The organism is Burkholderia sp. FW306-1C-G01B, assembly GCF_058781685.1.
In genome coordinates, this window is sequence record NZ_JBYSWZ010000004.1 from 57,672 (window position 1) to 114,520 (window position 56,849).

The window sequence follows — 56,849 nt, forward strand, 5'->3', positions numbered from 1 at the left end:
GTGGTCGGTTGCGCGACCGGCGCGCTGATGGGGCTGATCGCCCTGGTGTTCCCGCCCGCGGGCTTGCCGATCGCCGGTGGCGCGTTCGTGACGATCACGTTGTCCGGCGCCGGCTTCGGTGCCTGGGCGGCATCGATGATCGGCGTCAACGTGCCGAGTACACGCCTGAGGCGTTTCGAAGAAGGCATCGAGCGCGGCGAACTGCTGATGATCGTCGACGTTCCGAAGGACCGGGTCCACGAGATCGAGCACTTGATCACGCTTCACCATGCGGACGCGCATCTCGAAGGCGAAGATCCGACCGTTCCCGCCTTTCCCTGAACCGTCGGCCGGCCGGGATGGGGCGGCACGTATTGCCGGAAACATCGGCCGGACACATCAACTCGAATCGAGGAGCCGCTTGTAGCGCGCGAGCACGCGCGGGACATACACGCGCGTTTGCGGCGACGACGGAATGCGATAGCCGGCGCGAATCACGGCATTTTCTCCGGCGTTGTAGGCGGCCAGCGTGAGTTCGACGTTGTCCTTGAACATGTCGAGCAGGAAGCGCAGATAGCGCGCGCCGGCCAGCACGTTGTCGCGCGGATTGAACATGTCTCCGTTCGAAAAACGCCGCGCGGTGTCGGGCATCAACTGCATGAGCCCTTGCGCGCCCTTGTATGAGACCGCCTTCGGGTTGTATCCCGATTCGACGTCGATCACCGCGCGCAGCAGTTCGGGGGGAACGCGAAACGCGCGGCTCGCTTCCTCGATCACGTCGGCGAACGAGGACAGCGCGCCGCTGGCCAGCTTCGATGCAGCGTGCTTCATGTCGGATGGGGCCGGCGCGTCGCTCGCGACGATCACCTTCAGGCCGGTCGTGCCGGGGTCGTTGGTGAGGACGATTGCGCCCGTGCTGGTGACCGTGCCGAATATTTGCGCGTTCGCGGCGCACGTCCACGCCGAGCCGAGTGCCACGCATACGGCGGCGATCGCGATTCCCAATCCGGATAAAGGTCGGTGGTGCATCTTCGAGGTCTCCTGCACCTGGATTGTCGGCGATGGGAAATCGGACCGGCAATGGGTCACCTCCCTACACTTCGACGCCGAAACGGCGACCGCGAAAAATGGTGCAAAGTTGTTACCCCCGTAACGCCAGGTAATGGGCAGTAACCAAAGAAGATTAACAATCCTTACTGCGCGCCGTTGATTTCTTCTCGATTCGGCATCGCCGCGGCGGGAATGTTTTGATTCATGCTGAAACGCGAGTGGCATTCCCGCCATCGGTATTCGCACTGACGCGCTGAAAAACATGAAATCGATACGGTTTTGAAACATTTCAGGAGGGCGGCGTGGTTGCGCTGCGAACAGGCGGAATCCGGATCGCCGCCGCCGCAGGTTCGGGGCGCAGTGGCGCGATCCTTGCTTTAGCGACTCGCATGGCTGTCGGTTTCCGCGAACTTCAATCATTAATCCGGGTAGGGAAATCACGCAGCGAGCGTTTCCGGAACTGTGCAGGATGTGCCGATACGGCACGCCGCGCAGGAATGGAGGAACGGGGGATAGTCGTGAATACCAAATGTCGCGTTGTAATTGCAGAGGACCATGACCTGCTGAGAAATGGCCTCCGGTCGATGCTTTGCGCGCAAGGCGATTACGAAGTCGTCGGCGAGGCAAGGGACGGCAAGGAGGCGTGTCATCAGGCGCTGGCGCTGGCTCCCGATCTGATCCTGATGGATCTGTCGATGCGCGGGATGAACGGTATCGATGCGAGCGCAACGATCAAGCGGCGAACGCCGACGGTCCGGATCATCGCGCTCACGGTTCATCAGAGCGAGGAGTATGTGCGGGAGGCGCTGCGGGCGGGGGTCGACGGTTACGTGCTCAAGGACGTTTCGTTTGACGAATTGCTGCTCGCGATGCGCATGGTCATGCAGGGGAAGAAGCATCTGAGCGCGGACGTGTACGGGTACATGGTCGACTCGTTCGTGACCGGCCGTGAAATGCCTGCGCCGAGAAAGGCCTGGGACATCCTCACCGCGCGCGAGCGCAGCGTGCTGAAGCTGATTGCCGAAGGGCGCACCAACCGGCAGGTCGGTCAATACCTGAATCTGAGCCCGAAGACGATCGAGAAGTATCGGGCGAGCATGATGCACAAGCTCCATCTCGCGAACCTGACGGAACTGGTGCTGGTCGCGATGAGCATGGGCCTGCTGACCACGCTCGCGGCGAAGTGCGCGGAGCCGGATGCCGACGACGTGCCGACTCACTCGATCGACGACGTCGGGCCGCGGGAAGACGCCGACGCGCATGCGAGACTGGACGATTATCCGCTCGGCGGCATGCAGGATTGACGGCGGGATTGACGGCGGGATTGACGGCGGGATTGACCGCGATCGCGCGCGTCAGCAGGCCCAGCTCGCCGAGATGAGCGTGCCCGTGGTGGCCGACGACTGAATCGAGAACGTGCCGCCCTGCGACTCGACGCGGTGCTGCATGCCGATCAGGCCGAGCCCGGCCGTGTACGCGTCTTCCGTCGTCAGCGGGCGATGCTCGTAGCCGATGCCGTTGTCGCGAATCGTCAGCAGCAGGCCGCCGGCGTCGTGGCGCAAGCCGAGTACGATCTCGGTGGCTTCCGCATGCTTGACGATGTTGTTGAGCGCCTCCTGCGCGACCCTGAACATGTCCGCCTTCAGATGGTCGGGTATGTCGTCGTCGTCGGCATCGCAATTGAACTCGACCATCAGCGTGTTCACGTCACGCTCGATGCGCCGGCACAGCGATGCAAGGGCCGCCGACAGACCGAGCTTGTCGAGCATCGGCGGCCGCAATTCGCCGCATATTTGGCGTACTTCGCCGATCGTCTCGCGGATCCGGAGCACCGTCGAATCGAGCAGATTCGCCGCCTCGTCGATTTCGCCGCGACGAATGCGCATCAGCGCGTCCTCATTCATCAGCTTGATGAGCGTCAACGCCTGACCGAGCCCATCGTGCAATTCCGCGGCAAGCCGGTAGCGCTCCTTCTGCTGGCCCATCAGCAGATAGGCGTGGCGGGCAGGCGCGCCCGCGTAGCGCGCCGCGGCCGCATCGTGCGGCTCGGGCTCGGGGGCCGGCGGTTCCTCGAACAGCGTCAGCAGCAGGCGCTCGCTGGTTGCCGTGGCGGGAAGCGTCTGCTGGTGCACCATGAACTGCGCGGGATGGCCGGTTCGCCCGCTGAGCATCGTGGTGAACGAATGACTGGGAAGGGCGGCGCCTCTGGACAATTCGTCTGCCAATTCGGCGTGGGCATCGTCGCGCGCCATGTCGAACAGATGCTTGCCGACGAGCTCGGCGCTCGAATAGCCGAACAGCGCCGCGGCGCTGCGATTGGCCGAGACGAAGATTCCGTCGGCCGTGAGAATCGCAAGGGCGGCGCCGCGTGCATCGGTGACGATGCCGGCGTCGCGGTCGCCCGCGCGCACCGCACCGCGAAGCTTGCGCATCGCATCGATCAGATCGAGCAGCCTGATTTGTGGCCTGGTGGGCTGGCGTTCGATCATGGGAGCTCCCGATGCGCAGTTTTCAGGAAATCGTAAGATTGCTGCCATTCTAGGATGCGACCGCCGCGTGTCGCAACAAGGGGAATACGGGGAGAGCGTGGGGATATTCCGGCAGTAGCGGGCGGGTATTCCAGCAAGCGGACATACCCTACCGGCCTTTGGGGGGCGTCATCCCATGACGCTCGCGACCAAATTCAAGACACTGCGCTGACGAGGCACGGAAATCGCCATTGCCTTGTTTATCGTCAGGGGAGGTCGGTATGAAACGGATTGCCAGATCGACGATGGGGGCATTCGTGGTGGCGGGTGTCACGATCGCCGCGACCGCCGCGTGGTGCGCGCCCGTCGCAAGCGTCACCGAGCGCGCGGGCGAGAACGTCAGCGAGCACATCGGCGAACATTCCGCCGCGAGTGCCAATGAAAATGCGATGCCAGCGATGCCGGATGCTGCCATGAGCGCCGACGACAACGCGATGCAGGGCATTGCGACGAGTGCCGGCGAGAACGCGATGCCGGGCACTGCGACGAGTGCCGGCGAGAACGCGATGCAGGGCGCTGCCACGAGTGCCGGCGAGAACGCGATGCCGGACGCTGCCATGAGCGCCGACGACCACGCGACGCCGGGCGCTGCCATGAGCGCCGACGACCACGCGATGCCGGACGCCGTCGGGCACGTCATGGAGCACGACGCGCAGGGCGCTGCCGGGAGCGCGGTCAAACAAGCTGATGAAAGCACAACCGAAAGCGCACCCGGAAAAGCCGCGGAAAGCAGCACCGGGGACGCCGCCGGACCCGCCACGGAAAACACCGCGCCGAACACCGCGCCAAACGCCGCGCCGAACACCGCCGGGACCGCGACCGAAGCGGCCGGCATGCACATGCATCACGTCGTGATGCCGGGCACGGTGCACACGACGGCCCAATACACGCTGCCGTCGGTCGACCTCGTGCGCGACGACGGCAAGACCGTGTCGCTGGTCAAGGAAGTGGACGACGGCAGGCCGGTGATCCTGACGTTCATCTACACCACCTGCACGACCATCTGTCCGATGATCAGCCAGACGCTCGAGCGGCTGCAGGGCGAGCTGGGCGCCGACCGCGACAAGGTGCACATCGTGTCGATCTCGATCGATCCGGAGCAGGACACGCCGGCGCGGCTCAAGGCCTATGCCGCGCATTTCGAAGCCGGGCCCGAATGGCAGCACTACACGGGCACGGTCGAGGCGAGCATCGCGGCGCAGCGCGCGTTCAACGTCTTTCGCGGCGACAAGATGAATCACACGCCGGCGACGTTCATGCGGGCCGCGCCCGGCCAGCCGTGGCTGCGCATCGACGGTTTCGCGACGCCGACCGAACTGCTCGCGGCCTATCGCGACGTGGTCGCTTCCAACTAGGTGCAACGCGTCCGACAGGGAGCGTCGAAATTGGAAAAGAAGCATCGCGTGCTGATCGTCGAGGATCAGCATCTGCTGCGGCTCGGCCTCAGCCACATGGTGTCCGAGCTGGACGACTACTGCATTGTCGGCGAGGCGAGCGGCGGGGGCGAGGCCTGCCGTCTCGCCGCGCAGACGCTGCCCGACCTGATCCTGATGGATCTGTCGATGCCGGGCGGCAGCGGCTTCGAGGCGATCGCCACGATCAAGCGCGATGCGCCGCGTACGCGGATCATCGTCCTCACCGTCCATCGCAGCGAAGACAACGTCAGGGAGGCGTTTGCGTCCGGCGCGGACGGCTACGTGGTCAAGGATTCGTCGTTCGCCGACCTGGTCCGCGAGATGCGCTTCGTGATGCAGGGCAAGTGCGTGATCAGCCTGGACGCGTATCGGGCCCGCGCCGGCCTGCAGGGGCTGCGCGAGGCGAGCGCGCACAAGGCGCGCCTGTGGAGTTCGCTGACGAACCGCGAGCGCACGGTGCTGCGTCTCGTCGTCGAGGGGCACACGAGCCGGCAGGTCGGCGAGTGCCTGCAGCTCAGCCCGAAAACGGTGGAAAAGCATCGTGCGAACCTGATGCGCAAGCTCGGTCTCGTGAACCTGACAGGCCTCGTCCACTTCGCGATCGACATCGGCGTGCTCGCGCTGACCGACGACGACCGTGTGTGAAAACCCTCCATCGCGCCATGGCGCAACTGGGGGGGATCTACCCATGTCGATGGACGGCCCTCCCTACTTCTGACGCGCATCGCCCTGAACAAGAATGCAATCAAAGGCTTCGGCGGTGCCGAAGCGGCGGGCGATACAGGGAGAAAGCCGTGCGCGACGAATTGTCCTCGATCCGGCCCGGCGTGCCGGGGCACCAGCGGCGGGGCGAGGGGCTCGCTCGCCGCATGCGCGCGAGCCGCGGCTTCACGCTGCTCGAGCTGCTCGTCGTGATGGTCATCATCGGGCTGCTGGCGGGGCTCGTTGCGCCACGGTATTTCGAACAGGTCGGCAAGTCGAACGTGAAGATCGCGCGCGCGCAGATCGTGTCGCTCGGCCAGGCCCTCGACCAGTACCGGCTCGACGTCGGGGTCTATCCGACGACCGAGGAAGGACTGGACGCGCTCGTCAACAAGCCGCAGAGCGCGCCGCGCTGGAGCGGCCCGTATCTGCAGAAGGCTGTTCCCGTGGATCCGTGGGACCGCCCGTACCAGTACCGCTCGCCCGGCGAGCACGGCGACTACGACCTGTATTCGCTCGGCAAGGACGGGCGCGGCGGCGGAACAGGCGAGAACGTGACGATCTCGTCGTGGTAGGGAAGCGCGGCCCGGCGGCCGAGCTTGTCGTGAGCAGTCAGCAAGGAGAGTCGACGTGAAGTTCGTGCTGCGTGTCTTCGATACGAATGGCTCGGTCCAGACGCTTCGCCTCGACAGCGATTCGCCGGCAACCGCGGCGGCGCTCGCGCGCTCGCGCGGCCTGCGGGTCGTGTCGGTGAGCACGGACGCGCGGCGGCAGCGGCGCGGCGCGCGCCGGTTCGGAATGCCGGGCGCGCGGTTCGACGTTGCGATGTTCGCGCGCGAGCTCGCGGCGCTGCTCGACGCGGGCGTCGGCGTGGTCGACGCATTGCGCACGCTCGGCGGCAACGTGCGGCGCGAAGCGTCCGCGCAGGTGTATCGCGACCTGCTGCGGCAACTGGAGGAGGGGCAGTCGCTGTCGGCGGCGCTCGAGCACGCGAGCCCGATCTTTCCGCCGGTGCTGGTCGCATGCGTGAAGGCGAGCGAGCAGACCGGCGGCCTCGCCGCGAGCCTCACCCGTTACTCGCGCAATAGCGCGACGCTCCATGAGCTACGCGCGCGCGTGGTGTCGGCGGCGATCTATCCGACGGTGCTGCTGTTCGTCGGCGCGGCCGTCGTGCTGTTTCTGCTCGGCTTCGTCGTGCCGCGGTTCGCGTCGCTCCTCGAACACAGCGGCCGCGAACTGCCGCTGATGTCGCGCCTGCTGATGGCGTGGGGCGGCATGGTGCACGCGCACGGCGCCGGGCTGGCGGCCGCGCTTGCGGTGCTGGCCGTGGCAACCGGCGTTGCGCTGCGCCGGCCGGCGCTGCGGATCTGGATCGCCGATCGCCTGCTGGCGCTGCCCGGCATCGGGCAGCATTTCCGCGTGTTTCGCCAGTCCCAGTTCTATCGCACGACGGCGATGCTGGTCGACGGCGGCATTCCCGCCGTGCGCGCATTCGATCTGGCGCGCGGCCTGGTAGGCCGCGCGGACCAGGCCGCGCTCGCGGGCGCGCTGCAGCAGGTCCGCAATGGCGCGAGGATCTCCGACGCGTTCCAGCAGGCCGGCCTCGCGAACGCGATCGGCTACCGCCTGCTGACGGTCGCCGAAAAAACCGGCGGCCTCGGGCCCGTGCTCGACCGGATCGCCGCGTTCCAGGAAGCGCAGGTGTCGCGCACGATCGATCTGATCTCGCGGCTGATCGAGCCCGCGATGATGATCGTGATCGGCGTGGTGATCGGCGGCATCGTCGTGCTGATGTACCTGCCGATCTTCGAGATCGCGTCGAGCATTCAGTAGGCTGCCCTGGAGACACGCGTGGATACCGTCACCCCCTCACCGGAACCCCTCCCCGACGCGGGCGCCGCGTTGCGCGACGTCCTGCGCGCGCTCGGCAGGCAGCACGGTTCCGGCATTCGCGCGCTCGAGGCGCTGATGGCGCAGACGGCGCTCAGCGCGGACGAGATGCGCACGCAGCTCGCCGCGCAATTCCGGATGAAGCCGATCGGGATGCGCGAGCTGGGCCGCCTCGAGCCGGATTTCGACACGGTGCCGTTCGTCGACGCGGCGGCGCGCATGTGCGTGTGCTTCCGCGATCCCGAGGGCGGCGACGCGCGGTTGTTCGCGATTGCCGATCCGCTCGATGCACGCACGCGCGGCTGGATCGAACACCGGATGCGTGCGCGGCCGGCGGTGCCGTACGGCTGGGCGCTCGCGAGCGCCGGGGATCTCAACGCGTATCTGACCGTGCGCGAGAAGGATATCCGCGCGCTGGACTCGCTCGCGTTCGACGATCCGATCCAGAACGCGCCCGATCCGGCGTCGCTCGCGCTGACGCTGCAGGGCATCAGCAACGACGACAGTCCGGTGGTGCGCCTGCTCAATTCGACGATCTACGATGCGCTCAAGATGCTCGCGAGCGACATCCACCTGGAATGCCGCACGAACGGCCTGATGATCAAGTGCCGTGTCGACGGTGTGCTCACCGTGGTGGGCCGCGTCGAGGGCCGGGAGGTTGCCGACCAGGTCCTGTCCCGCGTGAAGGTGATCTCCGAGCTCGACATCGCGGAGCGTCGCGTTCCGCAGGACGGACGCTTCAAGGCGATGTACGCCGGGCGCGAGATCGATTTCCGCGTGTCGATCATGCCGAACCAGTTCGGCGAGGACGCGGTGTTGCGGATTCTCGACCGCTACCAGCTGTCCCAGGCCGCGGGCGGCCTGACGCTCGAGGCGTTGGGCTTCCAGCCGGGCGACACGCGCTTCATGCGCTCGGTCGCGTCGATGCCGTACGGGATGCTGCTCGTCACGGGGCCGACCGGCAGCGGCAAGACCACGACGCTTTACGCGATCCTCACCGAGATCAACAACGGTCTCGAGAAGATCGTGACGATCGAGGATCCGGTCGAATACCAGCTCGGCGAAATCCTGCAGATTCCGGTCAACGAAGCGAAGGGCCTGACCTTCGCGCGCGGGCTGCGGTCGATCCTGCGGCACGACCCGGACAAGATCATGGTCGGCGAGATCCGCGATCCGGAAACCGCGCAGATCGCCGTGCAGGCCGCGCTGACCGGCCACCAGGTGTTCACGACCGTGCACGCGAACAACGTGTTCGACGTGATCGGCCGCTTCACGAACATGGAGGTCGATCCGTACAGCTTCGTCTCCGCGCTCAACGGCGTGATCGCGCAGCGGCTGCTGCGCCAGTGCTGCCCGGATTGCCTGGCCGAGGACGAGGTGGGCGCGGATGCGCTCGCCCGCTCGGGCATCGACCCGGATACGGCCGGCAGCTACCTGTTTCGGCGCGGCGCGGGGTGCGCGATGTGCCGCGGCAGCGGCTATCGCGGCCGGCGTGCGATCGCGGAGGCGCTGCGCATGAACGACGAGCTGAGGCAACTGCTGTCGGAGCGCGCGCCGCTCGGGCACATCAAGGCGGCGGCGCTGCGCCACGGGATGACGACGTTGCGATCGGCGGCAGTCGAACTGGTGCGGCGCGGCGAGACGACGCTCGAGGAGATCAATCGTGTCACGATGGTTGAATAACCCGCTTGCGATCGGCGTCGGGACACGCGAGATCGTCGTCGGCGTCCGTTCGCCCGCACTGTGGCGACCGCGCAAGCGCGCATTCGCCGCCGATCCGGTCAGCGTCGCGATTCCCGACGCGCAGTTCGGCAGCGAGACGGGCGTGCTCGACGCGCTGCGCGCCGCGCTGGCCGCGGCACCCGGCGGCGCGGCCGATGCCGCCGCCGCGCAGCGGCAGGCGCGTGGCTCAAGGTCGTCGACGGGCGACGCGCACGTCGTGCTCGACGATTTCTGGTGCCACCACGCGATACTGCGCGGCGACTTCCGCGCGTTGCGCATGCGCGAACTCGAAGAAGTCGTGCTCGCCCATTTCTCCGACACGTACGGGATCGACGGTGCATCGCTGGTCGTGCGCTTCTGCGTGCAGCACGGTGGCCGCGCGCTCTTCGCCGCCGCGCTGTCGCGCACGCTGCACGACGGCCTCCATGACGCGGGGGCATCGGCCGGGGTCCGCATCCGCAGCCTGAGATCGGGGCTTCCGGAGACGCTGAATCGCATCGCGGTGAAAGCCGGCGACGATGCGCTGCTGATTGTCGTCGCCGATGCGTTGATGCAGGCGGTCATGATCGAGCGCGGCGGCTGGGCTGCCTACGATGCGCAACGCCTCTTTCCCGGCGAGTCCGGCGACGCGTCGCGGCTGGCCGAACTCGCGGAGCAGTCGTTCGAACGTTCGGCAACGCGGGCCGGGCTGAAGTGCGAGGACTGCCCGGTCTATCTGACCGGGATCGACACGGACTTCGCGCCGTTCGACGCGCGTTTCGCGGGCGCGGTGCGGCTGCCGGTGCCGGCGCTCGACGCCTCGCCCGCGCGCCGGTTGATGGAGTACGCGCCATGATGCCGATGCTCGATATCGACTTTTGCCGGCGCCGTGCCCGCACCGGGACGAGCGGGGTGATCCTGCTGGGTGTCGCCGTGCTGCTGTGGGCCGCGTGCGGCGCCTGGCTGTGGCATGCGTATGTGCAGAACGGCCGCGCGCGGGCGAACGTGGAGGCTGCCGAGCATCGCACGCTCGCGCAGCGGCACGTCGTGAAGCCGCCGCCGACGGCGGCCGCGAAGCTCGCGGAAAAGCAGAGCCAGGCGGTGCTGCGCGAACTGACCGTGCCGTGGCAGACGCTGTTCGCGCTCGTCGAGGACTATCCCGACCATGACGTCGCGCTGATCGGCATCGACCAGAACCCGGCGCAAGGCCAGATTCGCATCACGGCCGAAGCGAAGAATCCGGACGCGATGATCGCGTACCTGAAGTATCTGCAGACGAGCGTCGTGCTGCGCGAAGCGGTGCTCAACGGTCATCTCGTCGAGGACAACGTACCGGGCAAGCCGGTGCGTTTCCAGATCACGGCCGTCTGGAGGACGTCATGAAAACCGGTCGGTTGACGGACCGCCTGGCCACGCTGCGTTTCGAGTTGCGGCGCGCATTCGGTCTGCCGGGACTCGTCGGACTGCTGATGATCGGCGCGGCAGCCGTCGCGGTCGCGGCGATCGCCGGCCTGGAAGCCGATACGCGCGCGATGCAGGCGCCGGCCGGGCTCGTGCGATCGGCGCACGGCCATCGTCCGGTCGCGGCGCGCGGCGCGCAGGCGGACGCGGTGGCGCTCGACACGTTGCCCGAGCTGTTCCCGCGCTTCTCGCACAGCGCGGACGACATCGCGTCGATCTTCGCGCAGGCACGCGACAGCCATCTGACGCTCGGTTCCGCCGAGTACCAGGTGACGACCGAGTCGGGTGCGCGCTTCGCGCGCTATCAGGTGCTGCTGCCGGTCAAGGATCAGTACGGCGCGATCCGGCAATTTCTGGCGTCCGTGCTCAACAACGTGCCGAACGCGGCGCTGCAGGAAATCCACGTCGAGCGCCCCGCGGTGGGCAGCAACATCCTCGATGCGCGCGTGCGCTTCGAGCTCATCTACCGGAGCGCCCAGCCATGATTTCCGCCGTCATGAAGCCCGCGTCGCACCGGCGCATCGCGCTGGCGCTGTGCTGCGTCCTCGTTGCCGGCGCCGGGTATCGCGTGCTGGTCGCGGCGATGCAGCAGCCGGCGCCGGTCCCGGCATTCGGCGGCCTGCATCGCGGCGGCGGGCGTACGCCGCCGGCACGGACCGCCGCGCATGCGGCGGCCGCGCACGCCGCGGTGCCCGCGTCCGCTTCCGCGTCCGTGCCCGCGCCACGACCTGCGTCGGCCGGCGCGGCCGCGGCGACGCCCCAGGAGAAGCTCGCCGCGTTGCGCGCGCCGGTGTCGATCGAAGCGGCGCACGACCCGTTCACCGCGTCGTCATGGCTGCCGCCGCCCGTCGAAGTGCCGACGCTGCCCGAGACGCGCCCGGCGCCGCCGTCGGCGCCGCCGGTTCCGTTCACCTATGTCGGCGAGCAGGACGCCAACGCGGCGAAGCCGCATGTGTTTCTCAGCAACGGCGATCAGTTGCTGATCGTTTCGCCAGGTGACGTGATCGATGGCCAGTATCGCGTCGAGTCGGTTTCGGAGTCGAACGTGGTGCTTACCTATCTGCCGTTGAACCAGGTGCAGGTGGTGTCCATTCCAAGGGAAAAGTAGATGAAAACCTCATGCACACGGGGTGCGCGCCGCGTTGGGGACAGCGGCCCATCGACATCCCTTTCGCCCTTCACGCCGTTCGATTTCCGGCACGCGCCGGCGAGCCGGATCGCGACGAAACGCGCGCTGGCGATCGCCGTGGCGGTGCTCGCGTGCGGCGGCTGCGCGCATGTGCCGAACGTGCACGACGATCCGACCAACGCGCAGGTGAGGATCGACGCGTTGCACGTGCGCGATGCCGAAGTCAACCAGCTGCTCGACAACGCCGACGAGTTCCGCAAGCAGAACCAGTTCGACGATGCGGCCCGGTCCGCCTACATGGCGACCCAGCTCGATCCGTCGAGCGAGCGTGCCCGCAGGATCGGCACGATGATCGAGCAGGACCGCAAGCATCTGGCGATCCTGCAGGAAGCGGACCGCATGATGAAGCGCGGCTCGTACGCGCAGGCGGCCGAGCGCGTGCATCGCGTGCTGGTCGAGGATCCGAGCAATACGATGGCGGAACGGATGCAGTCGGAGCTCGACGACAAGCGCCGGCAGCAGCACGCGGAACGGGACGACAAGCTCGCCGCTTCGTCGATCATGCGCACGCCGGTGTCGCTGCAGTTTCGCGACGCGAACGTGCGGATGGTGTTCGAGGCGTTGTCGCGGACGTCGGGGCTGAACGTGATCTTCGACCGCGACGTGCGTGCCGACCTGAAGACGACGATCTTCGTGCAGAACGCGTCGCTGCAGGACACGGTCGACATGATCCTGTTGCAGAACCAGCTCGACAAGAAGCAGATGAACGCGAACACGCTGTTCATCTACCCGGCGACGCCTGCGAAGGAGCTCGAATACCAAGAGCTCAAGGTGCGCACGTTCCAGCTGTCGAACGTCGACGCGAAACAGGTCCAGTCGCTGCTCAAGAGCCTGTTGAAAGTGAAGGAGGCCGTGATCGACGAGCGCGCGAACACCGTGACGATCCGCGGCACGCCGGACATGATCAAGGTCGCCGACGAGATGATCGCGGCCCAGGATCTGCCGGAGCCGGAGGTGATGCTCGAGGTCGAGGTGCTGGAGGTGTCGCACGAGCGGATGTCGCAGCTCGGCATCAACTGGCCGAACTCGTTCACGGTATCGACGCCGAGCACGGCGAATACCTGGGGCATTCTGCACCATCTGCCGGTCAATGCGCTGAATGTCAGCGGCCTGTCCGCCACCGCGGATTTCAAGCTGACGGACACCGATGCGAACCTGCTCGCGAGCCCGCGCATCCGCACGCGCAACAAGGAGAAGGCGCGCATCATGATCGGCGACAAGGTGCCGGTGATCTCGAGCTCGAGCACGCCGAGCACGAGCGGCCCGTCGTTCACGCAGATGATCCAGTACCTCGATGTCGGCATCAAGCTCGAGGTGGAGCCGCAGGTCTATCGCGACGGCGACGTCGGCATCAAGCTGAATCTCGAGGTCAGCAACATCACCAATACGATCTCGAGCGGCAATTCGCAGGGCCTCAGTTCGCTCGCGTATCAGATCGGCACGCGCAGCGCGTCGACGAGCCTGCGCCTGCGCGATGGCGAAACCCAGATCATGGGCGGGCTGATCTCGGACGAGGACCGTCGCAACGCCAACAAGGTGCCCGGCCTCGGCCAGCTGCCGTTGCTTGGCCGCCTGTTCTCGGATCACGGCGGCGATCACAAGAAGACCGAGATCGTGTTGCAGATCACGCCGCACATCGTTCGGCCGCAGGTCGCGGCGGATGCGGACACGCAGGAAGTGTGGTCGGGCACCGACGTCAACGTGCACGCCGACCAGTTGCGGCTCGATCCGGTGGCGCTGAACGCGGAAGATGCCGCGGCAACGGCCGCAACGGCCGCAACGCCCGCGACGAAGCCGATGCCCGGCAGCGTGGGCGGCGGCACCACGGGCGGCAGGGCACCGTCGCCGCTGGAGGCGGCGGCGAACCGGGCGCAGCCGTCGCCGGAGAGCGGGGCGTTCGGGCAGATGCCTGCCGCGCCTCGCACGACGCCGCCGTCCGAACCGTATGGCGGGCGTTTCTCGAGACCGCAGCCCGCGCTGCCCGCGCCCGCGGCGAGCGTGGCACCCGCGGATGGTGCGGCTCAGGCGGCCGGGCCGACGGGCAACGAAGTAGCGCCGGCCCCGGGCACGACCGTGACGCCGGTGGCGTCGCCGGCCGTGCAGGCTGCCGCACCGGCCGCACCGGCCGCACCGGCCGCACCGGCTGCACCGGCAGCACCAGCGGCGCCGCCTCCGACGCTGCAGATGCCGGCGGGCGATATCCCGAGCGATAACCCGCTTCACCCGATCCAGAACGGGAATTGAACCGTGGCTACCCGGACCGGCACGACGCGCAGCGGCTGCACCGGCCGTCCCGGGCAGCGTGGCTTCACGCTGATCGAGATGGTGATCACGCTCGCGCTCGTGGCGATACTCGCGCTCGCGGTCATGCCGTTTTCCGAGCTGGTCGTGCAGCGCCAGAAGGAGCACGAGCTGGGCGCCGCGTTGCGCGAGATCCGCACCGCGCTCGACGCGTACAAGGACGCAAGCGATGCGGGCCAGATCGAGAAGGAAGCGGAAGCGTCCGGTTATCCGCCGTCGCTGACCGTGCTGGTGACCGGCGTGAAGAACGCCCGGGATCCGAAGGGCGGCCTGCTGATGTTCCTGCGTCGGGTGCCGCGCGATCCGTTTTTCGCCGGCGATCCCGACACGCCCGCCGAGGAGACCTGGGACGTGCGCGCCTACGGCACGCCGCTGGATCCTGCGGCCGGCGAACCATCCGGGAGCACCGAAGCCGGCAAGGACGTGTTCGACGTGACGTCGAAATCCGCGGGCGTCGGCATCAACGGCATCCCGTACAAACAATGGTGACGGTGCAACATGAAACACGCTCGCACGCGCAGGTCCCGCGGATTCACGCTGATCGAGATCGTGGTCGTGATGGCCATCATCGGCCTGCTCCTGACGTTGGCCGTGCCGCGCTACATGCACAGCATCGAGCGCGGAAAGGAACAGGTCCGGCAGCAGAACATCGCGGTGATGCGCAATGCGATCGACCAATACTACGGCGACAACGGCCAGTACCCGGAGACGCTCGACGAACTGGTCGCGAAGCACTATCTGCGTTCGGTCCCGCTCGATCCGGTGAATGGCGACGACAAATGGGCGGCGGTCGCGTCGCCGGACGAGTCGAAGCCGGGCGTCTACGACGTGGCGCCCGCGAGCAGCCCGCAGGGTGCGCCGCCGAGCGCGACCGGAGCGGCGAAATGAGCCGGGATGGCCAGGCGGCACGCGACAGCGCGCACGCGCGCGCGATGCGCGGCCGCCCGCGTGCCGCGCGTCAGCGCGGGCTCGTGCTGCTGGCGCTGCTGATCGCACTGATGCTGATGTCGATCGCACTGGCAGGGGCGCTGGATGTCTGGTCGCTGCAACGGCGCCGCGAGGACGAGCGGCAACTGCTGTTCGCCGGCGATCAGTACCGCAAGGCGATCATCCGCTACTACGGTCTGGCGCGCGCGTACCCGCAAACCGTCGACGACCTGCTGGACGACAACCGGTTCGTCAAGCCGATGCATCATCTGCGCCGCGCGTATCGGGATCCGATTACCGGACAGAACGACTGGGCGTTCCTGTGGCGGGGCGATCGTTTCTATGGCGTATTCAGCGCCTCGGATCAGGCGACGGTCAAGCGGGCGGGATTCCCGCTGCGATACATGGACTTCGAGGGCGAGAAGACCTACCGCAAGTGGAAGTTTCTGTACCTCGCGCCCGGCCTCAGCCCGCCGGCCAGCGACGCGGCCCCGGTGTCCGCGGCCGCGCCTGCCCAGGCGGCGAGCTTCCCGAGCCTGTCCGGGTTCGCGGGCGGCTACCTGCCGGGGCGGGCGCCGTCTGGCCTGCATTGACGGGCGACCGGTCGCCGCGCGCCGCCGGCGTGCGCGTAAAAAAAGCGCGATGCCCGCACTGGGCATCGCGCACAAACCGGCGTGGAGCGCCGACGAATGAACGGTGATGAAGAAAGGGACGCCCGGCTAGGGACGCCCGGCTAGGGCGCAAGCCCCCTCGCACGAAGCGGTCAGGCCTTCGCGAGCTTGATGCTGGTCTGCTCGGCCGTCAGGTAGCCGACGCTGGCGCCGAAGCGGTCCTTGAAGTTCGCGCGCACGAGCGGGTCGAGCGTCGGCTTGACCTTGTCGTGCAGCGGCGTTTCCCAGTCGCCCGCGTGCTGGAAGTTGCTCATGACGTACGTCCAGCCGTTGATCTCGTCGACCGCGTGCAGGCCCGTCGATTCGGCGCCGGCCGGGCACGACAGCACGCGCACGAGCGACTTCGTGTCGACGTTGTAGGCCCACAGGAAGTTGTTCACGTGCATGCCCGAATCTTCGCCGATGAAGAGCGTGCGCAGCTTCTCGGAGAACTTCAGGTTGTCCGGGTTCGCGATCTTGTCCGGGTTCGCGAGGTTGCCGAGCCCGTCGGCCGCGGCGAGATCCTCGCCGACGAGCGCGGCCGGCGCGCCCATGTCGACCGGCACCCATTCGCTGTCGATCGCGCCGCCCGTCGTGTCGCGCTGGCTGCCCTTCAGGTTCAGCGCGTAGACGGCGCCCGCGGCGATCTTCTTGTCGACCGCGACGTCGCGCGACACCGCGTTGCCCTTGACCATCGACGTCTCGATCCGCGACATCGCCGTGTAGACGATCTTGTCCTTCGCGTTCACGGTCGTGCCTTCGAGCTTCGTGAACGCCATGCTGCCGCCGAGCAGCGCCGCATAACGGTGCGTCTCGAGGAAGGCGGCCGCCTTCTCCATCCCCGGTTTCACGCGCATCCAGTTGAACTTGCCGCCGAAGTGGATCTTCGTGTAGCTCGCATCGTTCGGGTCGGTGGTCGTCAGGTCCATGATGTCCGACGCCTTCAGCGTGTTCGCGAGCGCTTCGATCTCGCTGCTCGTCGCGTGGCCGATCCTGATCCACGTAAGCGTCGCCGTGCCCGCGCCGGCGGACGACGTCTGCGCCCACTTCGCGACGTACAGCGTGCCGGCCGACAGGTCGGCCGCCTTGTCGGCGACGAACATGAACAGGCCGCCGTTGGTTGCGTCGTCACCCATCATCACGGTGCGCTGGTCCGGCATCACCTGGATCAGCTCGTGCGAGATGCGGCCGAGGCAGTAGTGCTTCTTCACGGTGCCCGTGCCGTCCGCGTTCACGGTGATCTCGGGCAGGTGGCCGTAGTGGTAGGGGTTCGCCTTCGTCTCGTCGCCGAACGTATTCCTGCTGAACGCCTTGAACTGCGCGTCGGTCGCGGCCTTCGTCGCGTCCGGCTCGTACTCCTCGCTCGACAGGTGCGTGCCCCACGGCGACAGGCTCGCGCCGCAGGTGATCCACAGGCCGTGCGCCTTCGACGTGTCGACGTTGTGGTACTTGACGACCTTCAGCGCGCCGGTGGCCGGATCCTGGTCGAGCGTGAGCACCGCGATCGGCGACGGCAGCTGGCCGTACTGCGATGCGCTGGCCTGGTCGCGCGTCGTGTATTCGAACTGCACGACCGCGAACACCGTGTTGCCCTTCACGCCCGGCACGTTCGCGTTCTTCAGCGTGAGCAGCGAGCTGCCGTCCGGGCAGTCGGAATAGAACTGGCGCTCCTTGCCGGCTACCGAACGATCGATGATCGGCTGGTTGTTGATGTCGTAGTAGCCGCCCGCGAGCGTCGTGCCGCCCTTGCCGTCCGGCACCATGTCGCCCGTCACGAAGAACGGCCGGTACGCGAGCTTGAAGTTGCGTGACGAACCGTCCGAGAACGACACCGACAGCGTCGAGCCGACCGTCGTCGTGGCCATCGCGGCCGCGTTGTCGAGCGTGGGTGCGGCCATCGACGAGAACGTCGCCGACGTATACGCGGCGGCGACCGGCGTCGACGTCGGATTGTCGTCGCCGCCGCAACCCGTCAGCAGGGCCGGCAGCGCGAGGCCGGAAAGGGGAAGCATCGGCGCGCCGGCGAGGATCTTCAGGGCCTGACGACGAGCGGCATTGGGCAACGCGGGCATGTGGAGTCCAGTTTCAGTTGTTGGAAGAATGGCCTTCGCGAAGCGAAAGCAGGCGTTCGGCAAGCTTCGCGAAGGCAAAGTGAAAACTGGACGGAAGTGTAATGACGCTCGATGAAAGTTTTTTGAATTGAAAACGTAATGCCGGGTCGGGCGTTCGTCAGGCGCTCAATCGCGTTCGGGCGTCGCCGAGATCCGGTGGATCGACAGGTCCGCGCCGTCGAATTCGGCTTCGCGGTCGAGGCGCAGCCCGACGGTCGCCTTCAGCGCGCCGTAGACGAGCGTGCCGCCGGCGGTGGCGATCGCGATGCCGCCGAGCGTGCCGACGAGCTGCGACAGGAACGATACGCCGCCGAGACCGCCGAGCGCGGGCAGGCCGAACACGCCGGCCGCGAGGCCGCCGAGCGCGCCGCACATCCCGTGCAGCGGCCACACGCCGAGCACGTCGTCGATGCGCCACTTGTTCTGCACGCAGGTGAACATCGCGACGAACAGCGCGCCGGCCGCCGCGCCCGTGACGAGCGCGCCGATCGGGTGCATCACGTCGGAGCCCGCGCACACCGCGACGAGGCCCGCGAGCGGCCCGTTGTACGTGAAGCCCGGGTCGTTGCGGCCCGCCATCCATGCGGCGAGCGTGCCGCCGACCATCGCCATCAGCGAGTTCACGGCGACGAGGCCGCTGATCTTGTCGAGCGTCTGCGCGCTCATCACGTTGAAGCCGAACCAGCCGACCGCGAGCACCCATGCGCCGAGCGCGAGGAACGGGATGTTCGACGGCGGGTGCGCGGCGATCCGGCCATCCTTCGCATAACGACCGTGGCGCGCGCCGAGCAGCAGCACCGCCGGCAGCGCGACCCAGCCGCCGAACGCATGCACGACGACCGAGCCCGCGAAATCGTGGAACGGCGCACCGAACGCGTGCGTGAGCCAGGCCTGCACGCCGTAGCGTTCGTTCCATGCGATCCCTTCGAAGAACGGATAGATGAAGCCGACGATGATCAGCGTTGCGACGAGCTGCGGATTGAACTTCGCGCGCTCGGCGATGCCGCCGGACACGATCGCGGGAATGGCCGCAGCGAAGGTCAGCAGGAAGAAGAAGCGCACGAGCGCGTAGCCGTTGTGCTGCGACAGCGTGCCGATGTCGTCGAAGAATTCGACGCCGTAAGCGATCGTGTAGCCGATGAGGAAGTACGCGAGTGTCGACACCGAGAAGTCGACCAGGATCTTCACGAGCGCGTTGACCTGGTTCTTCTTGCGGACCGTGCCGAGTTCGAGAAATGCGAAGCCCGCGTGCATCGCGAGCACCATGACGGCGCCGATCAACAGGAACAGTGTGTCGACGCCGGATTTCAGACCATCCATGCCGTGGCTTCCTTGCGCAAAAAACGGGCGAGGAACGCAAGTATCGAGCCAACTTGGTGAGAGATTGCGTGGAATTGGTGCTCTGGCACCACGTGGCGGGGCATTTCGGTGAATCGCGCCCGGTATTGACGCACGCACGATGCGGGCCGGGGCCGCATCGTGCGCACATATGTGGTGCGGCTAGTGCGAAGCTGGTGCGAATGAGTGCGGCGTGGTGCGTCGACGTATGCCGTTCCGCACCGCTCTGGCGCGTCAGTGGCGCACGAACAGTTCGCGTGGCCGGCGCAGCCGCAGTGCGCACGCCGACCAGTACGCGGCGACGGTCGTCAGCCCGAGCGCGGCGAACGAGAGCGCCGCGAAGCCCGCGAGCGACTGGCCGTTGCCGTCGGGGCCGAGGATGCCTTGCGCGACGATCAGCGCGGCCGTCCAGAAGCCGATCACGGCCTGCGTGAGCAGGCGCGCGGACGCGACGCGGCGCGAGCGTCCTGCTTCGGCCAGGCGGCGCGCCGACGGCGGGCGCAGGCACAGGAACAGGGTGGCGGCGAGCAGCGCGGCCAGGGCGATGAACCAGTCGACGAGGAAAGCCATGAGGGAAAAGGGGACACGCATGAAGCGGATAGAAGCGTGCCCACTTTAGTGGCGTAGCGCCCGCGATTGAATCGGACGAGTCCGAAATTGAAAGGCATTTTTAATCACGGGTCGTCATTGGGCCTGTTCAACAGGCGGTATCATCGACGTCGGTCCAACCACGAGGCCGTGCGACGCACGGCCGGAGATTGCTGATGAACATGAAGACATCGCGGGCGCGTCGCGCGCCCGGGTTCGCGCTGGCGGCCGTGGCTGTCGGTGCGCTGCTGTTGCTCGCGGGCTGCGAGAAGTCCGGCACGCCGGTCGCCCAACCGGATACGGCCGCGAGCGCGGCCGCCGATGCCGCGAACAACGCGGCAAAGGCGCTCGACCAGGTCGCGAGCACCGTCAACCAGCAGCTCAACGCCGCGAAGGCCGGCATCGCGTCCGCGGCATCGGCCGTGCCGCCGCTGTCCGCGAGCGGCCTCGCGTCCGCCGCGCAGGCGCAGATCGACGCGGCGGCTTCCGCGGTCGTCGCGCATGCGGCTTCCGAAGCTGGAGCGAAGATCGCGGAAGCCGGCAAGAAGCTCCAGCAATGGAGCCAGAACGCGTCGGGCGCGAAGCCCGCAAGCGGAGAATGATGCGGGCTTGCATGATCCGCAAAATGTAATTATCATGGTTACACATTGTCGCCGGCTGCGTGTCCGGGCCGGCGTCGCCGAGTGAGTGAGGAATGAATACCAGCAGCCGGTTCGCGTTTGCCGTCCACGTGCTCGCCTTGCTGTCGATGCAGGAAGGCGCGCCGCTGTCGTCCGACATCATCGCGGGCAGCGTGAACACGAATCCGGCGCTGATCCGCCGGTTGCTGTCGATGCTGGCGGCCGCGGGGCTGACCACGTCGCAGCTCGGTGCGGGCGGCGGCGCGCTGCTGGCGCGCGAGCCTGGGGAGATCACGCTGCTCGACGTGTATCGCGCGGTCGACGATGCCCAATTGTTCGCGCTGCACCGCGAGGCGCCGAATCCCGCGTGTCTCGTCGGGCGGCACATCCAGGGCGTGCTGATCGACTACATCGGCGACGCGCAGCGCGCGATGGAGGCATCGCTCGCCACGCGCACGCTTGCCGACGTAACGGCCGACGTGCTGGATTCGGAGCAGCGCAAGCAACACGCGGGGCGCGCCGGCGGGTGAGCGGCGGCAGGCAGGGCAGGAGGCCGGGCGGCGCGTGGGCGCGGCGATCGGCGCAACGGGGGATTCGCCCCGTTTTTTTCGGTCTTATATGTAATTAATTGTGTTACATATTTTTCTTTGTGGAGAATCGATATGACGCAACGTTCCTTGAATATCGCGCTGTTCGGCGCCACCGGCACGATCGGCTCGCGCATCGCCGCGGAAGCCGCACGGCGCGGCCATCGCGTGACCGCGCTGTCGCGCAATCCCGGCGCGGCCAGCGACGGCGTCACCGCGAAAGCGGCCGACCTGTTCGACGCGGCCAGCATCGCGGCTGCGCTGCCGGGCCATGACGTCGTCGCGAGCGCGTACGGCCCGAAGCAGGACGATGCGGCGAAGGTCGTCGCGGCCGCGAAGGCGCTGGTCGCCGGCACGCGTCAGGCGGGCCTGAAGCGGCTCGTCGTGGTGGGCGGCGCCGGTTCGCTCGAAGTCGCGCCCGGCAAGCAACTCGTCGATAGCGAAGGCTTCCCGGAAGCGTACAAGGCGGTCGCGCTCGCGCACCGCGATGCGCTCGACTACCTGAAGACGGTCGGCGATCTCGACTGGACGTTCTTCGCGCCGGCCGCGCTGATCGCACCGGGCGAGCGGACGGGCACGTTCCGCACCGGCGTCGGCAAGCTGATCGCGGACGCGCAGGGCAACAGCAAGATCTCGGCGGAAGACTACGCGGTCGCGTTCGTCGACGCGCTCGAACAAGGCAGCTTCGTGCGCGAGATCGCGACGGTCGCGTATTGAGCGGCGTAGCGGCCGGTGCCGCATGAGCGCCGGCCTGGCCCGGGCGCGGCACGCGAGCCGCAACGGGCGGTGCATGAGGCGATTCCAGCTTGACGGGTGGAATCGCCTTTTTCGTTTGGAGGAGGGTATGTCCGCGCGATCGCGCGCGCGGCGGATTCACGCGTACCGGATTGGTATTTATACCGGTCGACGCGGCGAGGTGGTTTTCATATTGTTCCCCGTTATGCAGAATGCATAGAATAAATTTCTATCTACGAGGGACTGGAGAAATGGACGCCATCGATCGCAAGCTGCTGGAGCTGTTGCAGGCGGATGCCACGCTGCCGATCGCGGAACTGGCGCAGCGCGTGAACCTGTCGCAGACGCCGTGCTGGAAGCGCGTGCAGCGGCTGAAGGAAACCGGCGCGATTCGCGCGCAGGTTGCGCTGTGCGATCCGCGCAAGCTCGGGGTCGGCACGACCGTGTTCGTCGCGATCCGCACGAACCAGCACACCGAGGAATGGGCGCAGCGTTTCACGCAGGCTGTGCGCGACATGCCGGAAGTCGTCGAGGTTTACCGGATGAGCGGCGAGACCGATTACCTGCTGCGCGTCGTCGTTGCCGGCATCGACGATTACGACCGCGTCTACAAGCAGCTGATTCGTGCGGTGCCGCTGTTCGACGTCAGCTCGTCGTTCGCGATGGAGCAGATCAAGTATTCGACCGCGCTGCCCGTGCGCGATCATGCGGAGCCGGCTTGACGCACTGACGCACTGCAGACGCGGCGCCGTTGCGGATCGCGCGGCCGGCGCGGGTTCAGCGGCCGCGCGCCAGTGCGCGCGCACGTTCGTCGGCCAGCGCGTCGCGGCGCACGAAATCCGCGACGAACGGGCTGGCCGGATGGTGATGCAGCGCATACGGCGTGTCCCATTGCGCGAGCTGGCCGTCCTTCATCACGCCGATCCGGTCGGCGATCGCGAACGCTTCGGCCTGGTTGTGCGTGACGAGGATCGCGGTGTGGCCGGTGCGCTTCAGGATGTCGCGCAGTTCGAACGCGAGCCGCTCGCGCGTATCGACGTCGAGATTCGAGAACGGCTCGTCGAGCAGCAGCAGCTCCGGCGACGGCGCGAGCGCGCGCGCGAGTGCGATGCGCTGCTGCTGGCCGCCCGACAGTTCGTGCGGATAGGCGCCGCCGGATTCGGCGAGGCCGACGAGTTCGAGCATCTCCGCGACGCGCGCCCGGCGTTCGGCCTTCGGCATGCGCCGCAGGCCGAACGCGACGTTGTTGGCCGCGCTCAGGTGCGGGAACAGCGCATAGTCCTGGAACATCATGCCGATGCGCCGCCGCTCGGGCGGCACGTCGAGCGACGGCGCCGCGACGGGCGTGCCGTCCAGCACGATACGCCCCATGCGCACGGGCTCGAAGCCGGCGATCGCGCGCAGCACGGTGGTTTTTCCGCAGCCCGACGCGCCGAGCAGGCAGCCGATGTCGCCGCGCGGCAGCGCGAGGCTCAGCCCGTCGACCACCGTGCGGCGGCCTTGTGGCGTGTCGTAGGCGAGGCGGAGGTCATCGATTTCAAGCAGGTTCACGGGTTCAGGCTCCGATCTTGTGGCGGGTGCGGGCGAGCAGGATCACGGGCACGAGCCCGGCCAGCACGATCGCGAGCGCGGCGACCGCGCCTTCCTCATAGGTGCCGCGCGCGGCTTCCGCATACAGCCAGGTCGCGAGCGTGTCGAAATTCAGCGGACGCAGCAGCAGCGTCGCCGGCAGTTCCTTCATCGCGTCGACGAACACCAGTAGCGCGCTCGTCGTCAGCGCGGGCCGCAGCAGCGGCAGGTGCACGCGGCGCAGCGTGCCGCCGGCCGTCTCGCCGAGCGAGCGCGATGCCTGTTCGAGCGACGGCGGGATGCGCGCGAGGCCGGCCTCGATGCTGCCGGCCGGAATCGCGAGAAAGCGCACGGTGTACGCGATGACGAGCGCGGTCGCCGAGCCCATCAGCAGCAGTCCGTCGCGGCCGAGCACCGCGCCGAACAGCCGGTCGGCCGCCGCGAACGGGATCAGCAGGCCGATCGCGAGTACGGTGCCCGGCACCGCGTAGCCGAGGCTCGCGATCCGCGCACACACGCGGGCAGGGCCCGCGCGGGCGCTGTCGCGTTGCGCGCGTGCGGCCCACGCGACGACGAGCCCGCACGCGAGCGTCGCGGCGGTCGCGGCGGTGGCGATCGTCAGCGTGTTCGCGAGCCCCGTCATCAACTGCGCGGACACGCCGCCGACGAGATGCAGCCGCTTGCCGGTCTCGACCGCGAGATACGCGGCCGGCGCGCAGAAGCCGAGCAGTACGGGCAGCCAGCCGAACGCGGCGGCGCCCAACGCGGCCGCGCCCGTCAGGCGGCGCGGCGCGATCGGCCGCATGCGCCGGCCATGCGCGTAGCGCTGGCGGCGGCGTCCGTAGCGTTCGAGCACGATCATGCCGACGACGATCGCGAGCATCGCGAGCGCGATCTGCGCGGCGCCGGCGAGATCGGAGCGCGTGATCCACGTCGTATAGACGGATACGGTCAGCGTCTGCACGCCGAGGAATTCCGATGCGCCGATGTCGTTCAGCGTTTCGAGCAGCGCGAGGCTCACGCCGACCGCGATCGCCGGCCGCGCGAGCGGCACGACGACGCGCCAGAACGTCGCGACGCGCCCCGCGCCGAGCGTGCGCGCGGCTTCGAGCAGGCTCGCGGACTGCGTGACGAACATCGCGCGCGTGCTCAGGTACACATACGGATACAGCACGAAGCCGAGCACGAAGATCGCACCGGGCAGCGAGCGCAGGTCGGGCAGGCGGAACTGGCGCGGGCTGTCGAAGCCGAGCAGCCAGCGGAGCGTGCCCTGGACGGGGCCGATCGGGTGCAGCAGGTCGAGATACGCGAACGCGACGATATAGGTGGGGACCGCAAGCGGCAGCAGTAGCGCCCACGTCAGCATCCGGCGGCCGGGAAAGTCGTAGGCGGTGACGAGCCATGCGCAGCCCGTGCCGACGATCGACACGATCGCGCCGACGCCCGCGAGCAGCAGCAGCGTATTGACGAGCGCCTGCGGCAGCACGAATTCGGCGAGATGCCGCCAGTGCGCGAGATCGGCATCGAACGCGGCGGCCACGAGCACCGCGAGCGGCGCCGCGACCGCCGCGGCGATCGCCAGCGCCGCGAGCAGCCACAGGCTGCCCGCGCGCGGCCGCAGGCGCGGCCGGTACGGCTGGCGGCGCGCGCCGGCGGGCGATGCGTCAGTTGTCAAAGCCGACCTTGTCGACGAGCTGGCTCGCCTGCTTGCGGTGCTTCGCGATGTCCGCCAGCGGCAGCGGATCGACCTTCAGCGTGCCGAAGCTCGCGATCACCGGGTCGAGCTTCACGTTCGCGCGCACCGGGTATTCGTAGTTCGCCTGCGCATACAGCGCCTGCGCTTCCGGCGACACGAGGTATTCGAGCAGCTTCACCGCGTTGGCCTTGTGCGGCGCGTGCTTCGCGACCGTCGCGCCGCTGATGTTCACGTGCGTGCCGCCGCTCTTCGCGTTCGCGAACGTCGGTCGCACGACCTTGATCGCGTCGCCCCACTTGCGCGCATCGGTGCCCGGCTCGGCGTTCTTCATGTGGCCGACGTAGTACGCGTTCGCAAGGCCGACGTCGCAGATGCCGCCGAGGATGTCGCGCGCGACGTCGCGGTCGCCGCCCGTCGCCTTGCGCGCGAGGTTCGCCTTCACGCCGCGCAGCCACTTCTCGGTCGCGGCTTCGCCGTCGTGCGCGATCATCGCGGCGACGAGCGCCGTGTTGTACGGATGCTGGCCCGAGCGGATGCAGACCTTGCCCTTCCATTTCGGATCGGCGAGATCTTCGTAGCGGAACGCATCGACCTTCAGGTCCTTTTCGACGTACAGCACGCGGTCGCGCAGCGACAGTGCATACCAGTCGCCGTTCGCGCCCCGCAGGTTCGCGGGAATCGCGTCGTCGAGCGCCTTCGAGCGCACCGGCTGCGTGAGCCCGCCGTCGACGAGATCGAGCAGGTTGCCGACGTCGACCGTCATCAGCACGTCGGCCGGCGACTGCGCGCCTTCGGCCTTCACGCGCTCGAGCAGGCCGTCCTTCACGAACACCGTGTTGACCTTGACGCCGCTCTGCTTCGTGAACGCGTCGATGAGCGGCTGGATCAGCTTCGGCTCGCGGGTGGTGTACAGGCTCACTTCCTCGGCCGCATGGGCCAGCGGCGCGAATGCGGCGGCGGCAAGGGCGAGGGCGCCGGCGAGCGGCAGCAGGCGGGTGCGCGGATTCGACATGAAGACTCCGGTGGGGCAGGTGGACGAGGGGAGCGTTCCGGGGCGCGCCTGCCGCCCGAGCGATCCGGAACATTACATAATGAAAGACTCTGGATTCTAGATCGAAATGGGAACGATTATCAAATGAAAGCTTGCGGCAAGCGGTAGGGAAGGCGGGGTCGGGGATCGGAAACGTGACGTCGCGGCGGGGGCGCAAGCGCGTAGAATGCCCGCTTCGACGAATTTGACGGAATCGCCCCGACCATGAACGATCAGCGCAAGAAGAACCCTGTCCGCAACGTGAGCATCCTGATCGTCGTGGCCGTGCTGCTCGTGATCGGGACGATCCTGTACAACGCGATTTCGCAGAAACACGCGTACGACGAGGCCCATCCGGCCGAGGCGACGAGCGCGGCATCGCATTGACGTGCCGGTGCGCGGCCCGCTCGGGCCGCGTACGTCCGTGCAATGCTGAAGGGAGAGGCTCGCAGCTTCCCGCGTGGCAGTCGCCGCGCGGAGCCGGGAAAGAAGCGGGTGCCGAAACTGGCGCGCCGCGCAGGCAGGTCAGCCGTGCGTCAATGTGACGCAGGTGCGAACTTCGGGCGGATCCGCGCGTAGAACACGACCGCGAGCAGCGCGAGCCATGCCGCGCCGACATACAGCGCGACGCGCGTATCCTCGAACCAGCCGAGCATCACGATCACGAAACCCATGAATGCGATCGTCAGTGCCGGCGCCACCGGCCACAGCGGCACCTTGAACTTCAGCGCCGCGACTTCGGTGCTCGACAGGCGGCGGCGCATCGCAACCTGCGACAGCAGGATCATCAGCCACACCCACACCGTTGCGAACGTCGCGATCGCCGCGACCATCAGGAACACGTCCTTCGGCATCAGGTAGTTGAGCAGTACGCCGACGAGCAGTGCACCGGCCATCACGAGCACCGTGACCCACGGCACGCCGTGCCGCGACGTCGTCGTCAGCACGCGCGGCGCCTGGCCCTGCCGCGCCATCCCGAACATCATCCGGCCCGCGCCGAAAATATCGCTATTGATCGCCGAGATCGCCGCGCTGATCACGACCAGGTTGAGAATCGTCGCGGCCGATTTCACGCCGAGCGCCGAGAAGATCTGCACGAACGGGCTGCCGTCGCCGCCGACGCCCGTCCACGGGCTGATCGACATCAGCACGACCATCGTCAGCACGTAGAACAGCAGGATGCGCGCGGGCACCGCGTTGATCGCGCGCGGAATCACGCGCTCCGGGTCCTTCGCCTCGCCGGCGCTCATCCCGATCACCTCGATCCCGCCGTACGCGAAGATCACGACCGACAGCGACGCGATCAGCCCGCCGATACCGTTCGGCAAGAAGCCGCCATGGTTCCACAGGTTCGCGAACGTCGGCACGTCGGCCGAATGGCCGAAGTGCATGCCGGTCAAGAGGATCGCGACGCCGCCGCCGATCATCGCGACGATCGCGCCGACCTTGATGATCGACAGCCAGAATTCGAGCTCGCCGAACACCTTCACGTGGCACAGGTTCAGCCCGCAGATGATCGCGACGACCGCGAGCACCCAGATCCATTGCGGGACATCCGGAAACCAGAAGCCCATGTAGATGCCGAACGCGGTGATGTCGGCGATCGCGACGATCACCATTTCGAGCGTGTAGGTCCAGCCCGTGACGAATCCCGCGAACGGGCCGAGGTTCTCGGTCGCGTAGTGGCCGAACGAGCCGGCGACGGGTTCGCGCACGGCCATCTCGCCGAGCGCGCGCATCACCATGTAGACGGCCGCGCCGCCGAGGATATACGCCAGGATCACGGCCGGGCCCGCGAGCTGAATCGCGGACGCCGAACCGTAGAACAGGCCCGTGCCGATCGCCGAGCCCAGCGCGAGAAAGCGGATGTGCCGCGCGCTCAGGTGGCGCTGCAAGTTTTTCATCGAGTCTCCGATATCGTTATGCGACGGACCGGGCGAGCGAGACCGGTCCGACTGCGTCAAGTTGTATATACAACTTGAACGTGAACGAATGATAACAAGCCGGGCCCGGTAACCGGAATCGGGTATTCCCTGACTGGCGCGACGCGCGGAATAGGGCGTGGGGCGGTCGCGCGGCGGATGCGCGGGCCGCGTGGAGCGGGTGGGTCATGCTTCGGGGTTCGTTGAATCGGGGAACGCCGGCGGCCGGGCCGCGGCGTGCGCGGGCCGGCCGCCGGCGGGAACGGTCGGGCAGGGTCAGGCGGGCAGGCGGATCACGCTCGCATCCTTGCGGATCAGCAGCGACGACGCGAGCATCTGCTTGCACTGGTGCGCGAGCACCTTCAGGTCGTGCGTAAGTTCGGCGCCGACCGCAGCGGATTTTTCCGCGGACACGACCATCGCGTCGAGGTCGCGCGTGATCTGCTTCGACGCTTCGAGCTGATCGGCGGGCGGCGGCTCGCCGGCCTCGGCCTTCTCGAGATTGTCGAGCACGGCCGCGAGGCCGCGCTGCAGCGCGTCGTCGTGGACGAGGCCACCGTCAGTCGAGCACGCGTTGCGGATCAGCGGCGCGGCGGCCGTGATCTGCGCACCGAGCACGTGCGTCTGCACGAGCAGGTCGTTCAGCTCGGGCACGAAACGCTGGTGCGCCTTCGGCTCGATCATCATCCGCTGGAACGCCTGCCCGAGGTTCGCGAACGCGATATGCACGTCCTTGCGCGCGAGGCGGTAGCGGTAGTCGTCGTCGAGGCTCGTGGCCGGCGTCTCGACCGCCGCGGCGATGACCGGCACCACGGCCGCGCCGTCGGCGGTGGTCACGGGCGGCGGCGACACACCGCGCCCGACGCGCCACACGGCCTCGAAATACTTGCGGGTCGCCGTGAGCATGTCGGCGACCTGCTTGCCCATCAGCCGGTATTCCCAGTACGGGAACAGCCGGCTCGCGGCGATCGCGATCATGCAGCCGACCACGGTGTCGATCGCGCGCTCGCCGATGATCCGCATGCTGCCCGGCGCGAGCAGGTGGAACATCAGCAGCACGTACGACGACGTGAATACGACGCTCGCCGCGTAATTGAACAGCAGCAGGCTGTAGCTCATCACCATCGACCCGAACATGATCGCGATCAGCAGGTGCGGCTCCTTCACCGTGTAGATCAGCGCGATGCTCGCCGCGCAGCCGATCAGCGTGCCGACGATACGCTGCGCATTGCGCTGCTTGGTCAGCGAATAGCCGGGCTTCAGGATGATGATGGTCGTCATCACGATCCAGTACGCGTTCGTGAGCGGCAGCAGCCGGCCGAGCCAGAAGCCGACCGCCACCGCGATCGTCACGCGCAGCGCGTGGCGCAAGCTCGGCGAGCTCATGTTCAGGTTCGAGAAGATCAGCAACGGCGACATCCGGCGGCGCTGCAGGAAGCGCGTGAGCGCCTTGTCGATCTTCAGTTCGGTTTGCTGCGGATCGGCGTGGCCCGACAGGTTGCGGCGCATCCGTTCGATCAGGCGCGTCGCGCTCCAGATGCGCCGGAACGTCGCGAGCACGGCCGCATACGCTTCCGCGTTGGTGGCCGCGAAGTTCTTCTTGCGCATCAGCTCGATCTCGTACTCGATCGCGCGCAGTTCGGCTTTCACGCTGATCCGCGAATGCGGCGCGCGGTTTTCGAGCACCGCGAGGCCGATCTCCTCGAGATCGGCGGCCGCCTTGCGGATCAGGTCGCGGTAGAAAATGATCAGATCCGAGCCGCCGAACGTGTTGCGCACGAGCGGGTAGTCGGTGTGCGCGCCGACGAACAGCTCGTGCAGGTCGACGCTGTTGATGAACAGGTTGTACATCGTCGTGCGGCCGGGATCGAGCTTGCCGCGCCGCAGCTTCGGCAGGTTGCGCAGCACGATGTCGCGCGCGGTTTCCTGCGTTTCGACCGCGGTGATCTGCCGCGCGACGAGATTGCGGTAGCACTCGTCGAGATCGGCATCGAGGTCGTAGAACTGCGCGCGCGCGAGCAGGTAGTCGGCGCACGCGAACAGGCTTTCGGCCAGCGCCTGCTGCTCGATCCGGCGCGCCTGCCAGCGCGACACGAGCGTGGCCCAGTACGTATACCAGAGGCCGCCCGCGAGAATCCAGCCGGCGTTGACGAACGCCTGCAGCGGCGTGAATTGCTCCTCGAGCGTCATCACCATCATGAACAGCGTCGCGAAGCTGATCTGCGGCCAGCGGTTGCCGTAGACGACGATCAGCGACAGCACGAACGTGAGCGGCACGATCGTGAGCCACAGCGCGAAGATGTTCGGTGTCGCGAGGCCGGTGGCGAGCGCGGCCAGGAAGCCGATCACGCTGCACGCGAGCATTTCGTTGTGCTTGTACTTGAGCGGGCCCGGCATGTCGACGACGCATGCGCCGAGCGCGCCCGTCGAGATCGTGAAGCCGAGCTCCCGGTTGTGAAACACGATCAGGCACAGCACGGCCGGCAGCGAAACGCCGACCGCGATCCGCAGGCCGCCGAAAAAGTACTGGCTGTAGAGAAACTTTCTGATTTCGACCGAATAGCGCATCGATGGGCTGAATGGCAGACGAAGAGGCCCGGGGGCGGCGTATTTGACTGGCGACGAGTCTATCGTATTTCGCGGTCCGCAAAACCTGGCTTTCCGGCCGAGGCTCGCGGCGGCGGCCCATTTGCTATCCTTGGGGACCCTGTTCGCCCGGCCCGGCCGGCGCGAGGTTCCGACGCCCGCCTCATGCTCCATCTCTTCTATTCGAATCGTCACGAAACGCTGGCCGACGCGCTGCTCGAGGATCTGGCCGCGTTTCCGGCCCGCAACGGCCCGTGGGCGCCGCAGCAGGTCATCGTGCCGAGCGCGGCGCTGCGCCGCCGCCTCGAGCTCGACATCGCCGCGCGCAACGGCGTGTGCGCGAACGTCGAGTTCACGTATCTCGCGCAATGGCTGTGGGCACAGATTGGCCGCGTGCTGACGGTGCCCGCGCGTTCGCCGTTCGCGCCCGACCGTCTCGTGTGGCGCTGCTACCGGCTGTTCGCGCAGGCGGCCGACGGCGCGCCGTGGCTCGCGTCGCCGCGGCTCGCCGCGTATCTGTCCGCCTCCGACGACGCGATGCGCTACGAGCTCGCGCATCGCGTCGCGGCCGTGCTCGATCATTACCTGACCTATCGCCCCGAATGGCTGGCCGCATGGCAGGCCGGCGAGTCGGTGCTCGCGGGCGACGGCGCGCCGCGCGGGATCGGCGACGCCGCGCGCGACGACGAGCGCTGGCAGGCCGCGCTGTGGCGCGCGCTGCTCGCGGAACTGAGCGACAGCGGCACGCCGCCCGCGCACCGCTTCCTGGTCGACGCGCGCCATCTCGATGCCGATGCCGTCGCGCGTGCCGACTGGCCGGAATCGGTCAGCGTGTTCGCACTGCCGACGATGCCGCCGCTGCACGTCGCGCTGCTGCGCGAGCTGTCGCGCTGGATCGACGTGCGCGTCTACGCGCTGAACCCGTGCCGCGAATTCTGGTTCGACATCGTGACCGCCGCGCATGCCGAGGCGCTCGATGCGGCCGGCCGGCTCGACTACCAGGAAGTCGGCCATCCGCTGCTCGCCGAGTGGGGCCGGCAGACGCAGGCGCAACTGCACATGCTGCATGAGCTGACTGAAAGCGCCGCGTCGGGCGATGCGTCGCGTTTCGTCGAGAATCCCGCGCCGACGTGGCTCGCGCGCGTGCAGAACGCGATCCTCGAGCTTCAGCCGGAGGCCGATGCCGGCGATGCGCCGGCCGAACGCGGGATCGAGGTGCACGTGTGCCACAGCCTCGCGCGCCAGCTCGAGGTGCTGCACGACCGGCTGCTCGCGTGGTTCGATGCCGACGCGAGCCTGCAGCCGTCCGACGTGCTCGTCGCGGTGGCCGATCTCGCGGCGGCCGGGCCGCTGATCGATGCGGTATTCGGCACGGCCGGCGCCGGCGGCGCGCGCGTGCCTTACCGGATCACCGGCCTGCCGCCGTCGCAGGCAAACCCGGTCGCGCGCGTGCTGCTCGACTGGCTCGCGCTGCCGGAGCGGCAGGTCGGCGCGCCGGAGCTGGTCGAATGGCTGCGCGTCGATGCGGTGGCTGCGCGCTACGGCATCGATGCGGCCGCGCTCGAGACGGTGCAGACCTGGCTCGCGGCCGCCGGCGCGCGGCGCGGGCTGTCGCCGCGTGCGAGCGACGACGCGGCCGTGCCTGCGCCGCGCCATACGTTCTCCGACGCACTCGCGCGGCTCTTTCTCGGCTATGCGATGCCCGAAGGCGCGGCGCCGGTCGGCGCGTGGCTGCCGATCGAGGCGGCCACGGGCAGCGAGGCCGAACTGCTCGGCCGGCTCGCGCGTTTCACCGACGATCTCGACGGCTTCGCGCGGCGGCTCGCCGAATCGCACACGCCGCGCGGCTGGAGCGAGCTGTTCGCCGACACGCTGGCGCGCTTCTTCGATTCGGGCGCCGCGTATGCGGATGCGCTCGCGGGCGTGCGCGACGCGCTCGACGCGATGCTGGCCGCGATGACGGAGGGCGCGCCCGACGAGGCGCTGCCGGCGGCCGTCGTCCGCGCGGGGCTTGCAGCGGCGCTCGACGATCCGGCGCGCGGCGGGGTGCCGTGGGGCGGCGTCACGTTCTCGTCGCTGACGAGCCTGCGCGGCCTGCCGTACCGCGTCGTCTGCCTGCTCGGGATGGACGACGGCGTGCTGCCGAGCCTCTCGCGCGCGGACGAGTTCGACCTGATGGCCGTGTTGCCGAAGCTCGGCGACCGACAGCGCCGCGACGACGAGCGCAACCTGTTTCTCGACCTGCTGCTCGCTGCACGCGATCGGCTGCTGATCGCGTACACGGGCCGCAGCATTCGCGACAACGCGCCGTTGCCGCCCGCGGCACTCGTCGACGAACTGCTCGACCATCTCGCGCTCGTCACGGCCGGGCCCGACGCGGCGCCGGACGCGGTCGATGCCGCGCGGCGCGCGTTCATCGTCGAGCATCCGCTGCAACCGTTCGCGGCCGCGTATTTCCAGCCCGGCAGCGGGCTCGTTTCCTATGACGCCGAGCGCGCGACGCTTGCGTCGCTGCTGGCCGCCGACGCGTCGCGCGACGGCTCGCGCGAACTGCCGTTCTTCGCGCAGCCGCTGCCGGCCGAACCGGTCGAGCCCGTCGCGTTCAGCGAATTCGAACGCTTCTGGCGGCATCCCGCGCGGGCGCTGTTGCGCGCACGTCTCGGCATCGTGCTCGCCGATGCGCAGGCCGAATTGCTCGACACCGAGCCGTTCGCGCTCGACTTCGCCGGCAGCGATGCGCTCGCCGAGCGTGTACTGCCGCTCCTGATCGAATCGGATGATGGGGCCGCGCACGATCATGCGCTGCGCATTGCGGACGCGAGCCCCGAGTTGCCGGGCGGCGCGACGGGCGCCGTGTGGCGCGACCAGGCGCTCGGCTCGATGACTCAGCTTGCGTCGAACGTGCGCCGTGCGCTGGCCGACGGCATCGAGAGGCGGCCGTTTTCGCTCGTCATCGTGCCCGCGTGGCCCGATACGGAACAGGCGCTGTTCGGCGCCGACGACGCGATGCTGTCGGGCGACGCGGTCAGCGCACCGCTCGAACTGCACGGCACGCTGAACCGGCTGACGCCGGCCGGGCAGATCATCTACCGCTATGCACGGTCGAGCGCGCGCGACTACCTGTCCGCGTGGCTCGCGCATCTCGTCTACTGCGCGGTCGAACCGGGCGGCCCGCGCCGCACGCTGTGGTTCGGCAGCGGCGGTGCGTTCGAGCTGACGCCCGTCGCGGCGCCGCTCGAACGGCTCGCGCCGCTTGCCGCGCTGTTTCGCGCAGGGCGGCGCATGCCGCTGCGGTTTTTCCCGCGCAGTGCGTGGGCGAGGGTGTCCGACGGCGAAGCCAAGGCCGCGAGCGTCTGGATCAACGAGCGCGTCGTGAGCGAAGCCGACGATCCGGCCATCGCGATCGCGTGGCGCGGCGCGCACGCGTCGCTCGACGAGCCGTTCGGCACGCTCGCGCGGCTCGTGTTCGAGCCGCTCGTCGAACATCTGAAGGAGGTCGCATGAGCGCCGTGTCGCAGCCGCAGCCGGCGCTCGAACTCGATGTGTTCGCGTGCCCGCTCGACGGCGTCAACCAGATCGAGGCGTCGGCCGGCACCGGCAAGACCTGGAACATCTGCGCGCTGTACGTGCGCCTGCTGCTCGAAAAGGATCTCGGCGCGGACGAAATCCTCGTCGTGACCTTCACGAAGGCGGCGACGGCCGAGCTGCACGAGCGGATTCGCGGCCGGCTCGCGCAGCTCGCGCACGCGCTCGATACGGGCGACGACGGCGGCGATCCGTTCATCGTGCGCCTGCTCGACACCACGCTCGGCGAAGACGGCGCGCTCGACCCCGAGACAGCCGCGAAGCGGATCCGGCGCGCACTGCGCGCGTTCGATCAGGCCGCGATCCACACGATCCATGCGTTCTGCCAGCGCGCGCTGCAGGAAGCGCCGTTCGCGGCCGCGATGCCGTTCGCGTTCGACATGGAGACCGACGATGCGTCGCTGCGCTTCGAACTCGCGGCGGACTTCTGGCGCACGCGCGTCGAACCGGCGGCCGCGCGCTGGCCGGGCTTCGCGACCTGGCTCGTCGAATCGGGCGCCGGCCCGGCCGCGCTCGATGCGCAGCTCGCGCGCCGGCTGAAAAAGCCGCTCGCCGCGCTGCGCTGGGACGGCGTGACCGAGCCGGACGAATCGGCCGAGGGCGCCGCGGCCGAATGCTTCGCCGAGGCGGCGCGGATGTGGGCGGCCGAACGCGACGCGATCGATGCGTTGCTGCGCACCACGCAGCCCGCGCTCAACCAGCGCTCGCACAAGCCCGATGCGGTTGCCGATGCGCTCGACGCATGGGCCGCGCATTTCGCGCAGGGCGACGCGACGGCCGCGCTGCCGAAGGCCGCACTGAAGCTCACGCGCACCGCGCTCGTGAAAGCGACGAAAAAAGGCGGCGCGACGCCCGAACACGCGTTCTTCGACGTGGCCGACGCGCTCGAAGCGGCCGTGGCGGCAGCCGAGGCAACGCAGCGCGCGCGCTGGCTCGCGCTGATCGCCGAATGGCTCGACATGGCGCCCGGCGAGTTGGCCGAGCGCAAGCGTACGCGGCGCGTCGTGTCGTTCGACGATCTGCTCGCGAACCTGTATCACGCGCTGCATGCGCATCCGTGGCTCGCCGACACGCTGCGCGCGCGCTATCCGGCCGCGCTGATCGACGAGTTCCAGGATACCGACCCGCTGCAGTTCGCGATCTTCAACCGGATCTTCGCGCCGGGCGGGCCGCTGTTCCTCGTCGGCGATCCGAAGCAGGCGATCTACAGCTTTCGCGCGGCCGATCTGCATACCTATCTTGCGGCGCGCGCGAGCGCGAGCGCGTGCTACACGCTGGCGGTCAACCAGCGCTCGACGCCCGCGATCGTCGATGCGTGCAACCGCTTCTTCATGTCGAATCCGCGCGCGTTCGTGCTCGACGGGCTCGACTATTACGCGGTGCGTGCCGGCACGCGCGTGCGTGCGCCGTTCGTCGACGAAACCGATCCGGGCCCGGCCGGCGATTTCCGGGTCTGGGCGCTGCCGGGCGGCGAAGGCACGCTGCTCAAGCGCGATGCGCAGGCGCAGGCCGCCCAGGCTTGCGCGGCCGAGATCGCGCGGCTGATGCGCGGCGCGCGCGAAGGGCACGTGCGGCTGGGCGACACGCCGCTGTCGCCGGGCAACATCGCGGTGCTCGTGCAGACGCACCGGCAGGGCAGCCTCGTGAAGCGCGTGCTCGCCACGTGGGGCATCGGCAGCGTCGAACTGGCGCAGGCCTCGGTGTTCTCGACCGGCGACGCCGAGCAGCTCGAACGCGTGCTGGCGGCGATCGATGCGCCGGGCGACCTGCGGCGTCTGCGTTCGGCGCTCGCGGCCGACTGGTTCGGCCTCGATGCCGGCGCGCTGTGGCGGATGGAACAGGGCGACGGCGATGCGTCGCACGAAGCGTCCGCGGCCGACAGTGCCGACGCGATGAGCTGGGTCGAACGTTTCTCGCGGTATCGGCTGCTGTGGCGCGAGCGCGGTTTCGCGGTGATGTGGCGCACGTTCGCGCGCGAGCTGCGGATCGCCGAGCGGCTGATGGCCGGCGCGGACGGCGAACGCCGCGTGACCGACATCAACCACCTGGCCGAACTGACGCAGGCACGGGCATCCGCGCAGCCGGGCATCGCGCCGACGCTGCGCTGGCTCGCCGCGCAACGGCTCGACGGCGGCGGCGAGGAAGCGCAGTTGCGTCTCGAATCCGATCGCAACCTTGTACAGATCGTGACCGTGCACAAGTCGAAGGGCCTTGAATACGCGATCGTGTTCTGTCCGTTCCTGAACGACGGCGGGCTGCGCGAGCCGCCTTCGTCCGCGCTGCCCGATGCGCGCGAATATCACGACGACGCGGGCGACGCGGTGCTGCATTACGGCTGCGACGACGAGGCGGCCGCGCACGCGGCGCGGCAGGCGATGCGCGAGCAGGCCGCGGAACGCGCGCGGCTCGTCTACGTGGCGCTCACGCGCGCGGTCTATCGCTGCTATGTCGTCGCCGGGCCGTACCAGTCGTCGCGCTCGACGCGCGAAGCGCGGCGCAGCGTGCTCAACTGGCTCGTCGCCGGTGCCGGCCAGTCGTTCGACGCGTGGCTCGACGAGCCGCCCGACGAAGCGGCGCTCGATGCCGCGTGGCTTGCGCTCGCGGGCGGCCCCGTGAGCGTCGCGCCGCTGCCGGTGCCCGCGCGCCGCGAGCGTCTCGCGGCCGGGCACGACGCGTCGCAGACGCTCGCGGCGCGCCATGCGACGCGCGTGCTGCGCGATGCGTGGCGGATGGCGAGCTTCAGTTCGCTGACCGCGTCGATGGCGCGCGAGGAGGCCGGCGTCGCGGTCGTGCCCGACGACGAGCTGCGGCCCGATCACGATGCGCTTGCCGCGGCGATGCCGGACGGCGAGTTCATATTGGCCAATCCGGCTGCGCCCGAACCGCCGGACGACGACATCCTCGTGTTCCCGCGCGGCGCGGCGGCGGGCGAGTGCCTGCACCGTCTGTTCGAACTCAGCCGTTTCACGGAGCCCGAGTCGTGGCACAAGGCCGCGCTCGGCGCGCTGCACGACCGGCCGGTCGAGGCCGAGCCCGAACTCGCGACGCGCCTGCCGGCGATGATGGTGCGGCTCGTCGACGATGTGGTGCGCACCGAGCTCGTGCCGGGCATGCGGCTCGCCGATCTCGATCCCGCGAAGCGGCTCGACGAAATGGGCTTCCTGTTTCCGGCACCGTCGCTCGACCTGACGGCGCTGCGCCGGCTGCTGGTCGCGCACGGCTACCCGGACGTTGCACTGGAGGCGGGCATGCTCGCCGGATTCATCAAGGGTTTCATCGACATGATCGTCGAACACGACGGCCGCTTCTGGATCGTCGACTGGAAGTCGAACCATCTCGGCACGACGCCGGACGCCTACGGCCCGCACGCGCTCGACGTTGCGATGGCCGATCACGCGTATCACCTGCAGGCGCTGCTCTACACGGTCGCACTGCATCGCTACCTGCGCGGGCGGCTGCCCGATTACGACTACGACACGTATATCGCGGGCTACCTGTACCTGTTCGTGCGCGGCGTGCGGCCTGACTGGCGCAGCGGCGGCCAGCCGGCCGGCGTGCATGCGCGGCGGCCCGAACGCGCGCTCGTCGACGCACTCGACCGGATGATGGAAGGGGGCCGCGCATGAATGCATCCGACGACACGCTCGAGTTTACCGGCGGCCTCGTCGCGCGGCTGCCCGAGCCCGCCGACTTCGGCATCGCGCTCGCGGAAGGCTTCGCGCGCCGTATCGGCGACCTCGCGCGGCGCGCCGGTGCGCCGGCTGCGGCCGCGCGCTGGGCGGCGCGCGCCGCGTTCGCGACGAGCCGCGCGACCGCGGGCGGCCACGTATGCGTCGCGCTCGGCGCGCTCGCGCAGCGCTACGAAGAGCCGCTCGACGACATCCGCGCGGCGCTCGCCGCGAGCGGCGTGGTCGCGTTCGGCACGCTCGCGCGCGGCGACGAGCGGCCGCTGATCGTCGATCGGCACGACCACCTGTACCTGTCGCGCTATTTCGATTACGAACGGCGGCTGGCCGATGCGCTGGTTGCGCAGGCCGGCGTCGCGGTGCCGGACGACGGGCTGTCGCCCGAACGGTTGCGCGACAACCTCGCGCGTTACTTCGGGCCCGCGACCGGCGAAGTCGACTGGCAGCGCGTCGCGGCGATCGTCGCGCTGACGGGCCGCGTAACGATCGTCAGCGGCGGCCCCGGCACCGGCAAGACGACGACCGTCGTCGGCGTGCTGGCCTGTCTGCTCGATGCGCACCCGGGGCTGCGCATCGCGCTGGCCGCACCGACCGGCAAGGCCGCGCAGCGGATGCAGGAAGCGCTGCATGCGCGGGCCGGCGACCTGCCGCCCGAGCTCGCGGCGCGCCTGCCCGACACGTCGTACACGCTGCATCGCCTGCTGGGCGGCGGCGGGGCGGCCGGCTTCCGGCACCATCGCGACAATCCGCTGCCGTACGACCTGATCGTCGTCGACGAGGCGTCGATGATCGACGTCGCGCTTGCCGCGCACCTGCTCGACGCGCTCGCGCCGGGCGCGCGGCTCGTGCTGCTCGGGGACAAGGATCAACTGGCCGCGGTCGAGGCGGGCGCCGTGTTCGCGGAGCTGAGCGCGCGGCCGGCGTTTACCGCCGCGGCGCGCACGCGCATCGCGCAGGCGCTCGGTATCGACGAGGCGGCGTTCGTCGCGGCGTTGCCGGTGCCGGACGAAGCGGCGGAGACTGTGCCTGCTGCGAATCCGGTTTCCGCTGCTACACAGGCCCCGGCCCAGGCTTCCGCTTCGGTATCCGCCGCTGCTTCACGAAAACGCGCGTCGCGTCCGCGCGCCGATGCGCGACAGGCGTCGCTGTTCGACGACGAACCGCAGGACGACGCGGTTGCCGCGGCCGACGTCGCGCCATCTCCGTCCGCCGGTCCGGCATTGACCGATGCCGGCGATATCGGCGATGCGGGCAACGCCCCCGCATGGATCGAGGCCGACGAACTCGCGTGGCTCGATGCCGTCGAGCTGCCGCCGTTCGACGCAGGCGACGCGGCGCTTGCGTCGGTCACGTCGACATTGCCCGGCGTAGCCGCTGCGTCGCCCGCCACGTCCGCACCGGCGCCGCTCGCCGACTGCGTCGTGTGGCTCGAACGCAATTACCGCTTCGGCCTCGATTCGCCGATCGGGCGGCTGTCGCTCGCGATCCGCCGCGGCGACGTGCAGGCCGCGCTCGATGCGCTGCCCGCGGACGACGCGGCCGCCGCGTCGTTCCACGACGATGCGGGCGAGTCGCTCGCGTCGTCGACGGTCGAGCGGCTCGCACGGCGATTCGGCGCCTACCTCGATGCATTGCGCGACGCGCTGGCCGCGCCGGTGCCCGATCCGCTGCCGCTGTTCGACGCGCTCAACCGGTTCCGGATCCTGTGCGCAACCCGCAGCGGCTTGCGCGGCGCGGAGCACGTCAACGCGCTCGTGGCCGCGCACGTGCGGCATGCGGCGCGCGTGCCGCTCGCGGTCGGTGCGCACTGGTTCACCGGGCGGCCGATCATGGTGACGCGCAACGACTATGCGCTCGGGCTGTTCAACGGCGACATCGGCATCGCGCTGCCCGATGCGCACGGTGTGCTGCGCGTGTGGTTCAGGCGCGCGGACGGCACCGCGCGCGCGGTGTCGCCGGCCGCGCTGCCGCCGCACGAAACCGCGTTCGCGCTGACGGTCCACAAATCGCAGGGCTCGGAATTCGACGAAGCCGCGCTCGTGCTGCCGGCATCGTTCGGCCGCGTGCTCACGCGCGAGCTCGTTTATACCGCCGTCACGCGGGCACGCACGCGCGTGCAGGTGATCGGGCCGCGGCGCGTGCTGGCGCAGGCGGTCGCGACGCGCACGCAGCGCGATTCGGGGCTCGCGGCCCGCGTCGACGAGGCACTCGCACGGCACCGCATGGAGGCTTCGCGATGATGATCCGCTATACGCTCGATCCCGCCGAAGTCGAGTGGACGGCCGTGCGCGCGCAGGGCGCGGGCGGGCAGAACGTGAACAAGGTATCGAGCGCGATCCACCTGCGTTTCGACATCCGCGCATCGTCGCTGCCGCCCGTCATCAAGGAGCGGCTCCTCGCGCTGTCCGACCAGCGCATCACGCGCGACGGCATCGTCGTGATCAAGTCGCAGGAATACCGCACGCAGGAGAAGAACCGCGAAGCCGCGCTCGCGCGGCTCGATACGCTGATCGCCGGCGTCGCGTTCACGCCGCGTGCGCGGGTCGCGACCCGGCCGACGCGCGCGTCGAAGGAGCGGCGGCTCGAGCACAAGTCGCGCCGCAGCACGGTGAAGTCGGGCAGGGGGAAGGTGGTCGACTGACGAATGGATGGCCGGAGGGCCGCACGCTCGACGGGCATCGCGGGCGAACGCCCGCCGCCGCGCCGGCTGGCTAGCGCATCACGGTTCCCGCGCTGTCGAGCACGAAGTCGACGCAGAACACGACGAGCCGGCTCTGCGCGCGGATCGCGACGGCGGCCGTATAGCAGTCGCGGCCTTCCGTCAGCGAGAAGTGCGGGCCCATCAGTGCGACGCGCCCGGGCGCGGCGATCGCGCGCTGGAAGTACGGGCGCCGCGACCAGTTGCTGTGGGTTTCGGGGAACAGCGGCGACAGGCGGGTGGCGCTCGAGTGGCCGTCGTCGGGGGGCGCGCCGATCGACGGCAGGAACTGCTCGCCGATCTCGTCGGTGACGAACACGCGGCGCGCGGCGGGCACCGCGAACACGCGTTGCGCGGCATCCTGCAGGTTGCCGCTCGCGGAAAACGCGGCCGCGCCGGTGAGCACGAGCCGCTCGATCGCGTCGAAGCCCGGCTGCTCGGCGACGGCCGGCGTGTGCCGGCGCGCGATGAAGCGCTGCCACGCGGCGTCGAGCATCGCGGGTGCGGCTGCGCTCGCGTGCGCGATCGATGTGTCGGGCTGGCCGAACTGGAAACCCTGCACGAAATCGATGTCGGCCTCCATCAGCGCCTGCAGCGCGTCGTCGCTTTCGACGCCCTCGGCAAGCACCATCGCGCCGGCCTGGTGCAGCATCGACACGAGGTGATGCATGATGCGGCGGTCGTCGGCCGACCCGGTCGAGCGCTCGACGAGCGAGCGATCGAGCTTGACGATGTCGGGCCGCGCGCGCCACACGCGGTCGAAATTCGAGAATCCCGTGCCGAAATCGTCGATCGCGATCAGGAAGTCGCGATGCTGGATCATGTCGATCGTGCGGGCGAGCGCGGCTTCGTCGCGCGACGGCTGTTCGACGACTTCCAGCACGACGCGGTTCGGCGGCAACCCGAAATGCCGGCACAGCGCCTCGACGAACTCGCGCTGTACGAGGCCCGAATCGAGCACGCGCGGCGTCACGTTCAGGAACAGCCAGCCGTCGCCGATGCCCTGCGCGACGAAATTGGCCGTGTGCAGGCAGCGCGCGAGCCGGTCGAGCAGCAGCGCATCGGCATCTGTGCGCGTCTTGTCGAGGAGGGCGGTGGGCGAGACCAGCGCACCGTTCGCGTCGACGACGCGCAGCAGCGCCTCGTAGCCGACGACGCGCTTGTGCGTGATCGACAGCACGGGCTGGAATACGCTGCGCAGCGTCGTGGTGCGATAGGTGGCGAGCCAGCCGCCGGGCGTCAGCGTGAGGCGTTCGAGCAAGGAGTCGAGCGATAGGTCGTGGGCGGACTTCATGTCAACGGTGCCCAGGGGCAAGCGGCGGGGCGGCAGCGCGTTGCCACACTGGAGCAGTCGCACGCGCAGGCGGACGCGAAAGAACGTGGGGCATCGTGACCGCCTTCTGCGGATGAGTGTTCCGAGTGTAACGGGAATGCGGCGCCGCGCGTATCAGGGAAACTCCACACGCACGCGGTACGCGGCCGCGGCCATTGCAGTGCGCAGCGATGACCGGCGCCGCCCGAGTGAGCGCAGTGCATCACCGCCACGAAGCGAAGGGCGCCGCGCAAGCACATGACAATCCGGTGGCATGGGGCGATGGCATGACCGTGCGTCGTGGCCGCATGGCGTGCGTGGCGGCGCGGGAAAACCCGCGGCGGACAGCCCCACGCGCGGGCGGGCGTTGCCGTCGGATGAATGCCGGCGCGCCGGGGGAACCGGTTGCGCTCGGCCGTCGGCGGTCACCGCACGACGGTCGGCAGCGCGTGCGCGTTGATTCTCAGGTCGCTTCGCCGCTACGCGGCCCCAGACCGGGAATCCGCTTGATCACGCCGGTCGCGAGCGCGGTGCCGACGAGCACGATCGCGCAGCCTTCGATCATCACGGCCGACACGTGTTCGTCGAGGAACAGCGCGCCCCACAGCAGGCCGAATACCGGGATCACGAACGTCACGGTAATCGCGCGGGCGGGGCCGACATGCGCGATCAGGTAGAAGAAGATGAAATACGCGATGCCCGTGCATGCGATGCCGAGGCCGAGCACGGCGCCCCATGCGTGCGCGCCGACCGACGCGGCCGGCCAGGTGGCGATCGCGAACGGCAGCAGCAGGACGGTCGAGCCGATCATGCTGCCGGTCGCGTTGACGAGCGGGTCGACGCCGCTGAGCTTGCGCTTCGTGTAATTGGCCGCGATGCCGTACAGCAGTGTCGCGCCGAGCGCCGCGGCGGCGGCAAGCGCCGTCGTGCCGGCGCCCGTGTCGTCGTGCGCATTCGCGATCTGGTTCCACACGAGCGTGATCACGCCGGCAAAACCGATCACGAGGCCGAGCGCGCGCGGCAGCGACAGTTTGTCCTTCAGCCACAGGTAGGCCACGAGCGCGCCCCACAGCGGCGTCGTCGCGTTGATCACCGACGTCAGGCCGGCCGACAGCGTCAGTTCGGCGAACGCGAACAGGCAGAACGGTATGCCCGAGTTCAGCGCGCCGACGACGAACAATGGCCATGCATGACGGCGCAGCCGCGCGCCGAGATCGGCGGGTTTGAAGCGCGTCAGCGCAAAGCCGGTGAGAAACAGCGCACCGATGCCCACGCGCAGCGCCATCAGCGGCGCGACGCCGAAATCGATCACGCCGATCCGGATGAACAGGAACGACGCGCCCCACAGGGCAGCGAGCACGGTCAGCAGAATGGCGTTCTTGGGCGACATCGATCGGGAGGGAGAGGGACGGGATGCGGAGGATCTTACACCGCGTTACCACGCCGTCGTTTCACGATTCGATGAAACGACAAGAAACGGCAAGAAACGGGAATGCCGCCGGTTGCGGGCGGAGGGTCGGCTGCCGGCGGTATTGCCGTTCAGTGATGGCGCCAGCCGCCGCCGCGTCCGCCGAAACCGAAATTGAGCGACAGCGCCGGTCCCCAATAGCCGCCCCACGCCGGGCCGTAAGCGGGCGCGTACGCAGGCGCCGGATAGTAGTAGGCGGGGCCCGGCTCGACGTACACGGGCGCCGGCTGCACCGGTGCCGCCGTGTAATAGCCGCCAGGATAATAGCCGTACGGGTAGTAGCAGCCGGCGAGCGTCGTGCAGGCGAGCGCCGCGGCGACGAGGGTCCTGTTCATGATGTCTCTCCGGCGGAGCCGGCAATCGGCAGATGCTTAAGCTTAGGCCGCGCGCCGATGACACGGTGTGCAAAACGGTAACGGATCATTTCCGGATCGCTGCTGCCCGTGTTGCGGCGCCACATGCGAAAACGGCGCTTCCGCACTGCGGAAACGCCGTCTGATTGAAATGTTGCGCCGCGTCTGGCAGACGGCGTCTAGCCGTTTTACTTGCCGATCTGGTTGCCGATGATGCCGCCAGCCGCCGCGCCGCCCAGCGTCGACAGCGCGTTGCCGCCGATCGCCGCGCCGGCGACGCCGCCGACACCCGCACCGATTGCCGTGTCGCGCTGGCGTCTCGTCATCGAATCGCAGGCCGACAGGCTTGTCACCGTTGCGACGAGGAGCGCGCATACCCCAATACGCCGAATCGATTTCATGATCGTTGTCCTGTGGTTGTGAACGGAGGACGCGCGACCGGCGGGCGGCCACGCATGTTTTCAATCTACGCGCCGTCCCGCGCCGCTGCTGTAAGGACTTGTTAAGCCTCGCGCGGTTTCGTAATCATTTGTTTCTCCGTGCGCCGGCAGGCACGCGACATGCGCAGAGCACGCGACATGCGTAAAAAAGCCCGCTCGAAAGCGGGCTTCGTGCATCGCGATGCGTTTCCGGTGCGGATCGCCGCGTTCGCTCGTTCGCTTATTGACGGTGATAGATCTCGGCGCCGGTCTTGACGAACTCGACCGCCTTCACTTCCATCCCCTTCTTCAGCGCTTCGGTTTCCGACACGCCCTGCTGCGCGGCAAATTCGCGCACGTCCTGCGTGATCTTCATCGAGCAGAAGTGCGGGCCGCACATCGAGCAGAAGTGCGCGACCTTCGCCGAATCCTTCGGCAGCGTTTCGTCGTGGAATTCGCGCGCCTTGTCCGGATCGAGACCGATGTTGAACTGGTCTTCCCAGCGGAATTCGAAGCGCGCCTTCGACAGCGCGTTGTCGCGCACCTGTGCGCCCGGGTGACCCTTGGCGAGGTCGGCGGCGTGCGCGGCGAGCTTGTACGTGATGATGCCTTCCTTCACGTCGTCCTTGTTCGGCAGGCCGAGGTGCTCCTTCGGCGTCACGTAGCACAGCATCGCGGTGCCGAACCAGCCGATCATCGCGGCGCCGATGCCCGACGTGATGTGGTCGTAGCCCGGTGCGATGTCGGTGGTGAGCGGCCCGAGCGTGTAGAACGGCGCTTCCTTGCACCAGTCGAGCTGGAGATCCATGTTCTCCTTGATCAGCTGCATCGGCACGTGGCCGGGGCCTTCGATCATCACCTGCACGTCGTGCTTCCACGCGATCTGCGTGAGTTCGCCGAGCGTCTTCAGCTCGCCGAGCTGCGCTTCGTCGTTCGCGTCGTAGATCGAGCCGGGACGCAGGCCGTCGCCGAGCGAGAAGCTCACGTCGTACGCCTTCATGATCTCGCAGATCTCTTCGAAGTGTTCGTACAGGAAGCTTTCCTTGTGATGCGCGAGGCACCACTTCGCCATGATCGAGCCGCCGCGCGACACGATGCCGGTCATCCGGTTCGCGGTGAGCGGCACGTACTGCAGGCGCACGCCCGCGTGGATCGTGAAGTAGTCGACGCCTTGCTCGGCCTGTTCGATCAGCGTGTCGCGGAAGATTTCCCAGGTCAGGTCCTCGGCCTTGCCGTTGACCTTTTCGAGTGCCTGGTAGATCGGCACGGTGCCGATCGGCACCGGGCTGTTGCGGATGATCCACTCGCGCGTTTCATGGATGTGCTTGCCGGTCGACAGGTCCATCACCGTGTCGCCGCCCCAGCGGATCGCCCACGTCATCTTGTCGACTTCCTCGCCGATCGACGACGTGACGGCCGAGTTGCCGATGTTCGCGTTGATCTTCACGAGGAAGTTGCGGCCGATGATCATCGGCTCCGATTCCGGATGGTTGATGTTCGCGGGGATGATCGCGCGGCCGCGCGCGATTTCGTCGCGCACGAATTCGGGCGTGATCTCGGCCAGCGCATTCGCGCCGAATGCGGCAGCGCCGAACGCCTGGCCCGGATGCTGGCGCCCCATCATTGCGGCGAGCTTCGCGCCGTTCGGGCCGCTCGACTTCAGGCTCTCGATGTACTCGGCGCGACGCTGGTTCTCGCGGATCGCGATGTATTCCATTTCCGGCGTGATGATGCCCTGACGCGCGTAGTGCATCTGCGTGACGTTCTTGCCGGCCTGCGCGCGGCGCGGGTTGCGGTGCAGGCCCGGGAAACGCAGGTCGGCGGTGGCCGGATCGGCCGCGCGCTCGAGGCCGTATCGGCTCGACAGGCCGGGGAGCACTTCGGTGTCGCCGCGCGCTTCGATCCAGCGCTGGCGCAGCGCGGGCAGGCCCGCGCGGATGTCGATCTTGGCTTCCGGATCGGTGTAGGGGCCCGACGTGTCGTACACGTAGATCGGCGGATTCTTTTCGCCGCCGAAACCGGTCGGCGTGTCGGCCTGCGTGATTTCGCGCATCGGTACGCGGATGTCGGGCTGCGAGCCGGTCACATAGACTTTCCGCGAATTCGGCAGCGGCGCGACGGCAGCGGCATCGACGTGGGCGTCGGCGGACAGAAACTTCGGATTGGCGTTCATGCGATCTCCTGTGTGAGCGCCGGACAGGCGCTTCGGCGCTTGCCCGGAGCCCTTGGCGAATGTGGGGCTCGAGCTAAGCAGGAGACGAGGCTTGGTGAGGCGGCGGATTTCGTCAGAAGGATGGCGGCGGAATCCGTACGCTTCCCTGCGCTGGCATTATCCAGATCAGGTTCAAAGGGTATTTCTCACCCGCAATGCCGGTTTGTTGACCGGGCGCATTGCAGGACCCCCGCGTTAGCAGCGCACACGATACACTGGCTTTGCGGCGGTTTCAACCGGTGGCAGATCGGTTGCCGCGGTGCAGTTGCAGCATTGCGGGCGGCGCGCCTGCCGCGCAAGACGCGATGCATGACACCGCCGCACGGCCCTGCAGCCCGGCTGACAACGACGGCGCGGTGCAGCATTGCGGCACTTTTGGCAGCCCCTCAAAAAATATTTTCGAAACGACTGTCATTTCCCGCGACGTCCTCCGTCTATTCGGCTCCTCAAACCCATGTTTCGGAGAGATGTCATGAAAAAAGTACTGATCGCAGCCTGTGTCGCCGGTTTCGCCATGGTCGCAACGGGCGCGTATGCGCAGAACGACGCGATGTCGAAGGAAGGTTCGTCGATGTCGAAGGACGCGATGGGCCACGACGCGATGGCGAAGGACGACGCGATGGCCAAGGACGGCGCGATGAAGAAGGGCGCCATGAAGAAGCACGCGATGAAGAAGGACGCGATGTCGCACGACTCGATGGGCAAGCCGAAGTCGGACGACAAGATGGCCCCGTCGAACTGACGGAAACGGACGGAGCGCGGCCGACGCGCGTGTCGCCGCTGCGTGCCGGGACGGCACGCGGGGCACGCGCCACGCCGCGCGTCAGCGCATGCGTTGCGTGGCCGGTCTCCGGCCCCGTCTCGCGCTCCGTCGCCTCATTCCGGGAGTTTTCATCATGCAAACCGTTCCCGCCACCGGGCGCGCGGCCGCCACGCCACCCGCACGTCCGATCCATCCGCTGTGGGTGCGCGCGAGCCACTGGCTCAACGCGCTCGCGGCCGTGCTGATGGCGCTGTCCGGCTGGCGCATCTACGACGCGTCGCCGATCTATCCGCCGTTCACGTTTCCTCACGGCATCACGATCGGCGGCTGGCTCGGCGGTGCGCTGCAATGGCATTTCGCGGCGATGTGGCTGCTCGTCGGCAACGGGCTGTTCTACCTCGCGATGTCGCTTGCGACCGGGCGCCTTGTGCGCAAGATGCTGCCCGTCACGCCGGCGTCCGTGTGGCGCGACGTACGCGCCGCGCTCGGCGGGCGGTTGTCGCACGCCGACCTGAGCGTCTACAACGCGGTGCAGCGCGCGGCGTACCTGACCGCGATCGTCGATCTCGTCGTGCTGGTGCTGTCGGGGCTCGCGATCTGGAAGTCCGTGCAGTTCCCACTGTTGCGCGAGCTGTTCGGCGGTTACGACAACGCGCGCGTCGTGCATTTCTGGGCGATGTCGCTGCTCGTCGCATTTTTTGTCGTACACGTCGCAATGGCGCTGCTGGTGCCGCGCTCGCTGCTCGCGATGCTGCGCGGCCGCTGACCCGCGAGCCGCGGGCGAAGGAAATCATCATGTCGGAATCCGAAAACAGGCGCGGCCAGCCGCGCTGGACCCTCGACCGGAAGTCGCTCGAACTCGACGTGCGCCGCGAGCTCGAGATGCCGTCGCGGCGGCTTTTCAACCGGCGCGTGCTGACGCTCGGCGGGCTGACGATGCTGACCGGCTGCACGCTGCAGGACGATGCGTCGGTCAACACGTTCCTCGAGAAAGTGTCGCGCATGAACGATCGCGTGCAGGCCTGGCTGTTCAGCCCCGACCGGCTCGCGCCGACCTACACCGAAGCCGACATCACGCGGCCGTTCCCGTTCAACGCGTACTACGGGATCGACGACGTGCCGCACGTCGATGCGTCGACGTATCGGCTCGTGCTGTCCGGCCGCGTGACGGGCAAGCGCGTGTGGACGCTCGACGAGCTGTATGCGCTGCCGCACGCGGAGCAGATCACGCGGCATATCTGCGTGGAAGGGTGGAGCGCGATCGGCCGCTGGGGCGGCACGCCGTTCGGCGCGTTCCTCGCGCGCGCCGGCGCCGACACGCGTGCGAAATACGTCGGCTTCAAGTGCGCGGACGACTACTACGAGAGCATCGACATGCCGACCGCGCTGCATCCGCAGACGCTGCTCGCGTTCGACTACGACGGCCGCCGGCTGCCGCCGGAATTCGGTTTTCCGATGAAGCTGCGGATGCCGACCAAGCTCGGCTACAAGAACCCGAAGCACATCATGGAAATCTTCGTGACCGATACGTTTCCGGGCGGCTACTGGGTCGATCAGGGGTACAACTGGTTCGGCGGGTCGTGAGCGCCGCGCGGCGCACGGCGTGTGCCGCGCGCCACCTGCGCAGGTCAGAAGGTTTCCCAGTCGTCCGCTTTGCCTGCTGTGGCAAGCGCCGGTGCGGCTGACGCAGCCGCGGGTGCGGCAGCCGGGCGGGTGACGACGCGTCGCGTGACCGGGCGCGGAGCCGGTGCACGCGGCGCGGTAGCGGGCGCCTTGACTGCCGTGGCCGGTGCGGCCGCGCCGCTGTCGGCGAGCTTGAACACCGCTATCGCGTGCTTCTGCTGCCCGGCCTGCTGTTCGAGCGATTGCGCGGCGGCGGACGCCTGTTCGACGAGCGCCGCGTTCTGCTGCGTGACTTCGTCCATCTGGCCGACCGCGATGTTGACCTGCTCGATCCCGCGGCTCTGCTCGTCGGACGCGGCCGAGATCTCCGCGTTGATGTCGGCGACGCGGCGGATCGCCTGCTGCACGTCGCCCATCGTGCGGCCGACCGCTTCTGCCTGCGCCGAGCCGTCGCGGACTGTCTCGACCGAGCGCTGGATCAGCTCCTTGATTTCCTTCGCGGCGCTCGACGCGCGCTGCGCGAGGCTGCGCACCTCGCCCGCGACGACCGCGAAGCCGCGGCCCTGTTCGCCGGCGCGCGCGGCCTCGACCGCGGCGTTCAGCGCGAGGATGTTGGTCTGGAATGCGATGCTTTCGATCAGCCCCGTGATGTCCGCGATCTTCGACGAGCTCGCGCTGATTTCGGTCATCGTCACGAGCATGCGCTGCACGACCTCGCTGCCGTTGTCGGCGACCTCCGACGCATTGGTCGCGAGCGTCGTCGCCTGGCGCGCGTTGTCCGAGTTCTGCTTGACCGTCGCGGTCAGCTCTTCCATGCTCGCGGCGGTTTCCTCGAGCGACGCGGCCTGTTCCTCGGTGCGCGACGACAGGTCCATGTTGCCGGCCGAGATCTCGCTCGACGCGACCGAGATCGATTCGCTGGACGCCTTGATCCCGCGCACGATGCCCGCGAGTTGCGTGTCCATCTGGCGCAGCGCGACCAGCAGGCGGCCGAATTCGTCGTTCGAGCGGATCTCGATCGCGTTCTCGAGGTGGCCTTCGGCGATGCGCTGCGCGGTGTTCATCGCGGCGCCGAGGGGCTGCGAAATCGCACGCTGCAGATACTGCCATGCGCCGATCGCGGCGGCCACGCCGATCGCGACGGTGCCGAACGACGCCCACAGCAGCATGCGGAACGTGTCGTTGCCCTGGTCGGCCACTTCCTTGACCTGCTTCGCGTTGATTGCGATGTCCTCGTCGATGCTGTCGGCGAGCGCGGTGCCGAGGGGGCGGAGCTTGTCGATCGCCGCCGCCGTCGCGTCGGCGTTGCCCGATTCGACCGCACCGAGCGCGGTCGACGCGAGCGCGCGGAAATCGCCGAGCTGGCCGGCGATCCGGTCCGCGAGCTTGCGCTCGTCGGCGGCCGTCACCTTCGCCGGGTAGTAATCGTTCCACCCGGTCAGCACCTTTTTCTCGCGCTCGCGGATGCGCTCGACGATGGTCTTCACCTCGGCCGCGTCACGCGTTGCGACCAGCCGCTCGAGGTTCAGGCGCATCTGCAGCGCACCCGCCTGGGTGCTCGCGAGGTCCTCGATCGGCACCGTGCTGTCCGTGTACATCGAACTCATGGCGGAACTCAGCGTCGCGAGCCCCCGTGTTCCTTCCAGCCCGATTGCGATCATCACGATCACGCAAGCGCCGAATGCGATCGCGATCTTGAGCTTGATGGTGCCTGTCAGCTTGTTCATACCCAGCTACCCATGTGAAAAAAACCTGTTGCTTCCCGAGCCCGCATCGACGCATTCGTCAGATTATTGAGCTGACATCCCAACATGTGGGCGGGATTGATGGTCGGGTATACGGCAACGCGAATCGGTTCATTAGGAAAAGTGAACCAACAGGATCAAATATTCGATGTCGTGAGCAAACGTCAGTCAACAGCCTTTCATAAACGCTCTAAACGACTTTCAAGTGTGTAATGTCATGACGCCGGCTGCGTGCCGTCGGAAAGGTTGCGTATGGATTTGCGTCTCCCTGCCGCGGTTCGCGCTGTCATGTCTTTGCGCACGTTCGATTGAGTAAGCTGTCGACCCGGAACGCGCGCGCCGCGCGTCAAGCCGATTCGCGCACGTGCATTTCGACGCGCAGGCCGGCGGCGGTCGCCATGTTGACGAGGGTGTCGAGCCCGAACAGGTTGATCTTGCCGCGCATCAGGTCGGACACGCGCGGCTGTGTGATGCCGAACAGCTTCGCGGCCTGTGCCTGGCTGATTTCCATCCGCGTGATGTGGTGCTTGAGCGCCATCATCAGTTCGGAACGCAGCTTCATGTTCTCGGCTTCCGCCGGGGTGTCCTCGATCGCGTCCCAGACGCTGGGAAAGTGTTGCTTGGTCATCGCTTCAACTCCATCAACATGTCGCGGTAACGCCGGGTGGCCAATGCCACATCTGCGTGGCGGGTTCGCTCCGTTTTCTTCTGGAAGCAGTGAAGCACGTATACGGTGTCGGCGAAGATCGCGACATAGATGATCCGGAATGCGCCGCTTGCATCGCGCACGCGAATCTCGCGCGCGCCGCGGCCCACCGTGGTCATCGGCTTCCAGTCGTCAGGTGTCTGGCCTCGCTGCACCTGGTCGATCTGGTGACCGGCGTCGCGCCGCGCGGCCAACGGAAAGGCACGCAAGTCGTCGAGGGCGCTGCCGAGGAAGACGACGGGCCTGGGGGCCGGCACGAGTGAATTATATAAAATTTTGTATTGATTGAAAGCGTGGAACGAGTCGGATGAATGCCGCTCCGTCCTGAGGCAGCATCGGCGTGCGAGCGTGCGAGCGTGCGTGCGTGCGTGCGTGCGAGCGACGCGCAAGCGCGCCGCATCGTGACGATAGCCTCGGCGCAGTCGATAAAGTGCGTTGTTGGCCGAAGAGGAGAGGGGCGGGTTCGACGCCCGCATCCGGTCGCCGGACGTGGCGATTCCGGCCGCAGGGATGCCGGACGACGTTGCGTCGCGACCGAAAAAACTGTCGCGCCGAAACGTCAGTCGATTGCCTTTCAGTCAGGTCTGAAGTTGCTTTCGAATCCTTGATGCCATAATGCCGAGCATGCGCCGCCGCAGCGGCGGCGCACGTTTTCCGTCCCTCTGCCGCCGGCTTCGCCGGCTTACTTCGTCGCCGTTCGCATCGTCATGTCGTTCCGCACGTTCGTTCCCGCCGTCCTGGTCCTGTCCGGGCCGTTTGCCGGTCCTTCCGGCGTCCTTCAGCGGAGCACGCGGCGCGCCGTGCGGGCAGGCTGAACGATGACGCCGCTCGACCGTCTCCTCGATTTCTTCGCCCGCCACCCGATCCGCCTGCCGCAAAGCCGCGGCGGCCGCGTCGCGCTGGCGCTCGTGTTCATCTATTTCGTCTGGGGTTCGACCTACAGCGGCCTGCATTTCGCGCTGCAGTCGTTCCCGCCGCTGCTGCTGTCGGGGTTGCGCAATCTGCTCGGCGGGATCGGCCTGTTCATCTTCGCGCTGCGGCGCAAGCCCGAATGGCCGACGCTGCTGGAGATCCGCAACTCGGCGATCGTCGGCACGATGCTCGTCGCGCTGTCGTCGGGCACGATCGCGCTCGGGATGCGCACGGTCAGCAGCGGCTCGGCCGCGGTGATGGTGGCCACGGTGCCGCTGTTCGCGACCGTGATCGCGGCGGTGGCCGGGCGGCCGGTGACGAAGGGCGAGTGGGCGGCGGTCGCGCTCGGGATGGTCGGCATCGTCGTGCTGAATTCGGGCGGCGCAGCGGCCGCGAACTCGGCGCTCGGCACGATCTGCGTGCTGGCCGGCGCGCTGTTCTGGGCGGGCGGCGCGCATCTCGCGACGCGGCTCAAGCTGCCGTCCGACCTGTTTTTGTCCACGTCGCTGCAGATCGGCCTCGGCGGGCTGATGTCGACGCTCGTCGCCTGGCTGCTCGGCGAACGCGTCGAGCAGCTGGCCGTTGGACCCGTGTTCGCGTTTCTGTACCTGATGGTGTTCTGCACGATGGCCGCGTATGTCGCGTACGGCTACCTGATCCGCCATACGAGCCCGATCATCGCGAGCAGCTGCATGTACGTGAACCCGATCGTTGCGGTCGCGCTCGGTGCGCTGCTGCTTGGCGAACCGGTGACGATGGCGACCGTGATCGCGACGGTCGCGATCCTCGGCAGCGTCGGGCTGTCGTTCGTGTTCGATCCGGCGCGCCGGCCCGCGGCACGCGCGGCGGCTGTCGGTTCGCCGGTCGTGGCGGCCGCGTCGACGGCGGACGTTGCGTCCGCACCCGATCAGATCACGTTGCCGAATGCGGCGCCCATCCTGGCGCCTTCCGCCGTCCCGCTGGCGGTACCGACGCCGGCTGCCGTGATGGATCCGGCAGTCGTCATGGAGCCGGCGCAGGCGTTTGCGCGGCCGCCCGCCGACGAACCGGCCGCGCCGCGAGCCGACGCGTGACGCCGGCGCTGCCTGGTGCGTTCAGCCGCGCCGGCCGCCGCGATGGTGGGACCAGCCCGCGAGTGCGGTGAACAGCAGCCCGGCCGCGCACATGCCGGTCCAGCCGAACGCGTGCCATGCGGCGACGCCGGCCGACGAGCCGAGCGCGCCGCCGATGAAATAGCACACCATGTACACCGTGTTGACGCGGCTGCGTGCCTCGGGCTTCAACGCATAGATGCGCGACTGGTTCGAGATCTGCGCGGCCTGCACGCCGACATCCAGCACGATCACGCCGATCACGAGCCCGACGAGGCTCGAGCCCGACAGCGCGAAGATCACGAACGACAGCGCGAGCAGCGCGATCGCGAGCGAGATGATCGCGCGCGGGCCGCGCGTGTCCGCAAAACGCCCCGCGTAGGGCGCCGCGAGCGCGCCCGCCGCGCCGACGATCCCGAACAGGCCGGCCGCCTGCGGACCGAGATGGAACGGTGCGCCGGCGAGCAATAGCGTGAGCACGGGCCAGAACGCGCTGAACGCCGCGAACAGCGCGGCGCCCGTCAGCGATGCCTCGCGCAGCCCACGCAGTTCGACCGCCAGATGCCACATCGAGCCGAGCAGCTTGCCGTACGGCAGCGTCGACGTCGGCGAGCTGCGCGGCAGCCGCAGCACGATCACGGCGGCCAGCGCGACGAGCGCCGCGACCGACGCGGCGAACACCGCGCGCCAGCCGAAATATTCGGCGACGAAACCGGCGGCCGTGCGCGCAAGCAGGATGCCGAGCAGCAGGCCGCTCATCACGGTGCCGACCGCGTGCCCGCGTTCGGCGGGCGGCGCGATCTCGGCCGCGAACGGCACGGCCTGTTGCGCGATGGTGGCGAGCACGCCGATCGCGAGGCTCGCGACGGCGAGCACGGCCAGCGACGGCGCGGCGGCCGCCACGATCAGCGCGACCGACAGGCCGGCGATCTGCATCAGGATCAGCCCGCGGCGATCGAAACGGTCGCCGAGCGGCGCGAGCAGGAACATGCCGGCCGCATAGCCGAGCTGGGTCGCGGTCGGCACCGCGCCGATCCACGACGCGCCGTCGGGAAAGGCCGAGCGGAAGCTGTCGAGCAGCGGCTGGTTGTAGTAGATGTTCGCGACGGACACGCCCGCGATCGTCGCGAGCAGCAACAGCAGGCTGCGCGAGTAGTGGGGCGAGGCGGCGTCGGTCGGACGGTCGGTGGAGGCGGTGGACATGGCTGCGCGGGCGAAGTTGGGCGGCGCGGCGCGCGGCGCACGCGTCGGGTGCGCAGGCGGGCCGGGCGCCGGCCGAGGCTGCCGATCATACCGGAGCACCGTGAATCCTGCCGGGCGCGGCGAACCGGCACGACCGATACCAGTGGCATGACCGGCCGCCCGTCATCGCACGTTCTTCACGCGTTCAGTCGACCAGCTCCCCCGTCGGTTCATAGAACGGGTAAGGCCCGGCGCCTTCGTCCACATACACGTGGTGCGACGTCATTCCCGTATCCGGCGCATAACGATGCACCGCGAACGCCGGCGGTTCGAGCCGGAACGCGGACGGCGCATCGGCCCGCAGGTCGAACGCGACCTGGTGCGCGGGCGCCGGCACGGCCGACGCGAGCGTGCCGCCGAAACGCGTAAACATCGTGCGGTGCACGTGGCCGCACAGCACGCGCTCGACGTTCGGATAAGCACGCAGCAGCGCATCGAGTTTCGCGGCGGCGGCGGGCGCGAGGCGCAGCGCGTCCATATGGTCGATCCCCGACACGAACGGCGGGTGATGCAGCGCGACGATCACCGGGCGATCGCGTGCGGCGTCGAGCTGCGCGGCGAGCCATGCGAGCCGCGCGTCGCACAGGTCGCCGTGGCTCGCGCCCGGCACCTGCGAATCGAGCGCGAGCACGCGCACCGCGCCGACGTCGAGCGCGTACTGCACGAATTCGCCGTCCTGCAGTTCGGCGCGATCGGCGAACGCGCGGCGCAGCCCGGCGCGGTCGTCGTGATTGCCGATCATCAGGTAGTACGGAATCTCGAGCGGCGCGAGCAGGTCGCGCAGGTTGGCGTATTCGTCGTCGTGGCCGAAATCGGTCAGGTCGCCGGTGACGAGCACGGCGTCGGGGCGCGGCACGAGCGCGTTCAGCCTCGCGATGCAGCGCGCGAGCGCGGCCGCCGTGTCGACGCGCCGGTACGCGAGCTGGCCCGGCCGCTTGATGTGGAGATCGCTGATTTGAGCTAGCAGCATCGTCGGTTCTCGGAATCGTCTGGTTATTGTGGGTGCGGCGTCATGCGCCGCGGTGGGGCGGGCATGCGTGGTGCATTCGAAGCGCATTACGCGCCCAGCGCGATCAGTCCGTCTGGTGCAATCGTAATGCCGACCGCCGTGCCGTGCGCGAGCGCGATGCGGCCCGGCACGTCGATCACGAGCGCGTCGGGCGCCGCGTGCTCGATCGTGAGCCGCGTGCGCTCGCCGAGAAACGCGCACGCACCGACCGTGCCGCGCAACGGCGCATGCGCGGGATCGGCGAGCTGCGCATCCTCGGGGCGGAAGAACCACTCGTCGGACGCATGCGGCGTGACGATCGCGCCGCCCGTCGTCACGAGCGCGCCATCGCGCCATTGTCCGCCAAGCCGGTTCAGCGTACCGATGAACTGCGCGACCGTGCGGTTGGCCGGCCGGTAGTAGATGTCGCGCGGCGTGCCGATCTGTTCGATGCGACCTGCGCCCATCACGACGATCCGGTCGCCGAGCTCCATCGCTTCGGCCTGGTCGTGCGTCACGTAGACCGTCGTCACGCCGAGCTCGCGCAGCAGCGCATTCATCTCGCGACGCAGCACGTCGCGCAGTTTCGCGTCGAGTGCCGTCAGCGGTTCGTCGAGCAGCAGCACGCGCGGCCGCACCGCGAGCGCGCGCGCCAGCGCGACGCGCTGGCGCTGGCCGCCCGAGAGCTGGTCGATCGGCTTGTCCGCATGCGCGTCGAGCCGCATCATCGCGAGCAGTTCGTCGACGCGCTCGCGCAGCGCGCGCGGTTCGGTCTTGCGAATCTTGAGCCCATAGCCGACGTTGCCGCGCACCGTCAGGTTCGGAAACAGCGCGTAGTTCTGGAACACCATGCCGACCTGCCGGCGCTCGATCGGCAGTGCGGTCACGTCGTCGTTGCCGAACGCGATCGTGCCGCCGGCGTCCGGCGTGTCGAGGCCCGCGATCAGGCGCAGCGTCGTCGTCTTGCCGCAGCCGGACGGCCCGAGCAGCACGAGCGTTTCGCCCGCGCCGATCGACAGGTCGAGCGGTTCGAGCACGCGCGTGCCGCGGAACGTCTTCGCGCAGCCGGTCAGGGTGATGGGAGTGGAATCGAGTTTCATGTCAGCGAAAAGGTCGGCGGGTCAGCGGGTCAGCGCGGGCGGCGCTTGAGTGCACGCGTGCCGGACGGATCGACGCCGAGCCATTGCATCGCGACGAGGAGCGGCAGCGTCATCAGCAGGAACAGGATCGTGTATGCGCTGCCGACTTCGAGGCGCAGCGACGCATAGGTATCGGCGAGCCCGACGGGCAGCGTCTTGGTGTCGGGCGTATGCAGCATCCACGTGAGGTTGAATTCGCCGATCGACAGCGTGAGCACCGCGAGCGCGCCCGCGACGATGCCGGGGCGCAGGTTCGGCAGCACGATCGTGACGAAGCGCGTGACGAACGATGCACCGAGGCTGGCCGCGCCTTCCTCGAGCGTGCGCAGGTC

At 68.4% G+C, this 56,849-nt stretch carries 51 protein-coding genes and 1 riboswitch (2 of these 52 cut by a window edge); of the genes, 28 read left to right on the forward strand and 23 right to left on the reverse strand.

Annotated features, from left to right (window positions below; all coding sequences use genetic code 11):
* On the forward strand, positions 1-321 hold the 3' portion of the coding sequence (locus AC3WLY_RS09785; protein ID WP_175962358.1) for a DUF1269 domain-containing protein. 189 nt of this gene lie to the left of the window's left edge; the window shows 321 of its 510 coding nt (coding positions 190-510); its start codon lies off the left edge, out of view; the stop codon is at positions 319-321.
* Positions 322-378: 57 nt separating this feature from the next.
* On the opposite strand, the gene AC3WLY_RS09790 is transcribed toward AC3WLY_RS09785, so the two are convergent.
* On the reverse strand, positions 379-1,008 hold the full coding sequence (locus AC3WLY_RS09790) for a lytic transglycosylase domain-containing protein (RefSeq protein WP_310135186.1): 630 nt from the start codon (positions 1,006-1,008) through the stop codon (positions 379-381).
* Positions 1,009-1,547: 539 nt separating this feature from the next.
* Between AC3WLY_RS09790 and AC3WLY_RS09795 the strand changes: the two genes are divergently transcribed.
* Positions 1,548-2,333 (forward strand): response regulator, encoded by a 786-nt coding sequence (locus tag AC3WLY_RS09795; RefSeq protein WP_175962453.1) that lies wholly within the window; start codon positions 1,548-1,550, stop codon positions 2,331-2,333.
* A gap of 51 nt (positions 2,334-2,384) precedes the next feature.
* Here AC3WLY_RS09795 and AC3WLY_RS09800 read toward each other — a convergent pair whose 3' ends face one another.
* Together AC3WLY_RS09800 and AC3WLY_RS09805 are read right to left on the reverse strand one after the other, a co-directional pair.
* Positions 2,385-3,518, reverse strand: a complete 1,134-nt coding sequence (locus AC3WLY_RS09800) for a sensor histidine kinase (RefSeq protein WP_175962452.1) — start codon at positions 3,516-3,518, stop codon at positions 2,385-2,387.
* 148 nt (positions 3,519-3,666) lie between these two features.
* Positions 3,667-4,392: a hypothetical protein gene (locus AC3WLY_RS09805; protein WP_492308595.1), complete on the reverse strand. Its 726-nt coding sequence runs from the start codon at positions 4,390-4,392 to the stop codon at positions 3,667-3,669.
* Between AC3WLY_RS09805 and AC3WLY_RS09810 the strand changes: the two genes are divergently transcribed.
* From AC3WLY_RS09810 to AC3WLY_RS09870, 13 genes are all read left to right on the forward strand, one after another.
* Positions 4,391-4,912, forward strand: a complete 522-nt coding sequence (locus tag AC3WLY_RS09810; RefSeq protein ID WP_492308594.1) for an SCO family protein — start codon at positions 4,391-4,393, stop codon at positions 4,910-4,912. The two genes, AC3WLY_RS09805 and AC3WLY_RS09810, sit on opposite strands and share 2 nt — an antisense overlap.
* A 30-nt stretch (positions 4,913-4,942) precedes the next feature.
* Complete coding sequence (locus tag AC3WLY_RS09815) at positions 4,943-5,617, forward strand: response regulator (RefSeq protein WP_244137363.1); 675 nt, start codon at positions 4,943-4,945, stop codon at positions 5,615-5,617.
* A gap of 224 nt (positions 5,618-5,841) precedes the next feature.
* Positions 5,842-6,249 carry a type II secretion system major pseudopilin GspG gene (gspG, locus tag AC3WLY_RS09820; RefSeq protein ID WP_175962455.1) on the forward strand — a complete coding sequence of 136 codons (408 nt, stop codon included), beginning with the start codon at positions 5,842-5,844 and terminating at the stop codon, positions 6,247-6,249.
* A 55-nt stretch (positions 6,250-6,304) separates the two neighbouring features.
* The gene (locus AC3WLY_RS09825; protein WP_047900254.1) at positions 6,305-7,507 is read left to right on the forward strand and encodes a type II secretion system F family protein; all 1,203 of its coding nucleotides are present in this window, start codon (positions 6,305-6,307) and stop codon (positions 7,505-7,507) included.
* A gap of 18 nt (positions 7,508-7,525) precedes the next feature.
* The gene (locus tag AC3WLY_RS09830) at positions 7,526-9,247 is read left to right on the forward strand and encodes a GspE/PulE family protein (RefSeq protein ID WP_492308593.1); all 1,722 of its coding nucleotides are present in this window, start codon (positions 7,526-7,528) and stop codon (positions 9,245-9,247) included.
* Entirely contained in the window at positions 9,228-10,121 is an 894-nt protein-coding gene (locus tag AC3WLY_RS09835; RefSeq protein WP_492308592.1) for a hypothetical protein, read from the forward strand. The genes AC3WLY_RS09830 and AC3WLY_RS09835 overlap by 20 nt, the downstream gene beginning before the upstream one ends.
* A complete protein-coding gene (locus AC3WLY_RS09840; RefSeq protein WP_310135123.1) occupies positions 10,118-10,648 on the forward strand; it encodes a hypothetical protein in 531 nt (176 codons plus the stop codon). The genes AC3WLY_RS09835 and AC3WLY_RS09840 overlap by 4 nt, the downstream gene beginning before the upstream one ends.
* Positions 10,645-11,211, forward strand: coding sequence for a hypothetical protein (locus AC3WLY_RS09845; RefSeq protein ID WP_492308591.1), 567 nt, complete (start codon positions 10,645-10,647; stop codon positions 11,209-11,211). Before AC3WLY_RS09840 ends, AC3WLY_RS09845 begins: the two co-directional genes overlap by 4 nt.
* Positions 11,208-11,834: a hypothetical protein gene (locus AC3WLY_RS09850; RefSeq protein WP_310135120.1), complete on the forward strand. Its 627-nt coding sequence runs from the start codon at positions 11,208-11,210 to the stop codon at positions 11,832-11,834. The genes AC3WLY_RS09845 and AC3WLY_RS09850 overlap by 4 nt, the downstream gene beginning before the upstream one ends.
* On the forward strand, positions 11,835-14,159 hold the full coding sequence (locus tag AC3WLY_RS09855; protein WP_492308590.1) for a secretin GspD/PilQ domain-containing protein: 2,325 nt from the start codon (positions 11,835-11,837) through the stop codon (positions 14,157-14,159).
* Positions 14,160-14,162: 3 nt separating this feature from the next.
* On the forward strand, positions 14,163-14,705 hold the full coding sequence (locus AC3WLY_RS09860; RefSeq protein ID WP_175962366.1) for a type II secretion system protein: 543 nt from the start codon (positions 14,163-14,165) through the stop codon (positions 14,703-14,705).
* A gap of 9 nt (positions 14,706-14,714) precedes the next feature.
* Positions 14,715-15,104, forward strand: a complete 390-nt coding sequence (locus tag AC3WLY_RS09865) for a prepilin-type N-terminal cleavage/methylation domain-containing protein (protein WP_310135114.1) — start codon at positions 14,715-14,717, stop codon at positions 15,102-15,104.
* Complete coding sequence (locus tag AC3WLY_RS09870; RefSeq protein WP_425133363.1) at positions 15,101-15,736, forward strand: type II secretion system protein; 636 nt, start codon at positions 15,101-15,103, stop codon at positions 15,734-15,736. Before AC3WLY_RS09865 ends, AC3WLY_RS09870 begins: the two co-directional genes overlap by 4 nt.
* Positions 15,737-15,906: 170 nt before the next feature.
* On the opposite strand, the gene AC3WLY_RS09875 is transcribed toward AC3WLY_RS09870, so the two are convergent.
* From AC3WLY_RS09875 to AC3WLY_RS09885, 3 genes are all read right to left on the reverse strand, one after another.
* A complete protein-coding gene (locus AC3WLY_RS09875) occupies positions 15,907-17,865 on the reverse strand; it encodes a PhoX family protein (protein ID WP_492308589.1) in 1,959 nt (652 codons plus the stop codon).
* A gap of 165 nt (positions 17,866-18,030) precedes the next feature.
* Complete coding sequence (locus AC3WLY_RS09880) at positions 18,031-19,224, reverse strand: ammonium transporter (protein ID WP_072435941.1); 1,194 nt, start codon at positions 19,222-19,224, stop codon at positions 18,031-18,033.
* A 252-nt stretch (positions 19,225-19,476) separates the two neighbouring features.
* Complete coding sequence (locus AC3WLY_RS09885) at positions 19,477-19,812, reverse strand: hypothetical protein (RefSeq protein ID WP_492308588.1); 336 nt, start codon at positions 19,810-19,812, stop codon at positions 19,477-19,479.
* Between the two features lie 194 nt (positions 19,813-20,006).
* Between AC3WLY_RS09885 and AC3WLY_RS09890 the strand changes: the two genes are divergently transcribed.
* The 4 genes from AC3WLY_RS09890 to AC3WLY_RS09905 all read left to right on the forward strand — a co-directional run bounded on the left by AC3WLY_RS09890 (position 20,007) and on the right by AC3WLY_RS09905 (position 22,494).
* Entirely contained in the window at positions 20,007-20,432 is a 426-nt protein-coding gene (locus AC3WLY_RS09890; RefSeq protein WP_492308587.1) for a BCAL1086 family glycoprotein, read from the forward strand.
* Between the two features lie 92 nt (positions 20,433-20,524).
* The gene (locus AC3WLY_RS09895) at positions 20,525-20,980 is read left to right on the forward strand and encodes an Rrf2 family transcriptional regulator (RefSeq protein WP_072435938.1); all 456 of its coding nucleotides are present in this window, start codon (positions 20,525-20,527) and stop codon (positions 20,978-20,980) included.
* Between the two features lie 132 nt (positions 20,981-21,112).
* On the forward strand, positions 21,113-21,754 hold the full coding sequence (locus AC3WLY_RS09900; protein WP_492308586.1) for an NAD(P)-dependent oxidoreductase: 642 nt from the start codon (positions 21,113-21,115) through the stop codon (positions 21,752-21,754).
* A 269-nt stretch (positions 21,755-22,023) separates the two neighbouring features.
* The gene (locus AC3WLY_RS09905) at positions 22,024-22,494 is read left to right on the forward strand and encodes an Lrp/AsnC family transcriptional regulator (protein ID WP_034183166.1); all 471 of its coding nucleotides are present in this window, start codon (positions 22,024-22,026) and stop codon (positions 22,492-22,494) included.
* 55 nt (positions 22,495-22,549) lie between these two features.
* Here AC3WLY_RS09905 and AC3WLY_RS09910 read toward each other — a convergent pair whose 3' ends face one another.
* The 3 genes from AC3WLY_RS09910 to AC3WLY_RS09920 are packed head-to-tail and all read right to left on the reverse strand — an operon-like array spanning position 22,550 to position 26,049.
* Entirely contained in the window at positions 22,550-23,323 is a 774-nt protein-coding gene (locus tag AC3WLY_RS09910; protein WP_425133359.1) for an ABC transporter ATP-binding protein, read from the reverse strand.
* Between the two features lie 4 nt (positions 23,324-23,327).
* Positions 23,328-25,016, reverse strand: coding sequence for an ABC transporter permease (locus AC3WLY_RS09915; protein WP_492308585.1), 1,689 nt, complete (start codon positions 25,014-25,016; stop codon positions 23,328-23,330).
* Positions 25,006-26,049: a Fe(3+) ABC transporter substrate-binding protein gene (locus AC3WLY_RS09920; RefSeq protein WP_174421301.1), complete on the reverse strand. Its 1,044-nt coding sequence runs from the start codon at positions 26,047-26,049 to the stop codon at positions 25,006-25,008. Before AC3WLY_RS09920 ends, AC3WLY_RS09915 begins: the two co-directional genes overlap by 11 nt.
* A gap of 243 nt (positions 26,050-26,292) precedes the next feature.
* Here AC3WLY_RS09920 and AC3WLY_RS09925 point away from each other — a divergent pair, with 243 nt between their 5' ends.
* Positions 26,293-26,454 carry a hypothetical protein gene (locus AC3WLY_RS09925; protein WP_105390764.1) on the forward strand — a complete coding sequence of 54 codons (162 nt, stop codon included), beginning with the start codon at positions 26,293-26,295 and terminating at the stop codon, positions 26,452-26,454.
* A gap of 149 nt (positions 26,455-26,603) precedes the next feature.
* Here the strand turns inward: AC3WLY_RS09925 and AC3WLY_RS09930 are convergent, their stop codons facing one another.
* Positions 26,604-27,971, reverse strand: a complete 1,368-nt coding sequence (locus AC3WLY_RS09930) for an amino acid permease (protein ID WP_310135091.1) — start codon at positions 27,969-27,971, stop codon at positions 26,604-26,606.
* A 294-nt stretch (positions 27,972-28,265) separates the two neighbouring features.
* The gene (locus AC3WLY_RS09935; protein WP_425133279.1) at positions 28,266-30,557 is read right to left on the reverse strand and encodes an FUSC family protein; all 2,292 of its coding nucleotides are present in this window, start codon (positions 30,555-30,557) and stop codon (positions 28,266-28,268) included.
* 183 nt (positions 30,558-30,740) lie between these two features.
* Between AC3WLY_RS09935 and recC the strand changes: the two genes are divergently transcribed.
* The 4 genes from recC to arfB are packed head-to-tail and all read left to right on the forward strand — an operon-like array spanning position 30,741 to position 40,487.
* Positions 30,741-34,079 (forward strand): exodeoxyribonuclease V subunit gamma, encoded by a 3,339-nt coding sequence (recC, locus tag AC3WLY_RS09940; RefSeq protein ID WP_425133280.1) that lies wholly within the window; start codon positions 30,741-30,743, stop codon positions 34,077-34,079.
* Complete coding sequence (gene recB, locus AC3WLY_RS09945; RefSeq protein ID WP_492308584.1) at positions 34,076-37,786, forward strand: exodeoxyribonuclease V subunit beta; 3,711 nt, start codon at positions 34,076-34,078, stop codon at positions 37,784-37,786. The genes recC and recB overlap by 4 nt, the downstream gene beginning before the upstream one ends.
* Positions 37,783-40,086: an AAA family ATPase gene (locus tag AC3WLY_RS09950; protein WP_492308583.1), complete on the forward strand. Its 2,304-nt coding sequence runs from the start codon at positions 37,783-37,785 to the stop codon at positions 40,084-40,086. The genes recB and AC3WLY_RS09950 overlap by 4 nt, the downstream gene beginning before the upstream one ends.
* Positions 40,083-40,487 (forward strand): alternative ribosome rescue aminoacyl-tRNA hydrolase ArfB, encoded by a 405-nt coding sequence (gene arfB, locus AC3WLY_RS09955; protein WP_174380472.1) that lies wholly within the window; start codon positions 40,083-40,085, stop codon positions 40,485-40,487. Before AC3WLY_RS09950 ends, arfB begins: the two co-directional genes overlap by 4 nt.
* Before the next feature lie 70 nt (positions 40,488-40,557).
* On the opposite strand, the gene AC3WLY_RS09960 is transcribed toward arfB, so the two are convergent.
* The 5 genes from AC3WLY_RS09960 to thiC form a co-directional block, all read right to left on the reverse strand.
* On the reverse strand, positions 40,558-41,838 hold the full coding sequence (locus AC3WLY_RS09960; RefSeq protein ID WP_492308582.1) for a sensor domain-containing phosphodiesterase: 1,281 nt from the start codon (positions 41,836-41,838) through the stop codon (positions 40,558-40,560).
* A gap of 481 nt (positions 41,839-42,319) precedes the next feature.
* Positions 42,320-43,246 (reverse strand): DMT family transporter, encoded by a 927-nt coding sequence (locus AC3WLY_RS09965; protein ID WP_492308581.1) that lies wholly within the window; start codon positions 43,244-43,246, stop codon positions 42,320-42,322.
* Between the two features lie 149 nt (positions 43,247-43,395).
* Positions 43,396-43,659, reverse strand: a complete 264-nt coding sequence (locus AC3WLY_RS09970; RefSeq protein ID WP_175962381.1) for a hypothetical protein — start codon at positions 43,657-43,659, stop codon at positions 43,396-43,398.
* Positions 43,660-43,865: 206 nt separating this feature from the next.
* Positions 43,866-44,078 (reverse strand): YMGG-like glycine zipper-containing protein, encoded by a 213-nt coding sequence (locus AC3WLY_RS09975; protein WP_034183179.1) that lies wholly within the window; start codon positions 44,076-44,078, stop codon positions 43,866-43,868.
* A gap of 259 nt (positions 44,079-44,337) precedes the next feature.
* Positions 44,338-46,269 carry a phosphomethylpyrimidine synthase ThiC gene (gene thiC, locus AC3WLY_RS09980; protein WP_072435924.1) on the reverse strand — a complete coding sequence of 644 codons (1,932 nt, stop codon included), beginning with the start codon at positions 46,267-46,269 and terminating at the stop codon, positions 44,338-44,340.
* Between the two features lie 124 nt (positions 46,270-46,393).
* Positions 46,394-46,510: riboswitch (TPP riboswitch) on the reverse strand.
* A 270-nt stretch (positions 46,511-46,780) separates the two neighbouring features.
* Between thiC and AC3WLY_RS09985 the strand changes: the two genes are divergently transcribed.
* The 3 genes from AC3WLY_RS09985 to AC3WLY_RS09995 all read left to right on the forward strand — a co-directional run bounded on the left by AC3WLY_RS09985 (position 46,781) and on the right by AC3WLY_RS09995 (position 48,655).
* Positions 46,781-47,050 carry a pentapeptide MXKDX repeat protein gene (locus AC3WLY_RS09985; RefSeq protein WP_072435923.1) on the forward strand — a complete coding sequence of 90 codons (270 nt, stop codon included), beginning with the start codon at positions 46,781-46,783 and terminating at the stop codon, positions 47,048-47,050.
* 154 nt (positions 47,051-47,204) lie between these two features.
* Positions 47,205-47,837: a cytochrome b/b6 domain-containing protein gene (locus tag AC3WLY_RS09990; protein ID WP_034183182.1), complete on the forward strand. Its 633-nt coding sequence runs from the start codon at positions 47,205-47,207 to the stop codon at positions 47,835-47,837.
* A 29-nt stretch (positions 47,838-47,866) separates the two neighbouring features.
* On the forward strand, positions 47,867-48,655 hold the full coding sequence (locus tag AC3WLY_RS09995; RefSeq protein WP_425132253.1) for a molybdopterin-dependent oxidoreductase: 789 nt from the start codon (positions 47,867-47,869) through the stop codon (positions 48,653-48,655).
* A 44-nt stretch (positions 48,656-48,699) separates the two neighbouring features.
* Here the strand turns inward: AC3WLY_RS09995 and AC3WLY_RS10000 are convergent, their stop codons facing one another.
* The 3 genes from AC3WLY_RS10000 to AC3WLY_RS10010 all read right to left on the reverse strand — a co-directional run bounded on the left by AC3WLY_RS10000 (position 48,700) and on the right by AC3WLY_RS10010 (position 51,402).
* Complete coding sequence (locus AC3WLY_RS10000; protein WP_492308580.1) at positions 48,700-50,421, reverse strand: methyl-accepting chemotaxis protein; 1,722 nt, start codon at positions 50,419-50,421, stop codon at positions 48,700-48,702.
* A gap of 364 nt (positions 50,422-50,785) precedes the next feature.
* Positions 50,786-51,067, reverse strand: a complete 282-nt coding sequence (locus tag AC3WLY_RS10005; RefSeq protein WP_059482238.1) for a helix-turn-helix domain-containing protein — start codon at positions 51,065-51,067, stop codon at positions 50,786-50,788.
* Positions 51,064-51,402, reverse strand: coding sequence for a type II toxin-antitoxin system RelE/ParE family toxin (locus AC3WLY_RS10010; protein WP_492308637.1), 339 nt, complete (start codon positions 51,400-51,402; stop codon positions 51,064-51,066). The genes AC3WLY_RS10005 and AC3WLY_RS10010 overlap by 4 nt, the downstream gene beginning before the upstream one ends.
* A gap of 561 nt (positions 51,403-51,963) precedes the next feature.
* Here AC3WLY_RS10010 and AC3WLY_RS10015 point away from each other — a divergent pair.
* Positions 51,964-53,130 (forward strand): EamA family transporter, encoded by a 1,167-nt coding sequence (locus AC3WLY_RS10015; RefSeq protein WP_492308579.1) that lies wholly within the window; start codon positions 51,964-51,966, stop codon positions 53,128-53,130.
* Positions 53,131-53,151: 21 nt separating this feature from the next.
* Here AC3WLY_RS10015 and AC3WLY_RS10020 read toward each other — a convergent pair whose 3' ends face one another.
* The 4 genes from AC3WLY_RS10020 to AC3WLY_RS10035 form a co-directional block, all read right to left on the reverse strand.
* Entirely contained in the window at positions 53,152-54,351 is a 1,200-nt protein-coding gene (locus AC3WLY_RS10020) for an MFS transporter (RefSeq protein ID WP_425132251.1), read from the reverse strand.
* Between the two features lie 184 nt (positions 54,352-54,535).
* Positions 54,536-55,360 carry a phosphodiesterase gene (locus AC3WLY_RS10025; protein ID WP_492308578.1) on the reverse strand — a complete coding sequence of 275 codons (825 nt, stop codon included), beginning with the start codon at positions 55,358-55,360 and terminating at the stop codon, positions 54,536-54,538.
* 86 nt (positions 55,361-55,446) lie between these two features.
* Positions 55,447-56,478, reverse strand: coding sequence for an ABC transporter ATP-binding protein (locus tag AC3WLY_RS10030; RefSeq protein ID WP_492308577.1), 1,032 nt, complete (start codon positions 56,476-56,478; stop codon positions 55,447-55,449).
* A gap of 29 nt (positions 56,479-56,507) precedes the next feature.
* Positions 56,508-56,849: the 3' portion of an ABC transporter permease gene (locus AC3WLY_RS10035; protein WP_492308576.1), read on the reverse strand. Its footprint extends 567 nt past the window's final position; 342 of the gene's 909 nt are visible here — the last part of the coding sequence; its start codon lies beyond the right edge, outside the window; it ends in the stop codon at positions 56,508-56,510.

Coding starts and splice junctions, on each gene's coding strand:
- AC3WLY_RS09975 (WP_034183179.1), bottom strand. CDS start 44,078: ATGAAATCGATTCGGCGTATTGGGGTATGCGCGCTCCTCGTCGCAACG.
- AC3WLY_RS09925 (WP_105390764.1), top strand. CDS start 26,293: ATGAACGATCAGCGCAAGAAGAACCCTGTCCGCAACGTGAGCATCCTG.
- AC3WLY_RS09995 (WP_425132253.1), top strand. CDS start 47,867: ATGTCGGAATCCGAAAACAGGCGCGGCCAGCCGCGCTGGACCCTCGAC.
- AC3WLY_RS09885 (WP_492308588.1), bottom strand. CDS start 19,812: ATGGCTTTCCTCGTCGACTGGTTCATCGCCCTGGCCGCGCTGCTCGCC.
- AC3WLY_RS10030 (WP_492308577.1), bottom strand. CDS start 56,478: ATGAAACTCGATTCCACTCCCATCACCCTGACCGGCTGCGCGAAGACG.
- AC3WLY_RS10020 (WP_425132251.1), bottom strand. CDS start 54,351: ATGTCCACCGCCTCCACCGACCGTCCGACCGACGCCGCCTCGCCCCAC.
- AC3WLY_RS09790 (WP_310135186.1), bottom strand. CDS start 1,008: ATGCACCACCGACCTTTATCCGGATTGGGAATCGCGATCGCCGCCGTA.
- AC3WLY_RS10005 (WP_059482238.1), bottom strand. CDS start 51,067: ATGACCAAGCAACACTTTCCCAGCGTCTGGGACGCGATCGAGGACACC.
- AC3WLY_RS09840 (WP_310135123.1), top strand. CDS start 10,118: ATGATGCCGATGCTCGATATCGACTTTTGCCGGCGCCGTGCCCGCACC.
- AC3WLY_RS09810 (WP_492308594.1), top strand. CDS start 4,391: ATGCACATGCATCACGTCGTGATGCCGGGCACGGTGCACACGACGGCC.
- AC3WLY_RS09850 (WP_310135120.1), top strand. CDS start 11,208: ATGATTTCCGCCGTCATGAAGCCCGCGTCGCACCGGCGCATCGCGCTG.
- AC3WLY_RS10025 (WP_492308578.1), bottom strand. CDS start 55,360: ATGCTGCTAGCTCAAATCAGCGATCTCCACATCAAGCGGCCGGGCCAG.
- AC3WLY_RS09895 (WP_072435938.1), top strand. CDS start 20,525: ATGAATACCAGCAGCCGGTTCGCGTTTGCCGTCCACGTGCTCGCCTTG.
- AC3WLY_RS09900 (WP_492308586.1), top strand. CDS start 21,113: ATGACGCAACGTTCCTTGAATATCGCGCTGTTCGGCGCCACCGGCACG.
- AC3WLY_RS10015 (WP_492308579.1), top strand. CDS start 51,964: ATGACGCCGCTCGACCGTCTCCTCGATTTCTTCGCCCGCCACCCGATC.
- AC3WLY_RS09960 (WP_492308582.1), bottom strand. CDS start 41,838: ATGAAGTCCGCCCACGACCTATCGCTCGACTCCTTGCTCGAACGCCTC.
- AC3WLY_RS09905 (WP_034183166.1), top strand. CDS start 22,024: ATGGACGCCATCGATCGCAAGCTGCTGGAGCTGTTGCAGGCGGATGCC.
- AC3WLY_RS09965 (WP_492308581.1), bottom strand. CDS start 43,246: ATGTCGCCCAAGAACGCCATTCTGCTGACCGTGCTCGCTGCCCTGTGG.
- AC3WLY_RS09930 (WP_310135091.1), bottom strand. CDS start 27,971: ATGAAAAACTTGCAGCGCCACCTGAGCGCGCGGCACATCCGCTTTCTC.
- AC3WLY_RS09950 (WP_492308583.1), top strand. CDS start 37,783: ATGAATGCATCCGACGACACGCTCGAGTTTACCGGCGGCCTCGTCGCG.
- AC3WLY_RS09805 (WP_492308595.1), bottom strand. CDS start 4,392: ATGCCGGCCGCTTCGGTCGCGGTCCCGGCGGTGTTCGGCGCGGCGTTT.
- AC3WLY_RS09875 (WP_492308589.1), bottom strand. CDS start 17,865: ATGCCCGCGTTGCCCAATGCCGCTCGTCGTCAGGCCCTGAAGATCCTC.
- AC3WLY_RS09920 (WP_174421301.1), bottom strand. CDS start 26,049: ATGTCGAATCCGCGCACCCGCCTGCTGCCGCTCGCCGGCGCCCTCGCC.
- AC3WLY_RS09870 (WP_425133363.1), top strand. CDS start 15,101: ATGAGCCGGGATGGCCAGGCGGCACGCGACAGCGCGCACGCGCGCGCG.
- AC3WLY_RS10000 (WP_492308580.1), bottom strand. CDS start 50,421: ATGAACAAGCTGACAGGCACCATCAAGCTCAAGATCGCGATCGCATTC.
- AC3WLY_RS09890 (WP_492308587.1), top strand. CDS start 20,007: ATGAACATGAAGACATCGCGGGCGCGTCGCGCGCCCGGGTTCGCGCTG.
- AC3WLY_RS09985 (WP_072435923.1), top strand. CDS start 46,781: ATGAAAAAAGTACTGATCGCAGCCTGTGTCGCCGGTTTCGCCATGGTC.
- recC (WP_425133280.1), top strand. CDS start 30,741: ATGCTCCATCTCTTCTATTCGAATCGTCACGAAACGCTGGCCGACGCG.
- recB (WP_492308584.1), top strand. CDS start 34,076: ATGAGCGCCGTGTCGCAGCCGCAGCCGGCGCTCGAACTCGATGTGTTC.
- AC3WLY_RS09880 (WP_072435941.1), bottom strand. CDS start 19,224: ATGGATGGTCTGAAATCCGGCGTCGACACACTGTTCCTGTTGATCGGC.
- AC3WLY_RS09855 (WP_492308590.1), top strand. CDS start 11,835: ATGAAAACCTCATGCACACGGGGTGCGCGCCGCGTTGGGGACAGCGGC.
- thiC (WP_072435924.1), bottom strand. CDS start 46,269: ATGAACGCCAATCCGAAGTTTCTGTCCGCCGACGCCCACGTCGATGCC.
- AC3WLY_RS09800 (WP_175962452.1), bottom strand. CDS start 3,518: ATGATCGAACGCCAGCCCACCAGGCCACAAATCAGGCTGCTCGATCTG.
- AC3WLY_RS09865 (WP_310135114.1), top strand. CDS start 14,715: ATGAAACACGCTCGCACGCGCAGGTCCCGCGGATTCACGCTGATCGAG.
- AC3WLY_RS09970 (WP_175962381.1), bottom strand. CDS start 43,659: ATGAACAGGACCCTCGTCGCCGCGGCGCTCGCCTGCACGACGCTCGCC.
- AC3WLY_RS09990 (WP_034183182.1), top strand. CDS start 47,205: ATGCAAACCGTTCCCGCCACCGGGCGCGCGGCCGCCACGCCACCCGCA.
- gspG (WP_175962455.1), top strand. CDS start 5,842: ATGCGCGCGAGCCGCGGCTTCACGCTGCTCGAGCTGCTCGTCGTGATG.
- arfB (WP_174380472.1), top strand. CDS start 40,083: ATGATGATCCGCTATACGCTCGATCCCGCCGAAGTCGAGTGGACGGCC.
- AC3WLY_RS09935 (WP_425133279.1), bottom strand. CDS start 30,557: ATGCGCTATTCGGTCGAAATCAGAAAGTTTCTCTACAGCCAGTACTTT.
- AC3WLY_RS09845 (WP_492308591.1), top strand. CDS start 10,645: ATGAAAACCGGTCGGTTGACGGACCGCCTGGCCACGCTGCGTTTCGAG.